Origin of the sequence: Vibrio sinaloensis, assembly GCF_023195835.1 — a bacterium.
GTDB classification, from domain to species: domain Bacteria; phylum Pseudomonadota; class Gammaproteobacteria; order Enterobacterales; family Vibrionaceae; genus Vibrio; species Vibrio sinaloensis_C.
The window spans coordinates 980,416-1,038,086 of the sequence record NZ_CP096200.1 but is presented as its reverse complement, the minus strand read 5'-3'; the positions used below and the strand labels follow the sequence as shown (position 1 = coordinate 1,038,086).

The 57,671-nt window shown below is 47.8% G+C and carries 58 protein-coding genes and 1 pseudogene (2 of these 59 only partly in view); 20 read left to right on the top strand and 39 right to left on the bottom strand.

Features of this window, described 5'->3' with window-relative positions; genetic code table 11:
* The 13 genes and pseudogenes from MTO69_RS18180 to MTO69_RS18120 all read right to left on the bottom strand — a co-directional run.
* A protein-coding gene (locus MTO69_RS18180) for an IS3 family transposase (protein WP_248334819.1) crosses the window boundary here: on the bottom strand, window positions 1-775 show its 5' portion. It extends 77 nt beyond the left edge of the window; only the first 775 of its 852 coding nucleotides appear in the window; the start codon lies at window positions 773-775; its stop codon lies off the left edge, out of view.
* The gene (locus MTO69_RS18175; RefSeq protein WP_004413754.1) at window positions 772-1,080 is read right to left on the bottom strand and encodes a transposase; all 309 of its coding nucleotides are present in this window, start codon (window positions 1,078-1,080) and stop codon (window positions 772-774) included. Before MTO69_RS18175 ends, MTO69_RS18180 begins: the two co-directional genes overlap by 4 nt.
* Before the next feature lie 190 nt (window positions 1,081-1,270).
* Window positions 1,271-1,642, bottom strand: a complete 372-nt coding sequence (locus tag MTO69_RS18170; RefSeq protein ID WP_049877282.1) for a hypothetical protein — start codon at window positions 1,640-1,642, stop codon at window positions 1,271-1,273.
* Between the two features lie 143 nt (window positions 1,643-1,785).
* The gene (locus MTO69_RS18165) at window positions 1,786-2,151 is read right to left on the bottom strand and encodes a VOC family protein (RefSeq protein WP_248334828.1); all 366 of its coding nucleotides are present in this window, start codon (window positions 2,149-2,151) and stop codon (window positions 1,786-1,788) included.
* Between the two features lie 611 nt (window positions 2,152-2,762).
* Window positions 2,763-3,614, bottom strand: coding sequence for an IS3 family transposase (locus MTO69_RS18160; RefSeq protein WP_248334819.1), 852 nt, complete (start codon window positions 3,612-3,614; stop codon window positions 2,763-2,765).
* Window positions 3,611-3,919 carry a transposase gene (locus tag MTO69_RS18155; RefSeq protein WP_004413754.1) on the bottom strand — a complete coding sequence of 103 codons (309 nt, stop codon included), beginning with the start codon at window positions 3,917-3,919 and terminating at the stop codon, window positions 3,611-3,613. Before MTO69_RS18155 ends, MTO69_RS18160 begins: the two co-directional genes overlap by 4 nt.
* 159 nt (window positions 3,920-4,078) lie before the next feature.
* Window positions 4,079-4,551, bottom strand: a pseudogene (locus MTO69_RS18935) (HAD family hydrolase).
* A 672-nt stretch (window positions 4,552-5,223) separates the two neighbouring features.
* Window positions 5,224-5,466 carry a hypothetical protein gene (locus MTO69_RS18145; protein WP_248334827.1) on the bottom strand — a complete coding sequence of 81 codons (243 nt, stop codon included), beginning with the start codon at window positions 5,464-5,466 and terminating at the stop codon, window positions 5,224-5,226.
* 2,300 nt (window positions 5,467-7,766) lie between these two features.
* A complete protein-coding gene (locus tag MTO69_RS18140) occupies window positions 7,767-7,982 on the bottom strand; it encodes a TIGR02450 family Trp-rich protein (protein ID WP_248334826.1) in 216 nt (71 codons plus the stop codon).
* 1,246 nt (window positions 7,983-9,228) lie between these two features.
* Complete coding sequence (locus tag MTO69_RS18135; RefSeq protein WP_248334825.1) at window positions 9,229-10,080, bottom strand: IS3 family transposase; 852 nt, start codon at window positions 10,078-10,080, stop codon at window positions 9,229-9,231.
* Window positions 10,077-10,385, bottom strand: a complete 309-nt coding sequence (locus tag MTO69_RS18130) for a transposase (RefSeq protein ID WP_039453493.1) — start codon at window positions 10,383-10,385, stop codon at window positions 10,077-10,079. The genes MTO69_RS18135 and MTO69_RS18130 overlap by 4 nt, the downstream gene beginning before the upstream one ends.
* 1,828 nt (window positions 10,386-12,213) lie before the next feature.
* The gene (locus MTO69_RS18125; protein WP_248334824.1) at window positions 12,214-12,594 is read right to left on the bottom strand and encodes an STAS/SEC14 domain-containing protein; all 381 of its coding nucleotides are present in this window, start codon (window positions 12,592-12,594) and stop codon (window positions 12,214-12,216) included.
* A gap of 219 nt (window positions 12,595-12,813) precedes the next feature.
* A complete protein-coding gene (locus tag MTO69_RS18120) occupies window positions 12,814-13,260 on the bottom strand; it encodes a GNAT family N-acetyltransferase (RefSeq protein WP_248334823.1) in 447 nt (148 codons plus the stop codon).
* 194 nt (window positions 13,261-13,454) lie between these two features.
* Between MTO69_RS18120 and MTO69_RS18115 the strand changes: the two genes are divergently transcribed.
* On the top strand, window positions 13,455-13,703 hold the full coding sequence (locus MTO69_RS18115; RefSeq protein WP_005377003.1) for a type II toxin-antitoxin system Phd/YefM family antitoxin: 249 nt from the start codon (window positions 13,455-13,457) through the stop codon (window positions 13,701-13,703).
* On the top strand, window positions 13,693-13,983 hold the full coding sequence (locus MTO69_RS18110; protein ID WP_005377002.1) for a type II toxin-antitoxin system RelE family toxin: 291 nt from the start codon (window positions 13,693-13,695) through the stop codon (window positions 13,981-13,983). The genes MTO69_RS18115 and MTO69_RS18110 overlap by 11 nt, the downstream gene beginning before the upstream one ends.
* Before the next feature lie 40 nt (window positions 13,984-14,023).
* Here MTO69_RS18110 and MTO69_RS18105 read toward each other — a convergent pair whose 3' ends face one another.
* The 7 genes from MTO69_RS18105 to MTO69_RS18075 form a co-directional block, all read right to left on the bottom strand.
* Window positions 14,024-14,875 carry an IS3 family transposase gene (locus MTO69_RS18105; RefSeq protein ID WP_248334819.1) on the bottom strand — a complete coding sequence of 284 codons (852 nt, stop codon included), beginning with the start codon at window positions 14,873-14,875 and terminating at the stop codon, window positions 14,024-14,026.
* Window positions 14,872-15,180 carry a transposase gene (locus MTO69_RS18100; RefSeq protein ID WP_004413754.1) on the bottom strand — a complete coding sequence of 103 codons (309 nt, stop codon included), beginning with the start codon at window positions 15,178-15,180 and terminating at the stop codon, window positions 14,872-14,874. The genes MTO69_RS18105 and MTO69_RS18100 overlap by 4 nt, the downstream gene beginning before the upstream one ends.
* Before the next feature lie 206 nt (window positions 15,181-15,386).
* Complete coding sequence (locus MTO69_RS18095; protein ID WP_248334822.1) at window positions 15,387-15,755, bottom strand: VOC family protein; 369 nt, start codon at window positions 15,753-15,755, stop codon at window positions 15,387-15,389.
* 466 nt (window positions 15,756-16,221) lie between these two features.
* Entirely contained in the window at window positions 16,222-16,383 is a 162-nt protein-coding gene (locus MTO69_RS18090; RefSeq protein ID WP_248334821.1) for a hypothetical protein, read from the bottom strand.
* A 69-nt stretch (window positions 16,384-16,452) separates the two neighbouring features.
* Complete coding sequence (locus tag MTO69_RS18085) at window positions 16,453-16,836, bottom strand: hypothetical protein (protein WP_248334820.1); 384 nt, start codon at window positions 16,834-16,836, stop codon at window positions 16,453-16,455.
* 48 nt (window positions 16,837-16,884) lie between these two features.
* A complete protein-coding gene (locus tag MTO69_RS18080) occupies window positions 16,885-17,736 on the bottom strand; it encodes an IS3 family transposase (protein WP_248334819.1) in 852 nt (283 codons plus the stop codon).
* Window positions 17,733-18,041: a transposase gene (locus tag MTO69_RS18075; protein ID WP_004413754.1), complete on the bottom strand. Its 309-nt coding sequence runs from the start codon at window positions 18,039-18,041 to the stop codon at window positions 17,733-17,735. The genes MTO69_RS18080 and MTO69_RS18075 overlap by 4 nt, the downstream gene beginning before the upstream one ends.
* 287 nt (window positions 18,042-18,328) lie before the next feature.
* Between MTO69_RS18075 and MTO69_RS18070 the strand changes: the two genes are divergently transcribed.
* Both MTO69_RS18070 and MTO69_RS18065 read left to right on the top strand, forming a co-directional pair.
* Complete coding sequence (locus MTO69_RS18070; protein ID WP_080608911.1) at window positions 18,329-18,571, top strand: type II toxin-antitoxin system Phd/YefM family antitoxin; 243 nt, start codon at window positions 18,329-18,331, stop codon at window positions 18,569-18,571.
* A gap of 6 nt (window positions 18,572-18,577) precedes the next feature.
* Window positions 18,578-18,874 carry a type II toxin-antitoxin system RelE/ParE family toxin gene (locus tag MTO69_RS18065; RefSeq protein ID WP_077281733.1) on the top strand — a complete coding sequence of 99 codons (297 nt, stop codon included), beginning with the start codon at window positions 18,578-18,580 and terminating at the stop codon, window positions 18,872-18,874.
* A gap of 167 nt (window positions 18,875-19,041) precedes the next feature.
* Here the strand turns inward: MTO69_RS18065 and MTO69_RS18060 are convergent, their stop codons facing one another.
* Both MTO69_RS18060 and MTO69_RS18055 read right to left on the bottom strand, forming a co-directional pair.
* Entirely contained in the window at window positions 19,042-19,935 is an 894-nt protein-coding gene (locus MTO69_RS18060) for a hypothetical protein (RefSeq protein WP_248334818.1), read from the bottom strand.
* A 2,297-nt stretch (window positions 19,936-22,232) separates the two neighbouring features.
* Window positions 22,233-22,601 carry a VOC family protein gene (locus MTO69_RS18055; protein WP_248334817.1) on the bottom strand — a complete coding sequence of 123 codons (369 nt, stop codon included), beginning with the start codon at window positions 22,599-22,601 and terminating at the stop codon, window positions 22,233-22,235.
* Window positions 22,602-22,874: 273 nt separating this feature from the next.
* Here MTO69_RS18055 and MTO69_RS18050 point away from each other — a divergent pair, with 273 nt between their 5' ends.
* Window positions 22,875-23,837: an integron integrase gene (locus MTO69_RS18050; protein WP_248334816.1), complete on the top strand. Its 963-nt coding sequence runs from the start codon at window positions 22,875-22,877 to the stop codon at window positions 23,835-23,837.
* Between the two features lie 97 nt (window positions 23,838-23,934).
* Here MTO69_RS18050 and rplT read toward each other — a convergent pair whose 3' ends face one another.
* The 8 genes from rplT to MTO69_RS18010 all read right to left on the bottom strand — a co-directional run bounded on the left by rplT (window position 23,935) and on the right by MTO69_RS18010 (window position 31,074).
* Window positions 23,935-24,288, bottom strand: a complete 354-nt coding sequence (rplT, locus tag MTO69_RS18045; RefSeq protein ID WP_004401084.1) for a 50S ribosomal protein L20 — start codon at window positions 24,286-24,288, stop codon at window positions 23,935-23,937.
* 41 nt (window positions 24,289-24,329) lie between these two features.
* A complete protein-coding gene (rpmI, locus tag MTO69_RS18040; protein WP_004401085.1) occupies window positions 24,330-24,524 on the bottom strand; it encodes a 50S ribosomal protein L35 in 195 nt (64 codons plus the stop codon).
* Between the two features lie 106 nt (window positions 24,525-24,630).
* On the bottom strand, window positions 24,631-25,119 hold the full coding sequence (infC, locus tag MTO69_RS18035) for a translation initiation factor IF-3 (RefSeq protein ID WP_348983345.1): 489 nt from the start codon (window positions 25,117-25,119) through the stop codon (window positions 24,631-24,633).
* Between the two features lie 66 nt (window positions 25,120-25,185).
* Window positions 25,186-27,114 carry a threonine--tRNA ligase gene (gene thrS / locus MTO69_RS18030; protein ID WP_248334815.1) on the bottom strand — a complete coding sequence of 643 codons (1,929 nt, stop codon included), beginning with the start codon at window positions 27,112-27,114 and terminating at the stop codon, window positions 25,186-25,188.
* 204 nt (window positions 27,115-27,318) lie between these two features.
* Entirely contained in the window at window positions 27,319-28,833 is a 1,515-nt protein-coding gene (locus tag MTO69_RS18025; protein WP_248334814.1) for an NAD(P)H-hydrate dehydratase, read from the bottom strand.
* Between the two features lie 83 nt (window positions 28,834-28,916).
* Window positions 28,917-29,357, bottom strand: a complete 441-nt coding sequence (locus MTO69_RS18020) for a PAS domain-containing protein (protein WP_248334813.1) — start codon at window positions 29,355-29,357, stop codon at window positions 28,917-28,919.
* Window positions 29,358-29,359: 2 nt separating this feature from the next.
* Window positions 29,360-30,364, bottom strand: a complete 1,005-nt coding sequence (locus MTO69_RS18015; RefSeq protein ID WP_248334812.1) for a response regulator — start codon at window positions 30,362-30,364, stop codon at window positions 29,360-29,362.
* A gap of 248 nt (window positions 30,365-30,612) precedes the next feature.
* Entirely contained in the window at window positions 30,613-31,074 is a 462-nt protein-coding gene (locus MTO69_RS18010) for a TetR/AcrR family transcriptional regulator (protein WP_248334811.1), read from the bottom strand.
* Window positions 31,075-31,543: 469 nt separating this feature from the next.
* Here MTO69_RS18010 and MTO69_RS18005 point away from each other — a divergent pair, with 469 nt between their 5' ends.
* On the top strand, window positions 31,544-31,837 hold the full coding sequence (locus MTO69_RS18005; protein ID WP_248334810.1) for a YfcZ/YiiS family protein: 294 nt from the start codon (window positions 31,544-31,546) through the stop codon (window positions 31,835-31,837).
* A 122-nt stretch (window positions 31,838-31,959) separates the two neighbouring features.
* On the top strand, window positions 31,960-32,559 hold the full coding sequence (locus MTO69_RS18000; RefSeq protein ID WP_248334809.1) for a hypothetical protein: 600 nt from the start codon (window positions 31,960-31,962) through the stop codon (window positions 32,557-32,559).
* Window positions 32,560-32,647: 88 nt separating this feature from the next.
* Here the strand turns inward: MTO69_RS18000 and MTO69_RS17995 are convergent, their stop codons facing one another.
* On the bottom strand, window positions 32,648-33,748 hold the full coding sequence (locus MTO69_RS17995; RefSeq protein WP_248334808.1) for a 1-acyl-sn-glycerol-3-phosphate acyltransferase: 1,101 nt from the start codon (window positions 33,746-33,748) through the stop codon (window positions 32,648-32,650).
* A 188-nt stretch (window positions 33,749-33,936) separates the two neighbouring features.
* Here MTO69_RS17995 and MTO69_RS17990 point away from each other — a divergent pair, with 188 nt between their 5' ends.
* Together MTO69_RS17990 and MTO69_RS17985 are read left to right on the top strand one after the other, a co-directional pair.
* On the top strand, window positions 33,937-34,539 hold the full coding sequence (locus MTO69_RS17990; RefSeq protein WP_248334807.1) for an AraC family transcriptional regulator: 603 nt from the start codon (window positions 33,937-33,939) through the stop codon (window positions 34,537-34,539).
* A gap of 92 nt (window positions 34,540-34,631) precedes the next feature.
* The gene (locus tag MTO69_RS17985) at window positions 34,632-36,500 is read left to right on the top strand and encodes a methyl-accepting chemotaxis protein (protein ID WP_248334806.1); all 1,869 of its coding nucleotides are present in this window, start codon (window positions 34,632-34,634) and stop codon (window positions 36,498-36,500) included.
* A 59-nt stretch (window positions 36,501-36,559) separates the two neighbouring features.
* Here MTO69_RS17985 and MTO69_RS17980 read toward each other — a convergent pair whose 3' ends face one another.
* Complete coding sequence (locus MTO69_RS17980) at window positions 36,560-37,912, bottom strand: alpha-amylase family protein (protein WP_248334805.1); 1,353 nt, start codon at window positions 37,910-37,912, stop codon at window positions 36,560-36,562.
* Window positions 37,913-38,119: 207 nt separating this feature from the next.
* On the opposite strand from MTO69_RS17980, the gene MTO69_RS17975 reads away from it, so the two are divergent.
* A complete protein-coding gene (locus tag MTO69_RS17975) occupies window positions 38,120-38,767 on the top strand; it encodes a DsbA family oxidoreductase (RefSeq protein WP_248334804.1) in 648 nt (215 codons plus the stop codon).
* A gap of 44 nt (window positions 38,768-38,811) precedes the next feature.
* On the opposite strand, the gene MTO69_RS17970 is transcribed toward MTO69_RS17975, so the two are convergent.
* Entirely contained in the window at window positions 38,812-39,717 is a 906-nt protein-coding gene (locus MTO69_RS17970) for a DUF808 domain-containing protein (protein WP_248334803.1), read from the bottom strand.
* A gap of 177 nt (window positions 39,718-39,894) precedes the next feature.
* Between MTO69_RS17970 and MTO69_RS17965 the strand changes: the two genes are divergently transcribed.
* Entirely contained in the window at window positions 39,895-40,821 is a 927-nt protein-coding gene (locus MTO69_RS17965; protein WP_248334802.1) for a M14 family metallopeptidase, read from the top strand.
* Here the strand turns inward: MTO69_RS17965 and MTO69_RS17960 are convergent.
* On the bottom strand, window positions 40,813-41,601 hold the full coding sequence (locus tag MTO69_RS17960) for an AraC family transcriptional regulator (RefSeq protein WP_248334801.1): 789 nt from the start codon (window positions 41,599-41,601) through the stop codon (window positions 40,813-40,815). The two genes, MTO69_RS17965 and MTO69_RS17960, sit on opposite strands and share 9 nt — an antisense overlap.
* A 98-nt stretch (window positions 41,602-41,699) precedes the next feature.
* On the opposite strand from MTO69_RS17960, the gene MTO69_RS17955 reads away from it, so the two are divergent.
* Window positions 41,700-42,584, top strand: a complete 885-nt coding sequence (locus tag MTO69_RS17955; protein WP_248334800.1) for a DMT family transporter — start codon at window positions 41,700-41,702, stop codon at window positions 42,582-42,584.
* Window positions 42,585-42,637: 53 nt separating this feature from the next.
* On the opposite strand, the gene MTO69_RS17950 is transcribed toward MTO69_RS17955, so the two are convergent.
* A complete protein-coding gene (locus MTO69_RS17950) occupies window positions 42,638-44,455 on the bottom strand; it encodes a hybrid-cluster NAD(P)-dependent oxidoreductase (protein WP_248334799.1) in 1,818 nt (605 codons plus the stop codon).
* A 193-nt stretch (window positions 44,456-44,648) separates the two neighbouring features.
* On the opposite strand from MTO69_RS17950, the gene MTO69_RS17945 reads away from it, so the two are divergent.
* Both MTO69_RS17945 and pyrC read left to right on the top strand, forming a co-directional pair.
* Window positions 44,649-44,807, top strand: a complete 159-nt coding sequence (locus MTO69_RS17945) for a YqaE/Pmp3 family membrane protein (protein WP_248334798.1) — start codon at window positions 44,649-44,651, stop codon at window positions 44,805-44,807.
* A 159-nt stretch (window positions 44,808-44,966) separates the two neighbouring features.
* Window positions 44,967-45,995, top strand: coding sequence for a dihydroorotase (pyrC, locus tag MTO69_RS17940; RefSeq protein ID WP_248334797.1), 1,029 nt, complete (start codon window positions 44,967-44,969; stop codon window positions 45,993-45,995).
* 59 nt (window positions 45,996-46,054) lie between these two features.
* On the opposite strand, the gene MTO69_RS18895 is transcribed toward pyrC, so the two are convergent.
* From MTO69_RS18895 to MTO69_RS17930, 3 genes are all read right to left on the bottom strand, one after another.
* The gene (locus MTO69_RS18895) at window positions 46,055-46,180 is read right to left on the bottom strand and encodes a hypothetical protein (protein WP_255199289.1); all 126 of its coding nucleotides are present in this window, start codon (window positions 46,178-46,180) and stop codon (window positions 46,055-46,057) included.
* 61 nt (window positions 46,181-46,241) lie between these two features.
* Window positions 46,242-46,442: a restriction endonuclease subunit S gene (locus tag MTO69_RS17935; protein ID WP_248334796.1), complete on the bottom strand. Its 201-nt coding sequence runs from the start codon at window positions 46,440-46,442 to the stop codon at window positions 46,242-46,244.
* An 82-nt stretch (window positions 46,443-46,524) separates the two neighbouring features.
* Window positions 46,525-48,438, bottom strand: coding sequence for a methyl-accepting chemotaxis protein (locus MTO69_RS17930; protein ID WP_248334795.1), 1,914 nt, complete (start codon window positions 48,436-48,438; stop codon window positions 46,525-46,527).
* 378 nt (window positions 48,439-48,816) lie between these two features.
* Here MTO69_RS17930 and MTO69_RS17925 point away from each other — a divergent pair, with 378 nt between their 5' ends.
* The 6 genes from MTO69_RS17925 to MTO69_RS17900 are packed head-to-tail and all read left to right on the top strand — an operon-like array spanning window position 48,817 to window position 55,583.
* Complete coding sequence (locus MTO69_RS17925; protein ID WP_248334794.1) at window positions 48,817-49,773, top strand: AAA family ATPase; 957 nt, start codon at window positions 48,817-48,819, stop codon at window positions 49,771-49,773.
* An 11-nt stretch (window positions 49,774-49,784) separates the two neighbouring features.
* A complete protein-coding gene (locus MTO69_RS17920) occupies window positions 49,785-50,702 on the top strand; it encodes a DUF58 domain-containing protein (protein WP_248334793.1) in 918 nt (305 codons plus the stop codon).
* Window positions 50,703-50,704: 2 nt separating this feature from the next.
* A complete protein-coding gene (locus MTO69_RS17915; RefSeq protein WP_248334792.1) occupies window positions 50,705-51,178 on the top strand; it encodes a DUF4381 domain-containing protein in 474 nt (157 codons plus the stop codon).
* Complete coding sequence (locus MTO69_RS17910) at window positions 51,171-52,139, top strand: vWA domain-containing protein (RefSeq protein ID WP_248334791.1); 969 nt, start codon at window positions 51,171-51,173, stop codon at window positions 52,137-52,139. The genes MTO69_RS17915 and MTO69_RS17910 overlap by 8 nt, the downstream gene beginning before the upstream one ends.
* The gene (locus tag MTO69_RS17905; protein ID WP_248334790.1) at window positions 52,132-53,952 is read left to right on the top strand and encodes a VWA domain-containing protein; all 1,821 of its coding nucleotides are present in this window, start codon (window positions 52,132-52,134) and stop codon (window positions 53,950-53,952) included. Before MTO69_RS17910 ends, MTO69_RS17905 begins: the two co-directional genes overlap by 8 nt.
* Before the next feature lie 2 nt (window positions 53,953-53,954).
* Window positions 53,955-55,583: a BatD family protein gene (locus MTO69_RS17900; protein ID WP_248334789.1), complete on the top strand. Its 1,629-nt coding sequence runs from the start codon at window positions 53,955-53,957 to the stop codon at window positions 55,581-55,583.
* A 41-nt stretch (window positions 55,584-55,624) separates the two neighbouring features.
* Here MTO69_RS17900 and MTO69_RS17895 read toward each other — a convergent pair whose 3' ends face one another.
* On the bottom strand, window positions 55,625-57,671 hold the 3' portion of the coding sequence (locus MTO69_RS17895; protein ID WP_248334788.1) for a sensor domain-containing diguanylate cyclase. It continues 80 nt past the right edge of the window; only the last 2,047 of its 2,127 coding nucleotides appear in the window; its start codon lies off the right edge, out of view; the stop codon is at window positions 55,625-55,627.

Genomic DNA, 57,671 nt, shown 5'->3' with positions numbered 1-57,671 from the left:
TGTATTCGAAGATACCCATTCGGGCTTCTTCGACAGTTTGATAGTCTTCTGCGTATATCAGTTCGACTTTCAGTCGACTGTAGAACGACTCCATCACCGCATTATCCCAACAGTTGCCCTGTCGACTCATGCTCGGTACACCTCCATGCTTGCGCATGAAGTCTTGATATTTATAGGCTCTGTATTGTACACCCCGGTCTGAGTGGATAATGACGCCCTTAGGCGGCTTACGTGACTCAAACGCCATTTTTAACGCATTAGTGATGAGCTCGACGGTCATGGTTGTCCCTAGCGACCAACCCACGATGCGCCTTGAATGCAAATCCATCACAGTCGCCAAGAAGAGCCAACGGCTCTTCACCCAGATATACGTGATGTCCGTGACCCACTTCTGATTCGGAGCCTCAGACTCAAAGTCTCTACGCAGTAAATTATCAGCAACATTCGTCATAGCCGCCACATCCTTGCTGTATTTAAACCCTTTACCATTACGAGCCCTGACACCTTTTTCATTCATGATATCAGCCACATAGTTCACGCAGCAGGCATAGCCTGCTTCGTTTAACTCTTCTGCTATTCGCACTGAACCGTAACGCGCCCGATATTGGGCAAAGGTACACATGATTAGTTGTTCAAAGCGTTCGCGCCGCTGTGAACGCTCACTTGGCGTATGATGGCACCACTTGTAGTAACCACTTCGACTGACTTCTAACGTGCGACACATTAAGCTAATCGAGTACTCACTGGTATAACTTTCAATGAACTCGTACTTCACTCTTGCTGCTTCGCGAAGTACGCCGAGACCTTTTTTAGGAATTCCATTTCATCTTTGAGTCGCTTATTCTCGCGCCTTAGCGCTCGAAGCTCTTCGGACTCTTTCTTCGAATAATCGACACCGTCTAAGGTGTTAAACTGTTTATCAGATAGGCGTGTGAACTGGCGCTTCCAGTTCCGGATTTGCTGGGCACTGATGCCCAGTTCCTTGGCAACGGAGACGGCTGTTCGGCCAGGAAGACTGGCCAGGCGCACTGCTTCTTTGCGGAACTCTTCGGTGTACGCTGGATTACGATGTTTAGCCATAAATCACCTCTCAATTAGACCCTAGATCTAACTTTGTAAAGTGTCTACTAAACGTGGGGTACTCGGTCGCATAACGCCGCATTAAGTGGTGAGCAACGCAGACCACGGCACTTAAAGTATTGTGCCGTAAACACTTATTCCGAAGCAAACCGAAAATGCCGAGCGTTGGGAATCCATCTTAAATGCTTTGTTAGGTGTGTTTCACTATATTTAGGTTGCCGTCTACAAACCCAATACTTAAACTTTTGTTGGACAAAGCTTTTTGGCTAATTGAGCAACATGAGTTTACGTATTGCTTTGTAAACTGAAGTAAAGTTTGCTCTGCTGTTTGCCAAGAACTACCGAATAGTGATTCACTGACTTCAATTTGCCGTTTTTTTGGTAGCCAATCTTCATTGCAAGCCCAATCCTCATTGTCCAAATCAAACTCTTCAGAACCGACAATTTCAATCAGAAATGGGGACTCGTAAATGTTTATATTAAACGCAATGATTCGTTCAGGAATATCCTCTGACAACTGAGCATCCAACCAATCACGGAAACCTTGTTCGTTGTGTATCATAATTTTCCTTTAAACACCTAACGCCCAATTAAGGGGTGAACAACGCCTCCACCCAACCCTAAAGCATTGTGCCATAAACACTAAATTTGAAGTTGAAGCAAAAGTGTCCAGCGTTGAGAATCCCTCTTAAATTGCTTGTTAGGCTACTGATTTTCGGCTACGCGCCACAACACACCACTCGGATCTGTTAAACAAAACTCGAGCATTCCCCAAGGCTGTTCAATAAGCTCTGTGACCTTTACACCAAACTCTTTGTCCAGGTTAAGTTTTAAAACATGTGTATACCAACTTTGAGCATCTTCAACTAAGAGGTGCATCATAAAATTGTTGCAGTGAGCAGGTTCGTAAAAGTTTTGAAGCAAGAAAGAACAAGAGCCTGATTTGAAATATGCGATACCGTCAAACTCAGATGCCATTTCAAAACCCATTGTCTGATAAAAGCGCTTAGAGACTTCAAAGTCTTCAGCGGGGACGAATGACTTTATTTCTACGGTATTCAGATTGTCCATTTCCATCTCCATTTTATAGCGACTGGTTGTAGCCTAACGCCCAATTAAGTAGCCCGAAACACCCTGGCTAACTTTCCGCACTGCTCGGCAACACCAAACCCGACGCAAACCAAAATCGCCGAGCGTTGAGGGTCTGCTTGAATTGTTTGTTATGCGAATTCACCTGCATAAGCCAAACTGGGCAGATGAAGATTACCTCAGACACAAGAAACCTCAAACAAACCAAACACTTTTTGTGAGTCACTGAACAGCCGAAGTCACTATGTTACAGACCAACTTCCAACAGGTGACTAATGGTGAATTTCAGCTAGTGACTAAACTTTTACTCCGAGAAACTCGACGCGGCGGAAGACCAGCGAAGATGAGCTACCGATAAACTTGCCCTTGCCACACTTTACGCCAGCCAAACTCACCGCCAACCAACACTGAAAACCAATGAGGCAACCCACGAACTTTGGCTTGTTTTGCGGCCTGAGTGATTCAAGAATTTAGGCCGACAATACTAAATTGCCGACACCGAAAACCGACTGCCAAAGAGAGCGAAAAAGAGAGATAGAGAAGATTTTTTGCTCAGTCGCTGGTGTACCCCACAAAAAGTAGACAGTACATAACTACATACTTTCGTACTCAACCGGGCTGACATGCCCCAACGCTGAGTGTCTTCTCTTGCGATTGTAAAATACCTCGATGTATTCGAAGATACCCATTCGGGCTTCTTCGACAGTTTGATAGTCTTCTGCGTATATCAGTTCGACTTTCAGTCGACTGTAGAACGACTCCATCACCGCATTATCCCAACAGTTGCCCTGTCGACTCATGCTCGGTACACCTCCATGCTTGCGCATGAAGTCTTGATATTTATAGGCTCTGTATTGTACACCCCGGTCTGAGTGGATAATGACGCCCTTAGGCGGCTTACGTGACTCAAACGCCATTTTTAACGCATTAGTGATGAGCTCGACGGTCATGGTTGTCCCTAGCGACCAACCCACGATGCGCCTTGAATGCAAATCCATCACAGTCGCCAAGAAGAGCCAACGGCTCTTCACCCAGATATACGTGATGTCCGTGACCCACTTCTGATTCGGAGCCTCAGACTCAAAGTCTCTACGCAGTAAATTATCAGCAACATTCGTCATAGCCGCCACATCCTTGCTGTATTTAAACCCTTTACCATTACGAGCCCTGACACCTTTTTCATTCATGATATCAGCCACATAGTTCACGCAGCAGGCATAGCCTGCTTCGTTTAACTCTTCTGCTATTCGCACTGAACCGTAACGCGCCCGATATTGGGCAAAGGTACACATGATTAGTTGTTCAAAGCGTTCGCGCCGCTGTGAACGCTCACTTGGCGTATGATGGCACCACTTGTAGTAACCACTTCGACTGACTTCTAACGTGCGACACATTAAGCTAATCGAGTACTCACTGGTATAACTTTCAATGAACTCGTACTTCACTCTTGCTGCTTCGCGAAGTACGCCGAGACCTTTTTTAGGAATTCCATTTCATCTTTGAGTCGCTTATTCTCGCGCCTTAGCGCTCGAAGCTCTTCGGACTCTTTCTTCGAATAATCGACACCGTCTAAGGTGTTAAACTGTTTATCAGATAGGCGTGTGAACTGGCGCTTCCAGTTCCGGATTTGCTGGGCACTGATGCCCAGTTCCTTGGCAACGGAGACGGCTGTTCGGCCAGGAAGACTGGCCAGGCGCACTGCTTCTTTGCGGAACTCTTCGGTGTACGCTGGATTACGATGTTTAGCCATAAATCACCTCTCAATTAGACCCTAGATCTAACTTTGTAAAGTGTCTACTAAACGTGGGGTACTCGGGCACATAACGCCGCATTAAGGTGTGAGCAGCGCTTGGCTATACTTGAGCGAAGCGAAACTGCCAAGCGTTGCGAATCACTCTTAAATGCTTTGTTATGTGCAAATTTCCGACAAATGACTGACCTGCTTTACATTGTGGACAGCACTAACACTTTGTTTTGTAGGATTAAACCAAATTACATCAATGCCCGCTGTAATTGCTGGCGCAATGTCTTTATCGTATGTGTCCCCAACCATCACAACTGATTTGGGCTCTATGCCTAACACCCCGATTATCTTCTCGAAAAACTCTGGCTTCCCTTACCGATACCAAGGTTCGCTTTACAGAAGTAACCTGAGATGTACTGAGACAAACCAACTCGGTCAAATGTAGCCTTGATATCAGCTTCTGATGAATCTGAGGCATTTGTGGCAACGTAGACCTTATTGTTTATTGATAGCTTTCTAAGAACTTCAAGAGCCCCATCAACAGCCTGAACCTTGACCCAGTCACGCATTTTTCCGCTGTTTTCTGGAAAATCGATCATAAGCGTGTCACCCCAGTCAAATAGGTAAACCTTGGTCATATTGCCTCCTTGCACATAACGCCCAATTAAGTAGCCCGAAACGCCCTGGCTCACTTACCGCATTGCTCGACAACACAAAACTCAACGCAAACCAAAATCGCCGAGCGTTGAGGGTCTGCTTGAATTGCTTGTTATGCGAATTCACCGACCAAGCCAAGTTGGGCAGTGAAAGATTACCTTAGACTCGAAAAACCACAAATAAACCAAGCACTTTTTGTGATTCACCGAACAGCCGAAGCCACAACGTTACAGACAAACTTCCAACAAGTGACTAATGGTAAATTTCAGCGCATGGCTGAGCTTTTGCTCCAAGAGACTCAACGCTCAGAATGGCCAGCGAAGTTGAACTAACGATAAACTTGTCCTTTCAGCGCTTTGAGTCAGCGAAACTCACCACCAACCAACTCTGAAAACCAATGAGGCAATCCACGAACTTTTGCATGTTTTACGGCCTGATTGATTCAAGAATTTGAGCCGACAATGCTGAATTGCCGACACCGCGAACCGACTGCTAAAGACAGCGAGAAAGAGAGATATAGAAGATTTTTTGCTTAGTCGCATAACGCCGCATTAAGGTGTGAGCGGCGCTTGGCTATACTTGAGCGAAGCGAAACTGCCAAGCGTTGCGAATCACTCTTAAATGCCTTGTTAGCTCTCTGTTCGCCACATAACTTATTGAAACTCTTGACCATGATTTTCAAGGGTTGTTTCACCACAGTTCGAACATACTATATATCTATCTGTTACCTCCAAAGAAGCGCCACCTGGTAAAGATGCAGCTGAGCCACTAAAGAAGCCATCTAGAAACGCTTTGAACTGTTCTTTTTTGGACTTTCCGTACTTCGATGGTTTTTGTTTCATTGTTTCTTTGTGTTCAGTGTCTTTTCCACATTTTTCGCAAAACCTAGTATTCATATTACCTCCAAGTCGAATTGCATGTAGAACATAAACTCCACAACAGCTTTCTGACTTCGTGATGAAACTTAAAAGAGAGCTAACGCCCAATTAAGTAGCCCGAAACGCACTGGCTCACTTTCCGCATTACTCGGCAACACAAGACCCGACGCAAACCAAAAGTGCTGAGCGTTGAGGGTCTGCTTGAATTGCTTGTTATGTTTTACCACAAATGACTGATTTATTTGGCAAAGAACTGCGTTATTGACCCTGTTTCAAGAAGTCAGTCACACGCCAAAACTCACTTGACCGCCAAAGGCACGAAACACTAAGCGCGTAGATCCACTTCCCTGCCCAATGAGGCAACCCGATAAACGTTCAACAAGCGCCCTCTCTTTCCAACCAAAGCGCAGAACAATGGGAAATTGCCGAGGCAACTGCCAAACGAACATGCTACTTGGCAAATGCGCTGAAAGCGACCTAGAGCCAGTGAGATTTGAAACTAACCGTCACGACTTGAAAATGAAGCAACCCACGAACATTGACATGTTTTACAGGCTGAGAAATTCACGAATTTGGGCCGACAATACGGATTTGCTGAGGCAACTCGAACGAATGGCCAAAGGGGCAAAGAACAGAGGTCGAAGGATTTTTAAGCCATTGAAATACAAGTAAACATAACGCCCAATTAAGTAGCCCGAAACGCCCTGGCTAACCTTCCGCATTGCTCGGCAACACGAAACCCAACGCAAACCACAAGTGCTGAGCGTTGAGGGTCTGCTTGAATTGTTTGTTATGCGAATTCATCGACCAAGCCAAGTTGGTTAGATTAAGATTACCTTAGACACGAAAAACCTCAAACAAACCAAACACTTTTTGTGATTCACCGAACAACCGAAGTCACTATGTTACAGACCAGCTTCCAACAAGTGACTAATGGTGAATTTCAGCTAGTGACTCAGCTTTTGCTTTGCGAAACTCAACGAGGAGAACAGACAGCGAAGATGAACTACCGATAAACTTGCGCTTCCAGCGATTTGAGCCAGCTAAACTCACCACCACCCAGCACTGAAAACCAATGAGGCAACCCGCGACCTTTGGCATGTTTTACGGCCTGAGTGATTCAAGAACTTGGGCCGACAATGCTGATTTGCCGACACCTTAAAGCCGATGGCCAGAGAGAACGAGAAAGAGAGACAAAGAAGATTTTTTGCTTAGTCGCATAACGCCCAATTAAGTAGCCCGAAACGCACTGGCTCACTTTCAGCATTGCTCGGCAACGCCAAACCCGACGCAAACCAAAATCGGCGAGCGTTGAGGGTCTGCTTGAATTGTTTGTTATGCGAATTCATCGACCAAGCCAGATTGGACAGATGAAGATTACCTTAGACGAGAAAAACCTCAAACAAACCAAGTACTTTTTGTGATTCACTGAACAGCGGAAGTCACTATGTTACAGACAAACTTCCAACGAGTGACTAATGGTGAATTCCAGCGCATGACTCAGCTTTTGCTTTGAGAAACTCAACGAGGAGAACAACCAGCGAAAATGAACTACCGATAAACTTGCCCTTAAAGCGCTTTGAGTCAGCGAAACTCACCACCAACCAACTGCGAAAACCAATGAGGCAACCCGCGAACTTTGGCATGTTTTACCGCCTGAATGGTTCAAGAATTTGGGCCGACAATGCAGAGTTGCCGACACCGAAAAACAGATGGCCAGAGAGAGCGAAAAAGAGAGTCATAGAAGGTTTCTTGCTCAGTCGCATAACGCCGCGTTAAGTAGTGAGCAACGCCACCACGAAACCTAACCATGCCGCCGTAAACACAAAACCCAACGAGGGAATGAAAAATGCCATGCGTTGGGAATCTGTCTTAAACGCTTTGTTATGAGTATATTGACTCAGATGCAAAAGCCACAGATCTTCTCATACAGATCAGCTTTATTTTTCATACTGGGCTTTGTTGAGATCTTAATAGCTTGATCTATTTCATGGAGAAACCCCTTTCCCGGAGGAAACCGATTCTCCGCAATGCATTCCTGTATTAGGGCATTCCATCTATCTTTTTCATCACCCACCATGTAGTAATCCACGAACAACATCATGGCATCATAACAGTCTTGCTTAGTCCAATTATCCACTTCTAACTCCCAATCCATCGATAATGACCGCTATACTCATAACGCCCAATTAAGTAGCCCGAAACGCACTACCTCACTTCCCGCATTGCTCGGCAACACAAAACCCGACGCAAACCAAAAGTGCTGAGCGTTGAGGGTCTGCTTGAATTGCTTGTTAGGTGTGTAGCCTGAGAGTTTGTCATTTCCAGCCTTGGAGCCATTTACTTTGGTCTTTAAGGTCTCTCCAGTCAATTGAGTACTCATTATTTGAAAGCACCGCTTCGACTTTACACACCAAAACTGAACCATCTTCATCAAACTCTACCTCTGACACGAGGAAATGCTTTTCTCGGTTGAGGGGGCTCACCGCCGTCCACTTACTGTTGTACAACTTAGCTGGGTTAATTTTATTCATAGTCACTCCATAAAACTCTGACTTTGCCCGATTTTTACGGTGTGACAATTGAGCGAGTTCACTAATCTATGATTTCTAAGAAAAAACACCTAACGCCCAATTAAGTAGCCCGAAACGCACTGGCTTACTTTCCGCATACCTCGGAAACACGAAACCCGACGCAAACCAAAAGTGCTGAGCGTTGAGGGTCTGCTTGAATTGTTTGTTATGCGAGTTCACCTGCATAAGCCAAGTCGGGCAGTGAAAGATTACCTTAGACACGAAAAACCTCAAACAAACCAAGCACTTTTTGTGATTCACTGAACAGCCGAAGTCACTATGTTACAGACCAGCTTCCAACAAGTGACTAATGGTGAATTTCAGCGCATGACTTAGCTTTTGCTTCGAGAAACTCAACGCCGAGAACAACCAGCGAAGATGAAGCTCCGATAAACTTGCTCTTGCCACACTTTACGCCAGCGAAACTCTCCACGAACCAGCTCCAGAAACCAATGAGGCAACCCACGAACTTTGGCATGCTTTACGGCCTGAGTGATTTAAGAATTTGGGCCGACGATGGTGATTTGCCGATACCGAAAAACAGATGGCCAGAGAGAGCGAGAAAGAGAGATAGAAAAGATTTTTTGCTTAGTCGCATAACGCTCAATTAAGTAGCCCGAAACGCACAACGGTAGTGTCTGCATAGCGCCGTAACCACTGAATTACCTGCAAACCAAAAATGCCAAGCGTTGAGGGTCTGCTTAAATTGATTGTTATGTTTTACCACAAGCGCGCACTGATTTGGCAATGAACTGCGATGCTTGATGAGATTTCGGAGTGTCGTCACACGATGACGGGGCTTGGCCGACAAGTGCGATAGCCTTAAAGCGCTTACTACCACTTCCCATCCCAATGAGGCAACACGACAAAGCCACAACAAATACCCTCGTGTTTTCCAACCACAGCGCAGGACAAAGTAGAATTGCCGACCTCAATGACTGAGTGGGCAAGCAAATTGGCAATGACTTGATAAGCGCAAGATTGTGATTAAACACAAGCGAAAAAGTTTGAAGGAGACGCTGGTTGCTTTGGACTTGAATGAGGCAAGTTCGCGGAACAAAAAGCGCCATCGGATAAGTGTCCAACTACAGCGTGCGTGGAACTCAAGTTGCCGAAGGAGAAGAAGTAGGAGAGGGTGAAACTAAGATTAACCCTCTGATTTTTTGAATGAAACTGGTGTACCCCACAAAAAGTAGACAGTACATAACTACATACTTTCGTACTCAACCGGGCTGACATGCCCCAACGCTGAGTGTCTTCTCTTGCGATTGTAAAATACCTCGATGTATTCGAAGATACCCATTCGGGCTTCTTCGACAGTTTGATAGTCTTCTGCGTATATCAGTTCGACTTTCAGTCGACTGTAGAACGACTCCATCACCGCATTATCCCAACAGTTGCCCTGTCGACTCATGCTCGGTACACCTCCATGCTTGCGCATGAAGTCTTGATATTTATAGGCTCTGTATTGTACACCCCGGTCTGAGTGGATAATGACGCCCTTAGGCGGCTTACGTGACTCAAACGCCATTTTTAACGCATTAGTGATGAGCTCGACGGTCATGGTTGTCCCTAGCGACCAACCCACGATGCGCCTTGAATGCAAATCCATCACAGTCGCCAAGAAGAGCCAACGGCTCTTCACCCAGATATACGTGATGTCCGTGACCCACTTCTGATTCGGAGCCTCAGACTCAAAGTCTCTACGCAGTAAATTATCAGCAACATTCGTCATAGCCGCCACATCCTTGCTGTATTTAAACCCTTTACCATTACGAGCCCTGACACCTTTTTCATTCATAATATCAGCCACATAGTTCACGCAGCAGGCATAGCCTGCTTCGTTTAACTCTTCTGCTATTCGCACTGAACCGTAACGCGCCCGATATTGGGCAAAGGTACACATGATCAGTTGTTCAAAGCGTTCGCGCCGCTTTGAACGCTCACTTGGCGTATGATGGCACCACTTGTAGTAACCACTTCGACTGACTTCTAACGTGCGACACATTAAGCTAATCGAATACTCACTGGTATAACTTTCAATGAACTCGTACTTCACTCTTGCTGCTTCGCGAAGTACGCCGACACCTTTTTTAGGAATTCCATCTCATCACGTAGACGCTTGTTCTCGCGCCTTAGCGCTCGAAGCTCTTCGGACTCTTTCTTCGAATAATCGACACCGTCTAAGGTGTTAAACTGTTTATCAGATAGGCGTGTGAACTGGCGCTTCCAGTTCCGGATTTGCTGGGCACTGATGCCCAACTCCTTGGCAACGGAGACGGCTGTTCGGCCAGGAAGACTGGCCAGGCGCACTGCTTCTTTGCGGAACTCTTCGGTGTACGCTGGATTACGATGTTTAGCCATAAATCACCTCTCAATTAGACCCTAGATCTAACTTAGTAAAGTGTCTACTAAACGTGGGGTACTCGGAAACATAACGCCCAATTAAGTAGCCCGAAACGCCCTGGCTAACCTTCCGCATTGCTCGGTAACACGAAACCCGACGCAAACAAAAATCGGCGAGCGTTGAGGGTCTGCTTGAATTGTTTGTTATGCGAATTCACCTACATCAGCCAAGTTGGGCAGTGAAAGCTTACCTTAGACACGAAAAACCTCAAATAAACCAAGCACTTTTTGTGAGTCACTGAACAACCGAAGTCACTATGTTACAGACCAGCTTCCAACGAGTGACTAATGGTGAATTTCAGCTAGTGACTCGGCTTTTGCTTCGCGAAACTCAACACGGAGAACAATCAGCGAAGATGAACTAACGATAGACTTGCCCTTTCCACACTTTACGCCAGCGAAACTCCCCACGACCCAACATAGAAAAACAATGAGGCAACCCGCGAGCTTTGACATGTTTTACGGCCTAAGTGATTCAAGAACTTGGGCCGACAATGCTGAGTTGCCGACACCGTAAAACCGATGGCCAGAGAGAGCGAGAAAGAGAGATAGAGAAGATTTTTTGCTCAGTCGCATAACGCCCAATTAAGTAGCCCGAAACGCTCTGGCTCACTTCCCGCATTACACCGAAAACACCAAACCCGACGCAAACCAAAATCGGCGAGCGTTGAGGGTCTGCTTGAATTGTTTGTTATGCGAATTAAAGCACATAAGCCAAGTTGGGCAGATGAAGATTACCTCAGACAAAGAAAACCTCAAACAAACCAAGCACTTTTTGTGATTCACTGAACAGCCGAAGTCACTATGTTACAGCTTCACTTCCAACAAGTGACTAATGGTGAATTTCAGCACATGACTGAGCTTTTGCTTCGAGAGACTCAACGCTGAGAACAACCAGCGAAGATGAACCTTCAATAAACTTTCTCTAACAGCGCTTTGAGCCAGCCAAATTCACCACCAACCAACTCCGAAAACCAATGAGGCAACCCGCGAAATTTGGCATATTTTACAGCCTGAGTGATTCAAGAATTTGAGCCGACAATGCTGAATTGCCGACACCGCGAACCGACTGCCAAAGAGAGCGAGAAAGAGAGATAGAGAAGATTTTTTGCTCAGTCGCATAACGCCCAATTAAGTAGCCCGAAACGCACTGGCTCACTCTCCGCATTGCTCGGTAACACCAAACCCCACGCAAACCAAAATCGGCGAGCGTTGAGGGTCTGCTTGAATTGTTTGTTATGCGAATTCATCGACCAAGCCAAACTGGGCAGATGAAGATTACCTCAGACACGAAAAACCACAAACAAACCAAACACTTTTTGTGAGTCACTGAACAGCCGAAGTCACTATGTTACAGCTTCACTTCCTACAAGTGACTAATGGTGAATTTCAGCGCATGACTCAGCTTTTGCTTCGAGAAACTCAACGCTGAGAACAACCAGCGAAGATGAAGCTCCCATAAACTTGCGCTTGCCACACCTTACTCCAGCGAAACTCCCCACGAACCAATACAGAAAACCAATGAGGCAACCCGCGAACTTTGGCATGTTTTACTGCCTGAGTGATTCAAGAATTTGGGCCGACAATGCAGAGTTGCCGACACAGAAAAGCCGATAGCCAGAGAGAGCGAAAAAAAGAGATAGAGAAGATTTTTTGCTTAGTCGCATAACGCCCAATTAAGTAGCCCGAAACGCCCTGACTCACCTTCCGCATTCCTCGGCAGCACAAAACCCAACGCAAACCAAAATCGCCGAGCGTTGAGGGTCTGCTTGAATTGTTTGTTATGTTAATCAGTTAGCCACTCTACTGCCAACTCGTAGCTACCAAATGATTCCATCTGACCTGATATAAACCAACTGCCTACTTTGGCGGCTAGTTCTTGCCAATTTTTGTCGCCGTAGATCGCTATTTTCTCAATATTCAGACCTACCTTTAAGCCAAGCTGAAAATCGTCCCACGCTGCCCGTAGCTCCCAACCTGAAAACTCAGTAATGTCGACTAACATTTTCACATGCATGGAGTTGAGTCCTTGCAAATTAGAATCCAAGACTGGAACAATTCTCTCATAGTCTTCGTGAGTGAGTTTACCCGTAGCCTTAAGCATTAAAACGGATTCCGAGCCAATGCGCTCAATACCAATTGTGATTCCATGACGACCTGCACTCATAGCGTATACCCAAAGTTGAAATAACCTATAGAGTTTAGGATAGGCAAGCAACATAAGATGAGAGCTAATTTCCAATTTTTCACTGAGTTTCAATGAGTAACATAACGCCCAATTAAGTAGTGAGCAACGTCACCACCATTCCTAAACCATTGCGCCGTAAACACTAAAGCCGATTCAAACCAAAAATGCCAAGCGTTGCGAATCTGCTTAAATTGTTTGTTATGTGCGTACTAAAGACATTGGCACGAAACGAATTCCGTTGAACTCTGCTTCTTCGCCTGTTGCTACGAAACCATGGCGATTGTAGAACCCAACAGCATTCACCGATGAACGCAGACTAACCTCACTAGCGTCTGTCTGATTAAGCAAATGATTCAATAGCGTACGACCTAACCCTGAACCCTGCTGAGAATTAGCAACAAACAAGTGCGTTAAATAGTTCCCATCACGCAAAGCAGCAAAACCAAGTATTTCCTCACCCGATACAGCCTTGAATGCTGAAAACCTCTCATCATCGAAAGTGGTTGCTAGGTCAGGTAAGACTCTGTCCTTATACTCTTGCTTTCCTTGTGCATTAAGCAGTGGAAGCACGTCCTTGGCCGAAACCTCTGAAACAAGCCTTGTTACTGCGTCCAAGTCCGCTTTTTGGACTTTCTGAAATTCCATATTTCCTCCGAGCACATAACGCTGCGTTAAGGGGTGAACAACGCCACCACCGAACCTAAGCCATTGTGCCGTAAACACTAAAGCTGAATCAAACTGAAAATGCCAAGCGTTGAGAATCCCTCTTAAACGCCTTGTTATACCGCTTAGTTGAGGCTAAAATGACCAACATAAAGACCACTTAAGGGACCGATTATATGACCACTAGAATTTTAGCCGATGTTGCTGCAAGCATTACTGAGTTGAAAGCTAACCCTATGAAAGTTGCAACTAGTGCTTATGGCGAACCTGTTGCTGTACTGAACCGAAATGAACCAGCATTTTATTGCGTACCTGCAGAAGCGTACGAAATGATGATGGACAGACTCGAAGATCTTGAACTACTAGCTATTGCGAAAGAGCGTGAATCTGAAGAGAGCATTTCGGTAAATATTGATGACCTATAAACTCGACTTTAAAAAGAGCGCACTCAAAGAGTGGAAAAAGCTTGGCTCTACTCTGCAACAACAATTTAAGAAAAAGCTAATCGAGCGCTTGGATAACCCACATGTTCCGGCTTCAAAACTTTCTGGAGCTGACAACATGTATAAAATTAAACTCCGTCAATCGGGCTACCGTCTCGTCTACAAAGTTGAAGACGATGTAATCATTGTAACCGTCTTAGCAGTCGGAAAACGCGAACGTAGCGATGTTTACCGTAAAGCTATGAAAAGATTAGATGATTGATTGCGGTTGGTGTACCCCACAAAAAGTAGACAGTACATAACTACATACTTTCGTACTCAACCGGGCTGACATGCCCCAACGCTGAGTGTCTTCTCTTGCGATTGTAAAATACCTCGATGTATTCGAAGATACCCATTCGGGCTTCTTCGACAGTTTGATAGTCTTCTGCGTATATCAGTTCGACTTTCAGTCGACTGTAGAACGACTCCATCACCGCATTATCCCAACAGTTGCCCTGTCGACTCATGCTCGGTACACCTCCATGCTTGCGCATGAAGTCTTGATATTTATAGGCTCTGTATTGTACACCCCGGTCTGAGTGGATAATGACGCCCTTAGGCGGCTTACGTGACTCAAACGCCATTTTTAACGCATTAGTGATGAGCTCGACGGTCATGGTTGTCCCTAGCGACCAACCCACGATGCGCCTTGAATGCAAATCCATCACAGTCGCCAAGAAGAGCCAACGGCTCTTCACCCAGATATACGTGATGTCCGTGACCCACTTCTGATTCGGAGCCTCAGACTCAAAGTCTCTACGCAGTAAATTATCAGCAACATTCGTCATAGCCGCCACATCCTTGCTGTATTTAAACCCTTTACCATTACGAGCCCTGACACCTTTTTCATTCATGATATCAGCCACATAGTTCACGCAGCAGGCATAGCCTGCTTCGTTTAACTCTTCTGCTATTCGCACTGAACCGTAACGCGCCCGATATTGGGCAAAGGTACACATGATTAGTTGTTCAAAGCGTTCGCGCCGCTGTGAACGCTCACTTGGCGTATGATGGCACCACTTGTAGTAACCACTTCGACTGACTTCTAACGTGCGACACATTAAGCTAATCGAGTACTCACTGGTATAACTTTCAATGAACTCGTACTTCACTCTTGCTGCTTCGCGAAGTACGCCGAGACCTTTTTTAGGAATTCCATTTCATCTTTGAGTCGCTTATTCTCGCGCCTTAGCGCTCGAAGCTCTTCGGACTCTTTCTTCGAATAATCGACACCGTCTAAGGTGTTAAACTGTTTATCAGATAGGCGTGTGAACTGGCGCTTCCAGTTCCGGATTTGCTGGGCACTGATGCCCAGTTCCTTGGCAACGGAGACGGCTGTTCGGCCAGGAAGACTGGCCAGGCGCACTGCTTCTTTGCGGAACTCTTCGGTGTACGCTGGATTACGATGTTTAGCCATAAATCACCTCTCAATTAGACCCTAGATCTAACTTTGTAAAGTGTCTACTAAACGTGGGGTACTCGGGAACATAACGCCAAATTAAGGTGTGAACAACGCTACCACCTTACCTAAAACATTGTGCCATAAACACCAAACTAGCTTGAAGTGAAAGCGCCGAGCGTTGTGAATCACTCTTAAATTTATTGTTATATGCGTACTCGAAGCTACATTGAAACTGCTTCGATTTTGTTTCCGTCTAAGTCACGTACGAATGCTGCGTAGTAAGTTTCGCCATACTCTGGTCTTAAACCTGGCTTACCCGCGCATGAACCTCCCAGCTCAATAGCTGTAGCATAGAACTGGTCAACTGCTTCTTTTGAAGGAGCATTGAAAGCAATATGAGCACCATTACTTGATGTAGCTTTTCCTTCGCAGGGACTTCCGACCCAAAATTCAAAGCTTTCACCATAAGCCGCAGCGATATTTTCTATATAGTGAGTACGCTTAACAGACAACGTAGAAAGAACTGAGTCATAAAAACCAACTGCTTTTACCACATCAGAAGCGCCAACTGAGACGTGATTTAGAATCATTTTTAAGTCCTTTTATTGCTTGAAACTTGAAAGCATATAACGCCCAATTAAGTAGCCCGAAACGCCCTGGCTCACTTTCCGCATACCTCTGCAACACAGAACCCGACGCAGACCAAAATCGCCGAGCGTTGAGGGTCTGCTTGAATTGTTTGTTATGCGAATTCATCGACCAAGCCAAGTTGGGCAGATGAAGATTACCTCAGACACGAAAAACCACAAACAAACCAAACACTTTTTGTGAGTCACTGAACAGCCGAAGTCACTATGTTACAGCTTCACTTCTAACAAGTGACTAATGGTGAATTTAAGCTAGTGACTCGGCTTTTGCTTCGGGAAACTCAACGCTGAGAATAAACAGCGAAGATGAAGCTCCGATAAACTTGCCATTGCAGCGCTTTGAGCCAGAGAAACTCACCACCAACTAGCTCTGAAAACCAATGAGGCAACCCGCGAATTTTGGCATGTTTTACTGCCTGACTGGTTCAAGAACTTGGACCGACAATACTGACTTGCCGACACCGAAAAACAGATGGCCAGAGAGAGCGACAAAGAGAGCCAGAGAAGATTTTTGCTCAGTCGCATAACGCCCAATTAAGTAGCCCGAAACGCGCAATGATAGTTTCTGCATAGCACCTTAACCACTGAATTACCTGCAAACTGAAAATGCCAAGCGTTGAGGGTCTGCTTAAATTGCTTGTTATACGTTTTTGTTCAAGTACACTCTAACACCCCTAGCGGCTTCTTTAGATATGCCTTGAGTAAACTGAGACGGTTCAACATTACCGTTACAATCTCGAGCTGCATTGAATGCTCTAATTATTCGTTCTATCGCAGGTTGAACTAACTTTGCTCTTGGCTGTAACACTAGGACTAGATAGTCATTATCAGAGATAGAAACTTCAATATGTGCATTCATATTTGCGCTAGCCGAAAGGCGATATTTAGTACGAGTGAAGTAACCTTTATCACGGTATTGAAGAAACTCAGCTAACTCCATATTTAGTTGCTCTTGCCTTTCATAACCAATAGCTTCGAGGAGTAATTCAATATTGTCATCGATAGGTAGTTCTACTTGTATCATTGTTACCTCAAACGTTGGTGTACCCCACAAAAAGTAGACAGTACATAACTACATACTTTCGTACTCAACCGGGCTGACATGCCCCAACGCTGAGTGTCTTCTCTTGCGATTGTAAAATACCTCGATGTATTCGAAGATACCCATTCGGGCTTCTTCGACAGTTTGATAGTCTTCTGCGTATATCAGTTCGACTTTCAGTCGACTGTAGAACGACTCCATCACCGCATTATCCCAACAGTTGCCCTGTCGACTCATGCTCGGTACACCTCCATGCTTGCGCATGAAGTCTTGATATTTATAGGCTCTGTATTGTACACCCCGGTCTGAGTGGATAATGACGCCCTTAGGCGGCTTACGTGACTCAAACGCCATTTTTAACGCATTAGTGATGAGCTCGACGGTCATGGTTGTCCCTAGCGACCAACCCACGATGCGCCTTGAATGCAAATCCATCACAGTCGCCAAGAAGAGCCAACGGCTCTTCACCCAGATATACGTGATGTCCGTGACCCACTTCTGATTCGGAGCCTCAGACTCAAAGTCTCTACGCAGTAAATTATCAGCAACATTCGTCATAGCCGCCACATCCTTGCTGTATTTAAACCCTTTACCATTACGAGCCCTGACACCTTTTTCATTCATGATATCAGCCACATAGTTCACGCAGCAGGCATAGCCTGCTTCGTTTAACTCTTCTGCTATTCGCACTGAACCGTAACGCGCCCGATATTGGGCAAAGGTACACATGATTAGTTGTTCAAAGCGTTCGCGCCGCTGTGAACGCTCACTTGGCGTATGATGGCACCACTTGTAGTAACCACTTCGACTGACTTCTAACGTGCGACACATTAAGCTAATCGAGTACTCACTGGTATAACTTTCAATGAACTCGTACTTCACTCTTGCTGCTTCGCGAAGTACGCCGAGACCTTTTTTAGGAATTCCATTTCATCTTTGAGTCGCTTATTCTCGCGCCTTAGCGCTCGAAGCTCTTCGGACTCTTTCTTCGAATAATCGACACCGTCTAAGGTGTTAAACTGTTTATCAGATAGGCGTGTGAACTGGCGCTTCCAGTTCCGGATTTGCTGGGCACTGATGCCCAGTTCCTTGGCAACGGAGACGGCTGTTCGGCCAGGAAGACTGGCCAGGCGCACTGCTTCTTTGCGGAACTCTTCGGTGTACGCTGGATTACGATGTTTAGCCATAAATCACCTCTCAATTAGACCCTAGATCTAACTTTGTAAAGTGTCTACTAAACGTGGGGTACTCGGACGTATAACGCCGCGTTAAGTGGTGAACAACGCAACCACCCTACCTAAACTATTGTGCTGTAAACACTAAAACCGATTCAAACTGAAAATACCAAGCGTTGTGAATCCGCCTTAAACGCCTTGTTAGTTTACCTTTTACACGAGTCGCACGATTTAATTATATTGACCATTTCATGCGAGTAACTATAATCTCAATGTTACTGCAGATTTGGAGATTGATCATGCACACATTGACAGCAAATGACGCCAAACGTAATTTTGGTGAGTTACTTCTTAGCGCCCAGCGCGAGCCAGTGAAGATTAGCAAAAACAGCAAAGATGCCGTGGTTGTAATGTCTATTAGAGACTATGAAGAACTAGAAGCAATGAAAGCAGACTACCTTAAACATTGTTTCGAGTCAGCTAAGCAAGACTTAGCACAAGGCAATGTCGTTGATGGTGAAGATTTTTTAAACTCCTTATAACCAGTTATGCAGAAGAATAAGTACAAATTAAGTAAACTAGCTCAGGCTCATTTGCGAAAGATCAGAAGTTATACCGTCAACAATTTTTCTGAAATGCAGTGGCGCAACTATAAAGATACATTACTAACCGGATTTCAGATGCTTGCGGACAACCCTGCCGTTGGTCGGAGTTGTGATGAAATTTACCCAAACGGGTTTTACTTTCCTGTAGGCAAACACACAGCTTACTTTACAAAAGAAGACGGTTTCATTTTAGTCGTAGCTGTACTCGGTCAATCACAACTACCTCAAAACCATTTGTAATTGTTGCGTCACCCAAGACCTGGATTTAGGGTGATGTTGTTGATTGGTAGACTAACGCCCAATTAAGTAGCCCGAAACGCTCTGGCTCACTTTCCGCACTCCTCGGTAACATAAAACCCGACGCAAACCAAAAGTGCTGAGCGTTGAGGGTCTGCTTGAATTGTTTGTTAAGCTACTGGGTACGGATATCTTAAATCCATACTCTTTTGACCCACGGCTAGTATTTGGTCAGCTAAAGGATAGCCGTCAATAGCATCAATACTATTTAATGGCCCAAACCCTGAACTCGAGACATAATCAAGTAAATGATGGTTTAAGCTGTTAGCAACAATGTCAGATAGTATTGATACATTGGAACCTACTATTTCGATCTCTCCACGACTATCTGTCAGCAACTTAAACCTTGGGTCTTCAGCCTGGACATTCACCGATACTCCGAAGTTATGAACTTCTCCTGTTTGATAATCATAGTGTCGCCCCTTTAGGGGGCGTAAAGAATCAAGTGAATGGTAGCGAGCAATTGATTCTGAGTACTCTTCGTAAACCTTACTGTCAATTCTGTCTGTTTTCACCAAACCTAAAACTGGTTTGTTGAAAACAGACAATGAACACCCCATTGCTTTACTGTAAAAGTTGTAGAAGGCTTCAGCTTGAGCATTTTTCTTAAACACACTGATGTTTTTTGACAACCCTATGCCTTGAGCTTTCATCTCAACCACCGCATTGGCATTTACTTGTTTCTGCTTCATGTACTCAAGGTGGAGAGGCTGAAAATAATTGGCTCCATATGCTAACGGGATATTTGCAGATTTAAGAAAATTGAAAACTTCTCTACGTAAAGGTTCTCGATTACTTTCGAGGTCAGTTATGTGAAACTTCCCGTTAGCGTTAGATGCCCCAAAGCAACTAGCTAAATAGTCACAAAACTCAATAATCTTTAATTTGTTATGAGTTTCAACAACAATCCCTGCGACAAGGGTAAACTCACCACTATAATTCTCAGGTTGATCAACATAACCAAGTCGACCAGCTTCATCACAATAAAACTCTACTTTAACCATTGAAGTTCCTGTAAGTAGCTTAACGCCCAATTAAGTTGTGAGCAACGCTGCCAAAGCACTCAAACACTTCACCGTAATCACCAAACTAATTGAAACCGAAAGCGCCGAGCGTTGCGAATCAGCTTGAATTGTTTGTTAGGCAAATTTTCTTCGCACTCACTTACTTTGTTTGAAAACAGAATACCTTAAACACGATAAGCAACCAATCACCCACTGACTTTTTGTGATTCAAGAACAACTGAAGCCGCTATGTTACAGCCTAGGTTTCAACATCCACGAAATGCGTCTTTGCAGCGACGAAGTAGCTATTGAACTGGAAAACTAAAAGCTGCGAACTCACAGCAAAAATGAAAGCTTCGATTAACTTGTCCTTTCCACACTTTAAACCAGTGAAACTCACCACCAACCGATACTGAAAACCAATGAGGCAACCTACGAATCTTGGCATGTTTTACGGTTGGAGAGATTCTAGAATTTGAGCCGACAATACAGAATTGCCGACTAAGATAAACGATGGGCAAAGGGAGCAAGAAGATTAGAACAAAGAACTTTTCTGCCCTTTGCCTAACGCCGCGTTAAGTGGTGAACAACGCCAACCACCAAACTTAACCCATTGTACCTTATACACTTAAGCAGACATGAACCAAAATCGCCAAGCGTTGTGAATCCGCCTTAAACGCTTTGTTATATTGCTGCTGCCAAAACCAATTTATTGATTTAACTGGGATGCGAGCAACAGTAGCGAAAAAATAGCAAAGCTGTACCTGAGATCATTCCTAAGTTTTATCAACCTCTTATTATTCAGTTGATCCAGATCTTTGCCGAAAAGCATTGGGACAAATAAGAACATACCAAAATGGAACACTACGAACGGTGGAGCCCCTCTAGAGCGCCAATGCTCATTCTCCATTTCATTCCATTCATCATAAAAACTCTTGCTGGATTTTATAAGCGGAAACAACGAAGCCAACACCGCACAAACCAATAGAGTGTTAAATAACTCACCCATTTTAATCCCTGAACTTGAAAAACAATATAACGCCCAATTAAGTAGCCCGAAACGCACTGGCTCACTCTCCGCATTGCTCGGTAACACCAACCCCCACGCAAACCAAAATCGGCGAGCGTTGAGGGTCTGCTTGAATTGTTTGTTATGCGAATTCACCTGCATCAGCCAAGTTGGGCAGTGAAAGATTACCCTAGACTCGAAAAACCTCAAACAAACCAATTACTTTTTGTGATTCACTGAACAGCCGAAGTCACTATGTTACAGACCAGCTTCCAACGAGTGACTAATAGTGATTTTCAGCTAGTGACTCGCTTTTTGCTTCGGAAAACTCAACGCTGAGAAAAACCAGCGAAGATGAACCTTCAATAAACTTGCTCTTACAGCGCTTTGAGCCAGCCAAATTCACCACAAGCCTACTCAGGAAACCAATGAGGCAGCCCTCGAAGTTTGGCATGCTTTACGGCCTGAGTGATTCAAGGACTTGGGCCGACAATGATGATTTGCCGACACCGAAAAACAGATGGCCAAAGAGAGCGAGAAAGAGAGATAGAGAAGATTTTTTGCTTAGTCGCATAACGCCCAATTAAGTAGCCCGAAACGCCCTGGCTCACTTTCCGCATTGCTCGGCAACACCAAACCCGACGCAAACCAAAATCGCCGAGCGTTGAGGGTCTGCTTGAATTGTTTGTTATGTTTTACCACAAATGACTGATTTATTTGGCAAAGAACTGCATTACTGACCGTATTTTCTGAGCCTAATCACACGCCAAAACTCACTTGGCCGCCAGATGAGCTAGACACAGAGTGCGTAAGTCCACTTCCCTGCCCAATGAGGCAACCCGGCAAAGGCTCAACAAGCGCCCTCTCTTTCCAACCACAGCGCAGAACAATGGCAAATTGCCGAGGCAACTGCCAAGCCGACATGCTACTTGGCAAATACGCTGAAAGCGCCTTAAAGCCAGTGAAACTTAAAACCAGCCACCACGACCCTGCAAATGAAGCAACCCACGAATATTGGCATGTTTTACGGGCTTAGAAATTCAAGAATTTAGGCCGACAATGCGGATTTGCTGAAGTACTCGAACGAACTGCCAAAGGGACAAAGAACATAGATCGAAGAAACTTTAAGCCACTGAAATACAAATAAACATAACGCCCAATTAAGGGGTGAACAACGCCTCCACCCACACCTAAAGCATTGTGCCATAAACACTAAAACTGAAGTAGAAACAAAAGTGCCAAGCGTTGTGAATCCCTCTTAAATTGCTTGTTATATGCGTATTCGAAGCTACATTGAAACTGCTTCGATTTTGTTTCCGTCTAGGTCACGTACGAACGCTGCATAGTAAGTTTCACCATACTCAGGTCTTAAGCCTGGCTTACCCGCACATGAACCACCTAGCTTAATGGCTGTAGCATAGAATTGGTCAACTGCTACTCTTGAAGACGCATTGAAAGCAATATGAGCACCATTACTTGATGTAGTTTTTCCTTCACAAGGGCTTCCGACCCAAAACTCAAAGTTTTCACCATAAGCCGCTGCGATATTTTCTATGTAGTGAGCACGCTTAATAGACAACGTAGAAAGAACTGAGTCATAAAAACCAACGGCTTTTACCACATCAGAAGTGCCCACTGAGACGTGATTTAGAATCATTTTTAAGTCCTTTTATTGTTTGAAACTTGAAAGCATATAACGCTATCTATACAACCCAGTGTCGCCATAGTCCGGCTTAGTCCATACTTACTAGCTGGGTTTGTCGCAGTGAACAATATCACATAACCGCTTGAAACAGATACCAAAGCAGTGTGACTTCCGAACAACCTAGCTGCAATTAAACAACAAAGTGTCGCCTAATTCTTGCAACCGCTACCAACTCATAAGACTGTAAATACACACAGTATCTATATCTATATTTGGAAAATACAGATGAAAAGTCAGTTTATTTTGAGTATCAAAGAGCATATGCGAGCCCGCCACTACGCGACCAAAACCATAGATGCTTACGTAAACTGGATCGTACGGTTCATACAGCATAACAACAATCAGCATCCAGCTAAACTCGACGAAAGTCACGTTGAGGCGTTTCTTACTCATTTGGCTGTTAATGATAAAGTTGCAGCCAAAACGCAGGCTTTAGCGCTTAATGCCGTCAATTTCGTCTACCGAGAATACCTTCGCACGCCACTAAACAACGAGATGAAGTTTCAGAAGTCGCTTCTCGATCGTAAGCTTCCAGTTGTTTTGACGAAAGACGAAATGCGCAGGTTTGTTACTCATATCGATCCAAAGTACAAGCTACACATTATGTTGCTTTATGGTTCTGGTTTGCGGGTGATGGAAGCTGTGAGGCTGCGAGTGCATGACATCGATTATCACTATTGCGCAGTTCGAATCTGGCAAGGTAAAGGCGGAAAAAACCGAACCGTGACACTTGCTAAAGAGCTCATACCTCTGCTTAAGGAGCAACAGAGCTTAGCATTGCGCTACTATAAAAAGGATATCAATACCTCAGGTTATGCGGGAGTTTGGCTTAATGAATCACTGCAGCGTAAGTATCGAGGGTGCGAACTAGAGTTCAACTGGCACTACTTGTTTCCTTCGGCCAAGTTATCGCTTGATCCAGAATCTGGACTATTGCGTCGTCATCATATCAATGAGGTAGCACTTCAGCGCGCGGTAAAGAGAGCAGCGAAGGAAGCAAATATCGATAAGAATGTCACCTGCCACACCTTGAGGCACAGCTTTGCAACACACTTGTTGGAGTCTGGGGCTGACATAAGAACGGTTCAAGAGCAGTTAGGGCACAGTGATGTTCGCACAACACAAATCTATACGCACGTTATTGACCGAGGAGCGAGCGGTGTGCTTAGTCCATTATCAAACTTATAAGAATTCTCGCGAGTTTAACGGCTAAATCCTAGAGATAACAGACGTAAAAAAGGGAAGCCTAAGCTTCCCTTTTCGTAATCCTAATCACTGACTCTTATTAAAGAGCAGCTTTCGCCTTTTCAACTAGTACTGCGAATGCAGCTTTGTCGAATACCGCGATGTCAGCAAGGATCTTACGGTCGATCTCGATAGATGCTTTCTTAAGACCGTTGATGAAACGGCTGTAAGATAGACCATTTTGACGAGATGCCGCGTTGATACGTGCAATCCATAGTTGACGGAATTGACGCTTCTTGTTGCGACGGTCACGGTAAGCGTATTGACCAGCTTTAGTGACTGCTTGGAAAGCTACGCGGTATACGCGTGAACGCGCACCGTAGTAACCTTTAGCTTGTTTTAGAACTTTCTTATGACGTGCACGAGCTTGTACACCACGTTTTACGCGAGGCATTATGCTTCTCCTAAACTAAACGATTGATAAACTAAAAAGAATTAAGCGTATGGCATCATACGAACAACTGCAGCCACTTCACACTTAGGAAGGATTGCATTTGGACGAAGCTGACGCTTGTTCTTAGTAGTACGCTTAGTCAGGATGTGACGTTTTGTAGCGTGCTTGTACTTAATACCACCAGCAGTTTTCTTGAAACGCTTAGCAGCACCTTTGTTGGTTTTCATCTTAGGCATGATGAATAACTCCGCATTGTTGAGTTGTTTTAAACAATAGTAATTAGGGCGAACAAAACTCAGCCACCTTACGGCAGCTGAGTTTTCTTACTTGCAAAGCCGTTAATTACTTCTTTTTAGGGGCAAGTACCATGATCATCTGACGACCTTCAATACGACTTGGGAAAGACTCTACGACCGCGAGATCGACAGTGTCTTCTTTCAAGCGCTTGAGAACGTCAACACCGATGTCTTGGTGTGCCATTTCTCGGCCACGGAAGCGAATTGTTACCTTCACTTTGTTGCCTTCTTCAAGGAAACGCGTCAGGTTGCGTAGTTTTACCTGATAGTCTCCGATATCAGTTCCAGGACGGAATTTAACTTCCTTAATCTGAATCTGTTTTTGCTTTTTCTTCTGCTCTTTAGCAGCTTTGCTCTTCTCAAAGAGGAATTTACCGTAGTCCATTACACGACATACAGGTGGCTCAGCATTTGGACTGATTTCTACTAGGTCCATACCTGCTTCTTCAGCTGCTGCTACTGCTTCTTGGATCGATACAACACCAACTGATTCACCGTCTGCGCCTGTTAAACGAACTTCACGAACGCCACGAATTTCACCGTTTAAACGATGAGCATTTTGTTTGGCCGGTTGTTGGCCGCGTCTTCCGCCTTTAATAGCTTATTCCTCCAGATTGAGCTTACGGCTTGAGATCTCGTCTTGGATGTATGCAATAAAGTCATCCACTTTAAATTTACCGAGATCCTTACCTTTACGAGTCCGTACTGCGATTTCACCGGCTTCCATCTCTTGGTCACCACAAACAAGCATATACGGTACACGCTTCAAAGTATGTTCGCGGATTTTAAAGCCAATCTTCTCATTTCTCAAGTCTGCTTTAGCTCTAATTCCACATTTTTGTAGTTTTTGTGCCACTTCCTGAACATAATCTGACTGTTTATCAGTGATGTTCATGATGACCGCCTGCTCCGGCGATAACCAAGTTGGGAAGAAGCCGTAGTATTCTTCAATCAGAATACCGATGAAACGTTCAAGTGAGCCAAGAATCGCGCGGTGGATCATCACCGGTACCTGACGCTCGTTGTTTTCATCGACGTAAGTCGCACCTAGACGACCTGGCAGGTTAAAGTCTAGCTGAACTGTACCACATTGCCATGCACGGTCTAGGCAGTCATGTAGGGTAAACTCGATCTTAGGACCGTAGAATGCACCCTCGCCTTCTTGAATCTCGTACGGGATTTCCATCGATTCAAGAGATTGTTTTAGCGCTTCTTCAGATTGATCCCAAATCTCATCCGAACCCACTCGTTTTTCAGGACGAGTAGATAGCTTGACTACGATGTTTTCGAAACCAAAGGTTTGGTAAGTATCGTAAACCATCTTGATACAGCTAGTGACTTCCTCTTGGATCTGACTCTCTGTACAGAAGATGTGTGCGTCATCCTGAGTGAAACCACGAACACGCATAATGCCGTGTAGCGCGCCTGATGGCTCGTTACGGTGACATGAGCCAAACTCGGCCATACGTAGTGGCAGATCACGGTACGACTTCAGACCCTGATTGAAGATCTGAACGTGGCCCGGGCAGTTCATTGGCTTAAGTGCGTAATCACGGTTTTCAGAAGAGGTGGTAAACATCGCTTCTGCGTATTTGTCCCAGTGACCAGAGCGTTCCCAAAGCACGCGATCCATAATAAGTGGACCTTTCACTTCTTGGTAACCGTACTCAGTCAGTTTTGCACGAACGAAGACTTCTAGATCACGGAAGATAGACCAGCCATTATGATGCCAGAACACCATACCCGGCGCTTCTTGCTGCATGTGGAATAGGTCTAGCTGCTTACCAATTTTACGGTGGTCACGCTTGGCCGCTTCTTCTAAGCGAGTTAAGTGCGCTTTCAGCGCTTTTTTGTCGTGGAAGGCAGTGCCGTAGATACGTTGTAGCATCTTGTTGTCACTGTTACCACGCCAGTATGCACCCGCTACGTTAAGTAGCGTAAAGTGCTGACAGAAACCCATATGTGGTACGTGTGGGCCACGACACATATCGATGTATTCTTCATGATGGTAAAGACCCGGGCGATCGTCGCGAGCAACGTTTTCGTCTAGGATTTCCATCTTGTATGTTTCACCGCGAGCTTCAAATGCGTCGCGTGCTTCCTGCCAGCTGACCTTTTTCTTGATCACTTGATACTTAGTTTTCGCCAGCTCTTTCATGCGCTTTTCAATCTTCTCAAGATCGTCTTGCGTTAGAGAGTGCTCTAAGTCGATATCGTAGTAGAAACCGTTGTCGATGGTAGGACCAATCGCCATTTTTGCTTCAGGGAAAAGCTGCTTGATCGCATGACCGAGCAGGTGAGCACATGAGTGGCGAACGATTTCCAAACCATCAACTTCATCTTTGACTGTGATGATTTCAAGGCTGGCGTCTTGCTCGATAAGATCGCACGCATCAACGCGTACACCATCAACACGACCTGCAATGGTTGCTTTTGCAAGACCAGGACCGATTGATTGAGCGACTTCAAGAGTAGAAACTGGGTTGTCAAATTGACGCTGACTACCGTCAGGAAGAGTAATAATAGGCATTTAACTGTCCTTTACAGTGGTGTTGCACACCAAGCAACACGTGTATGTAAATCGTGCCTTTAACTATTAAATCAATGCGTTAAAGGCGAGAGATCGTGTCCTTTTATATGCAAATACGGATGCACAACTCAGGAGCGAGCCGCTATTGTAACGGATTAAGACGAAATAACAATCGATGTCACAGAAATGAAGAGAAAAAGTCGACTAGTTGACCACACAAGGCGAAGCAATCCACTGATTGAGCACTTGACGCGACTGTTCGCTCACCTCACTCGCTCGCATCCCTATCAATCCTTGCTCGCGTGCTAACTCATCAGCAGCGCAGCTATGAAGATAAACTCCAAGTATCGCCGCATGCGCGCAACTTAACCCTTGAGCTAACAATGCGCCAATGATCCCGGTGAGCACATCGCCCATTCCCCCAGAAGCCATGCCAGGATTGCCCGCAGGGCAAACATACATCTGCTTTCCATCAAACACCAAACTTCCGGCCCCTTTCAATACCACGACTCCCCCGTATTTAAGTTGAAGTGCGACAGCGGCAGAAAAGCGGTCAGATTCGATTTGTGCGACAGAGCATCCCAACAGCCTCGCCGCTTCACCAGGATGAGGAGTGATGACTCGCTTATCGTCATGGCTCGGCTTTTTAGCCAATAGATTGAGCCCATCAGCGTCGACCACTTTCGCTAAGTCACTGGTTATACAGGTATGAAACAGTTGCTGTGCCCACTCATCTGTGCCGAGCCCCGGGCCAAATGCAAGCACCTGCGCCCAATGCAAGCTGTCGACGAGAGACTGTTGCTCCTCGCATGCTTGAGTCATGACCTCTGGCGTACTCACCTGCAAAGGTAAAATCGAGCTGGAATGACAGAGCGCGCGCACCAAACCCGCGCCGGTGTTGACCGCGGCACTAGCGCACAACCGAATCGCGCCTGCATAACCTTGATTGCCTCCAAGGCACAGTAGTCGTCCATGCGCGCCTTTGTGTGCGGTGACGTGGCGGCTCGGTAAATAAGGTTGAACTAAACGAAAGTCGATAGTCACTGCACTGGGCGATTGGATTTGTTGGAATTGCGCTTCAACGCCAAGCCCTGCAAAGTTCAACTGACCAGTGTAAGCTCGAGCTTGGCCTGTCATTAGCCCCTGTTTTACACCGATAAAAGTAACGGTATGCGCCGCGTTAATGCTGGCGCCAAGTACTCTGCCCGTATTGCTGCACAGCCCTGAAGGGATATCGACAGCAATCACCGCAGCTGTTAGCTTGTTGACCTGATGAATCACCGTTTGGAGCGGCGCTTTAACCTCGCCATACAAACCGATGCCACACAAAGCATCAATAACCACATCACAGCGGATGTGTGACCAATCCAACTCTGCCACTGCCCCTATTTCACCTCCAGCAGCCAACCAGGCCTCTTTGGCTGTTAGAGCATCACCTTGAAGCTGTTCGGGTTGACCATGCATTGCCAGCGTGACATCCATGCCGCTTTGCTTGGCGAGCTTTGCCACGACAAACCCATCACCACCATTGTTGCCTCTCCCGCATAACACCAACAACTTTTTCGCCTGCGGATATTGACGCCGCAATAAGTCATAGCACGCCTCGCCTGCTGCCAACATCAGTGGGTACATTTGGATTCCGGCTATACGCGCGGCCTCTTGTTCACCCAGTCTGACCTGCTGAGCGGTATAGAGTTGAGTGGGGAGTGTGTTGGTCATAAGTTATGGCTTGCGATTCGAACGGGCGATGCCAAAAGCATAAACAACAACGCCAAGGGATTCCTTGGCGTGGGTAACATTTCTTAGGCGGGATTGCGCGACACTAGGGCTTCTGCCGTTGCATCTTGGATTGATAGAAACAGGGAGCGAATCTCGCCGGTTGGGGTGCGCATTGGGTTTAAGGTAATGTTTTGGTACATGAACTCTGCCTGTTGAGTAACAGGGCGTACGTTGCGACACTTAAACAAATAGGGGCGCTGCTGCCAAGTGATGAAGCTGCGACAGCCAAGGTTGTAAACAGGCTTGGTTTTCAATAAAAACCACTCTTTGGGAATTTCGGGAAACAGTTCAAACAGCGACTTGCCAATCGCATCATGCGACTGCACTCCACTATGATGGGTCATAAAGCCATTCCACACTTGGACTTTGTGTTCACGGTCAATCACGATCAGACCCAGGTCGACATTCTGCACCATATCGACCATCCAGTGGAACTGTTCAAATTCTGCAGGAAGATTAAGCATAGTTAGAAGTCCTCCATCAGATAGGCAAGTTTGTTATCCAGCAGCGGCAAGGATTCATCAACAAACATAAACAGCAAATCACAGCGAATTGAGGTGCCATCAATGTTGTAACTGACTTCGAAGGTCATGGTTTTCTTGAACGCCCCTGTAGTTGATTCAATCACTGAGTCAATCGAGATATGCTGACCAAGCAGTACCGGCGAGCTTTGAAAAAAACGCACCTCCGCCTGCTCTCCTAAGCCATTGAGAAACGACCCCACGAGAATATTCGACACATCCATCAGCAGCTCAAGCTCTTCGAGTTCTTCGCTGTCTGCAGGTACCTTCATCAGCTTTTTAAGGTCCGAGACACTGGAGTCGCTGAGCAACACCAAGGCTTCTCCGGCGATCCCTTCGCCACTAAACCCCTGACACACTCCGGAAACTTGGTCATTGTCGGCCAAGTCTCTCAATGCCATATGCAGTTCGCTCACCTCAAAAATGTTGACGTTGGGTAGCGGCAAATGGACAAACACATCAAAATGACGAGCTAAAGCATCGGCCGCCCGACCAATCGACACGTTTGCCACCTCCATATACACATCGCGGCGCTTTAAAATCGGCAGGTCAATGCTGGTTGGGGTCACAATCCGTGGCTGGGTTGGTGGCTCGACCAACTCTTTAAGAACCGAGTTCAACGCCTCTTTATCGATAGGCTTTTGGATAAACGCCTTCGCGCCGAGATCCATAACTCGCTGTTTCGCCTTAGGCTGAATATCACCCGACACCACCACCACGGAAATGTCAATGCCCCGGTCGCGAATCGCTTCCAAGGTGCCGAACCCGTCAAGCTCTGGCATGGTTAAATCGAGGAACATCAGTTTAAAAGACTGATTCCCTAGCTGATCCAATGCATCAAGTCCGTGCACGGCAAAGGTAATGTCAGCATTGAGCGATGCGGGTAAAGAGCGCGCCATCTGCTTTCTGGCTAAAGCGGAGTCATCGCATATAAGAACGGGAAAAGGCATGCGTACTTCTACTCCTCTCGAGTTTCGGTTTGGTCAATGAAGTAACAACATCAATTACCCACTAAACAAAGCCTTGGTAATTTACGGTGCTCTTTTCAATGTAGCAGATCGAACGCGGCCTGGAAGCCTTTGGTCGAGTAAATTAACTTTTCTAAGGTTCAGATGGACAAAAAACATCCAAGCCTCGATTAACAGGCACAAAAAAGCCCTCTCGTCAGAGAGGGCCTCAATTATTCGTCATGCAATGGTTAAGCGGCCATACGCAACAGCGACTTACCAATTAACCATTCAAGCTCTTTGCTGCTTGCTTGACCATATTTCGTTTCGGTCATGGCGTAGAGACGCTCGACCCCATTGCGGGCAAACTCATGGGTACTTTGCGAAGTCACGATATGGTGAAATAACAGGCGCAAGATCGCAATGAACTCTTTGTTGTCTAGCGCCGCCACCCAACTTGCGGTAAAGGCATCGATGTCGTGTTCAAAATCGACATGCTCGACGAACATCTGAAAAATGCGTCCATCCAGCGCCGCTGTAAAATCGGTCTTTTTTGGAAAGTGGTGGCTGATCCCGGTACGTGAAATCCCCGTTTGTTGGCTGAGTGTTGTGTATGACATCTTGTCATAACCGAGACGCAAAAGTTGATCTACAACCGCATCCATGATTTTTTGTATCGTGATTTCGGTATCTTCTTTACTACGCTTTGGCATGTGCAGGCTCTTCTCTCTGTCGATCTGTGTTGCCCATCATGGGCTAAAAAAGCGACGCCTTGCCGTGCTTGTTCTGTTAATGCCGTCAGATTCAACAGCCAAAGCGGCGGTAGAACTCAATATCGCACCAGAAGAACAAAGCCGGTACTAACGATTCAACTCAATGTTTCATTAGCGTTACTAGGCATATTGTTTTTATATGTTTAATTTTGGGGCATTGATGATCTAATAATTTTTTGACTCTTACAACGAATGGAACAGGGTTCCAACGCAAAAGTTACCGCCATTTTCGTCAATTGTTGATACAAATCACAATTAAATAATAATCACTCGCATTAAAGTGCTTAATTAGCAATCACTTGTTAACAAAAATATCAATGCGACATATTTTTGGCACTCAGGGATATTGCTAGATCCGCTTGGGGTTAATCGCTAAAATAGCCCCATTATTTGTAAGAGGATAGATGAGATGAATAGCGAACAAGAGCAAGTGTGTGAAGCGTGTGGCTGCGCTGGAGAAATGGGCTTTATCATCAAAGAGGGTGATGATGTAGCTGAAGTCACGATTTTCGCTCAAGGCAAAGCACTGCTTGAATCGGAACTTGCTAAATACATCGACCTGGCCAAACAAGTTTGTGCCAATGTTGAGTACGAAACCAGCTCAATTGAGGAGCATTCTGAACAACTCACTGCTCGCTTTAAATTTGAAGTCAGCGCAGAAAAGCTGATTTTCGAGCTGAAGACGCGCTCTCTGGCACGTTAACCAGCAGATGAATGAGAGAAAACGGGCGCCTATGCCCGTTTTTTTTATCTCGGAGGCAAATAGTATTGACCTTAGTAGGTGGATTACTAAGATTGAAACATCCTCATAAGCGATGATTGACTATGCGTGCTCTGTTTTCCTTGATGCTTGTTACCTTTGTTAGCCTCACAGTGGCTGCCCATCCACTCGACCAAATCCGCATTCTCAATCATCTCGATAACTATGGAAACCTCGACCTGCGTGGTAAACCCTACACCGAACTCCCAGCCGGATTGGTCATAAAAGGCAATCTCAACATAGCCAAGACAGCCATCAAAACTTTACCTGAAGAACTTGATATACAAGGCAGCTTAGACGCGTCTAACAGCCAATTGAGCCGGATTTCAAAAGGGGTCAAGATTAAAGGCTTTGCCAATCTACTCGGCGCACAGATTACTCGCTGGCCACGTGGGGTAAAGGTGGGTGGCTATATCAACTTAACCGATACTCCCGTGAATAGCCTGCCCCCTCGCATGCGGGTAAAAGGCGATTTGAGTGTGATTAGAACGCCACTAGAGCAATTACCAGAAGGGATGATTGTCGAAGGGAATCTGTTTATTGGCGGCTCGCAGATCACGGAGTTTCCCGATACCTTGACCGTTAATGGCAATATTTTCCTTGGTGGAAACCGGATCACCAAATGGCCGACCAATCTAACTCTAGGCGGCGCTGTCGCCCCCTAATCACGCTAGAGTCACCCGATCAAAAAAGCCAACTGTAGATCCAGTTGGCTTTGAGTAAAGCTTTCGCGCATTTTAAGACAATACGAACTTATGGACGATTCTTCACTGGGTTGGCGTAACTTGCCACCAAGTAAGGTCTGGCTTCAGGTGGAAGCGTATTGAGTTTGGCGGCGAAATCCGCTTTCACTTTGTCATCCACCTGCTCGTCCCCTGCCGCCAATTGGTTGATTGGAAACAGTTTGTAATTGGCATGCACTTGACGGTCTATCTCTTTTGCCAACAACTCTGGTGTATCGAAGTCTTGCTCTATCACATCACCAAATGCGACATGGATGCGCCCTTTGTCGCCCACTATGCCCTGGATAATGCTTTGAATATCTTCGAACTCCGCTTTTTCATAGCGACCATGCGACTCTTTGGCTTGCAGTTCAATCGCTTTGGCCACATCACAAGGGTCGTTCTCATATGAAATGGCGACTGGCACTATCTTCAGCGACTTAATGTAATCGGCAAACGAGAGCTTTTGCTTGCGACCTTCCACGTGGAACATTTTTAGAATAGCCGGATCGGTGTAGTCGTTGCCATCTTTGGCACGCCCTTCTTTTTGCGCAATCCAGATCGAGTGGCCAGTATCCAAAGAATGCTTGATGTAGGCGGATAACGTCCCGAGCGCTTTCATCATTTCACGTGGGCCTTTGGCCGAACGCTTAACAATAAAGCTTTTGTTAAGCTTCATTAGCTCTGTCGCACAAGGCTTCTTGAGCAGATTGTCACCAATGGCAATGCGCACTGTCTTGTGACCACTGTTGAACAGGCCATAGTTGACCAAAGCAGGGTCCATCGCAATATCACGATGATTAGAAACAAACAGATAAGATTGATTCGGGTCGAGTTTGTCGAGTCCGCTGTAAGTGACACCTTGGGTTGTGGTTTTTAAGGTCTGGTCTAGGTATTTTTTTACCTCTAACTGAATCGCCTCAACCGAGTTCAGCTTAGACCATTTCATCTTCAGGTATATTTTAACCACAGGCGACATCAAGGTACGAAACCAGCCTGAATGATTAGAAAAGCGGTGCTTCAAAATAGCGCTAATGAACTCTTCATCATTAACTAAGCGGTCAATCGCCGCTGGAATTTCGTCGTCATTGTAAGGACGAATTTCAATAAAAGGATCGTTGTTGGTTGTCATTTTGTTCTACATCAGATAAAAAGCGGCTTCATTCTACGCGCAGAAAAGCCTCTTGGCAGCTACCCTTTTCGCAGAATCGTTAAGGTCAGACCAGAGCTATTATACGAATTTGCGCGCTTGATTGCACAAAGTTGGCTTTTTTACTAAGAAACGTTAATCTTAGCGCCCCAAACTAATTGAGCCATGTTATGCACTACGCCATCTCCTACAAAACCGAGACTCATGAATTTCTGCTTTCCACACCGCGCAGAAATGCGCTCAAGCACAAACTGATGTGTGTAAAGCAAGGACTCGTTCTGGTCAAACTAGGGAAACTGGAGTATGCGGTTGAGTCCGGACAAAGCTTTTGGCTACCTTTCGATAGTTTAACCTCACTCACCTACACGCCAAACACGCAAGTCAGCGCAGTCGAAGTCTCTTCTCGAGTCACCACGCCGCTGGCCAAACAAGGGGGCTTTGTCACCCTCAATGAGTTGACATTGGCACTGCTGAGTCGATTAGAGACACTTGGCGAAAATCACCCACGAGTGCGTAGCTTGCTCGCCGTGTTACTTGACGAGCTCTCAGAGCTTAAACCTGAGCTCAAAGAGAGCAAACTCACCAAGCAAGTGAATCAGTGGCAACCCAATCAGGATTCTCGCCTTAACAATGAGTTACAACTGGTCCTGTGCCTTAGAGAGGCCAACAAGCAAATGCTGTCGGGTAAAAAACGGGCTCAAGTGGTTGAAACCCTGTTTGCTGACAACGACGCTATGCTCCTTAGCCTGGAGCAAGCACTGCTGGGCCGTTAAATAATACAAAAGTTTAACTTTTTCTGGCTGAAAGCTCATTTGATAACTATAAATTTATTAATAGTGCCTTATTAATCGATGAGGAATGACAAATGAAATTCAGCCATAAGATTGTGGCGGCTTCGTCTGTTTTGCTGTTAGCAACAGTGACCCTTTTAACCCTTCAACAATATTTCACTGTACAGCGCGAAATAAAGAGCCAAGTGACCTCCAGCGTCAATGAGATAGTCGATGGGGTGCGAGACACCACTGCCGCCGAAATTAACGCCCGCAAAGCCATTGCCGCCTACGCCACCAGCATGATTGAGGTTGACCTTAGCCCTAACGCTATTGAAAAGGTCATCACCCGATCAGTGGTCAAAGACACCTTTTTGCTTGCCGGACTGGGATTCGAAAAAGATGGTTCGAACATCAACAACGACCCTTCTTGGAACCCCGGCCCAACCTGGGATCCGCGAGTACGGCCCTGGTATATTGATGCCAAAAACTCCGGTAAGCTGATCATTACCGCACCGTATGCCGATTCGGCGACCGGAGAAATCCTCGTGTCGATTGCTACCCCAGTACGAGACAACGGCAGTTTTATCGGCGCTATCTTCTACGACGTGAGCTTGGGCGCGTTGGCAGAGCTAGTGAACCGGGTTGATCTGTTTGACGCAGGGTTTGTGTTTATTGTCGCCGGTGACGGCACCACCATCGCCCACCCAGATGCCAAGCTTAATGGCAAGCCAATGCAAGACTTCCTCGGCAATATCACCATCAAGGAAGAGCCGCAGCAAGCCACGATTAATGACAAAGTCTACACGCTCGATTTTTCAAAAGTACCAGGCGAAGATTGGTACGTGGGTGTGTTACTTGACGAAGAGATTGCTTACCAGTCGCTGGCGGAACTGCGCTCAAGTTCGATCATTTACACCATTATCGCTTTGGTGATCAGTATTGTCGTGCTCTTGGTCTTGATCCGTACCTTAATGCGCCCGCTCGATACGTTAAACGACGCGATTCAAGATGTGGCTTCTGGACAAGGGGATCTCACCAAGCGACTCGATACCAATACCGATCAAGAGTTTTCGATTCTTGCCTCAGGATTCAACGACTTCACCTCCAGCTTGCAGCAGTTAATTAGCCAATCGAAAGCGATCGGAGAAGAGATACTGCGAGGCTCAGAAATGACCTCGATGGGATTACAAGAGTCGGCCTCCGCCATGCAAGATCAGTTGCATGAGCTGGAACAACTGGCCACTGCGATGCACGAGATGGCGACCACCGCAGGCGATGTGGCAAGCAATGCTCAAGGCGCCGCTGCCGCCGCGCGCGAAGCGGATGAAGCCACCAGCGTCGGTACTTCGGTTGTCAGTGAAACCACGCGGGCCATCGACAATCTGTCGAAAACCATCGACGAAGCTGTGGAAGAGGTCAAAGTATTGGAATCGGCCACCGACAACATTGAGACAATCCTAAAAGTGATCAATGACATTGCCGATCAAACCAACTTACTTGCACTCAACGCCGCAATCGAGGCAGCGCGTGCGGGTGAGTCTGGCCGTGGGTTTGCCGTGGTCGCCGATGAGGTTCGCACCCTTGCGCAGCGCACACAAGAGTCAACCACCGAAATACGCAACATGATTGAGCAGTTGCAAGCGGGCGCCAAATCGGTGTCTAACGCCATGGGCACCAGTAAGAATACCGCTGACAGTGCAGTGGATCGCGCGCAAGAGGCTAACGTCGCACTGAATCAAATTCGAGATGCGATTCAGCGCATTAGCGATATGAACATTCAAATCGCCTCTGCCGCCGAAGAGCAAAGCTTAGTAGCTGAAGAGATCAACAGCAACACGGTTAAGATCAAAGACTTGTCGACTCAAGTCTCCGACTCAGCCGCCAATGCCAATATCGCGATGCAAGCGCAAACCGAAAACATCCGCGAACAAGACGCTATTCTTAACAAGTTCACCGTTTAAGGGAGTCAGTATCACCAGCAGCAAAAGGCGCCGAACTGGCGCCTTTGCTATACCCACAGCTAGATGACCACTAGCATCATCGCCGATTGAGGCGGCACCTTAACCAAACAACGACCCGCTTTGGGCTCAACGCTCTCTAAGGTCAGTAGATCGAGCCATTCTGACTTAGTGATAAAATCGACGCTTTGCGCACGCTGTGACTTGTTGATAATAACCATACCTTCGTCTGCACGAGCAAACACCAGCAGATCATCCGACGCCTCAAGTATTTTCATACTCTTACCATGCATTCGATTGTGGAAATCGATGGCAGCCAGCATCTTCTCGTCTTTCCATGCCCCCATCCAGCGCGGCTCACCCTGCTGATCTTCAATGCCACTGGTGTTTAAGTCGGTGTAGATAAGCGGCACGCCACCATCTCGTCCGAGCAGGTAGCAATAGGCCAGCCACTCATTGGCTTCGCTCATCACCAAGTTGGCAAACACATCGTTATTGGGAATATCGTGTGTAATCGCAAACGTGATTGCACGGCTCTCCGACAGCGCTTGACCAAAGCAGTAAGGGTCAACCAAGCTCTTTAGGCTGCCTTGAGTGTCTAACGCATCAAACAAGGTCTGAAACAGCGGGAAGTCATACGCGCCTAAGCAAGTTTGGGCCAGAAATGGCTCCAAAAACAGTTCATATTCGGGTTTGGTGGCCCCGCCGCTAGTAATGATCTCGCCAAAAATGTGGACATCTTGGCAAATCTCTTCGGTCCATACCTGCTTAAGGTGCTCAAGGGTCATATGCTTGGCCGCATCGATGCGAAACCCTTTCACGCCCAGTTGCTTGAGCGCACGAAGGTAGGCTTGCTGCTGTTCAACCACATGGGGGCAAACTCGTAGAGTCGGTAGGCCTGGATCAGACGGGCCGCCAGTGATGCGCCCATTTTGGACCTGCCAGCGATCTTGCCAGTCCTCAATGCCGAATGCTTCAACAAAGTCCGAACAGCCGAAAAGCGGCTGGCTTAAATCACCAAACAGTTGCTGCGCTTGATAATATTCGCGGTTGCGTTGATAGTCGGCTAAATCCGCATCACTGGGGTATTGTAGGTCGCTCCGCTTATCCGACTCGTTAGCCATATGGTTAAACACCACATCAGCATAAACATGAACGCCCAGCGCCTTTAGCGTTTCCAGCATTTGCTTAAAATCTTGAGTGTTACCGAGTTGGTTATCGATAACTCGGTAGTCTTGCGGTTGATAGCGCTGCCACCACTCGGTACCCGAATCGCGCTTTAACGATTTCATTGGCGGTGATACCAATACCGACTGGTAGCCCGCTTGTTGTATTTGCCTTGCACGCTGCTCGACCATGGCATAAGGCCAATCAAAGGCATGCAGTATTACATCGGTCGCGTGAGAATTGTTCATCACCCATTCCTTTCTCAGGGAGTCAACACTCTAAACAGAGTGCTCCATTACTTCGCATCATAACAAAGCCTGCTGTGGTCGCTCTTCACCCTTGAATCAAATTTTTGCGTAGTAGTGAATAGGCGTAGAGCTAAGGTGTGTGTTACTTTGAATTCAACCTCTTGAGTAAGGCTATACTTATCAGCAATGGCACAGAAGGATCACAACATGCACACTGTTCGTATTGATATCGTCTCGGATGTAGTTTGCCCTTGGTGCATCATAGGTTTTAAACGCTTAGAACGGGCGTTGTCGAGCCTTGAATCGAGCATCAGCGCGGATATTCATTGGCATCCGTTCGAGTTGAACCCAGCGATGGCTCCAGAAGGACAAAACCTGCGTGAGCACATTCAAGAAAAGTATGGCACCAGTGAGGAGGCCAGCATTGCCGCTCGCCAAACTCTGACCCAACTCGGCCAAGAGGTGGGGTTTAGATTTGAGTTTTATGACCAAATGCGTATCTATAACACCCGAAAAGCGCACCAACTGCTGCTTTGGGCACAAAGTGAAGAGAAACAGATGGAGCTGGAAATGGCGCTATTTGCCGCTTACTTCACTGATCAACTTGATGTCAGTGATGAGAAAGTACTGATAGAATGCGCCGCCAAAGTCGGACTGGACCCACAAGTCGCTCAGCACATTATTCATGATCAGAGTTGGGCTGACGCAGTGGCTGCCACAGAGCAACAATGGCTCGAAGCGGGTATTAATGCCGTCCCGGCCATTATTATCAATCAGAAACACCTCATTTCAGGTGCGCAGACAGCAGAAAGATTAGTCGAAGCCATTGAGCAGATAGTCGAAGCCGAGGGTTGATTCAAAGGTGTTCGGCCTCAACTGAACAACCATATCCTCGCGGATTAACTCAGCTGGCTTTTCACTCGCTGAGCAACAGTGACCACCGCCACCACAGCCAACCCCGCCAGCACACCGATTGCGCCGTTGAGCAATGTAGCGATCACCAAACGGCCCCCTGAGATGTCAGAGAAATTGAGGATCAATGGCTCAACCCAGTGGTGGATCAACGCAACGTTATGTACCACTATGCCTCCTCCCACCAAGAACATCGCTGCGGTTCCGACCACCGCAAGCACTTTCATTAACTTAGGCGCAAAAGCGATCAACCCTTGGCCAAGGCTCATACTCACGCTTTGTGGCTGTGAGCGGCGCACTAAATAAAGGCCAAGGTCATCGAGCTTGACGATAGCGGCAACCAGTCCATACACGCCAATCGTCATCACCAGTGCAATCAAACTGACCACAAGAATTTGCGTCGTCATCGCTTGTCCTTGCACCGTCCCCAGAGCAATGACAATAATCTCGGCCGACAAAATAAAGTCGGTTCGAATCGCGCCTTTGATCTTGCTACGCTCGTATTCTTCGGCAGAAAGGTCACTGGTTGCCCCCTCGTTCGGCGAGTGTGGTCGAGGGTGAAACAGTTTTTCGATGACTTTTTCTGCCCCCTCAAAACAGAGGAACAATCCACCAAGTAGCAGTAGCGGCATGATAAGCCAAGGGATAAACGCGCTCATCGCTAAAGCCGCCGGTACTAAAATCAACTTGTTGCGAAATGATCCTTTGGCGACACTCCAAACCACAGGGATCTCTCGCTCCGCTCTTACGCCCGAGACTTGTTGTGCGTTCAGTGCTAAGTCATCTCCCAGCACACCAGCCGTCTTTTTCGCTGCCATTTTGGACATCAGGGCCACATCATCCAATACGGTTGCAATATCATCTAATAAGGTTAAAAGACTTGCCCCAGCCATAAGTAGATACTCTTAATTAATCGGTTAGAATGTAAGGGAATGTAACACTTCCTGCTCACCACAGAAACAAAAACATCTTACTGTCCCTCGCCACGGTTTTTGCTAGCTTGAACATTGCCTCTCGCCCACCGCCGCTCTATGCTATGGCGCGTATCCAATCACCTTTAGGGCTCAATCATGCACAGCAGTTACACTTATCCGATCGGCACACCCGGTGAAAAATGGGGCGAAGCGCAGCGCAAGCAGTGGCGTGCACAAACCTCAATCAAGCGTCACTATCAGCAAGAGGTCATACCGAAAATTGACGCTCTGCGTGAACAGTTTGATGTTGAGCAGTACGGGGCGCTCTCTTACGATCCAGCTCGTTACCCGTTGTATTGCATCAAGAGCAAAAATTGGCAACCACACAAGCCGGTTGTCCTGGTAACCGGGGGTGTTCACGGTTACGAGACCAGTGGTGTGCACGGCGCGCTCGAATTCGCCCGCACCGAGATGGCGCGATACAGCCAGGAGTTCAATATTGTGGTTGCGCCCTGCGTCAGCCCCTGGGGTTACGAAACCATTAACCGATGGAATCCATTAGCCCTTGATCCTAACCGCTCGTTCTACACCGATTCCCCAGCGGAAGAATCGGCCAACTTGATGGCACTGGTTGCCAGCCTAGACGGCGAGATATTGGTTCATATCGATTTACACGAAACCACAGATACCGACGAATCTGAGTTTCGCCCAGCCCTCGCCGCGCGAGACGGCATCGAGTATATCGAAGGGATGATTCCAGATGGCTTCTACACTGTGGGCGACAGTGAAAACCCACAACCAGAGTTTCAAGCGGCAGTGATCGAGTCGGTGAGTAAAGTCACCCATATCGCCCCAGCCGATGAGAAAGGAGAGATCATTGGCTCGCCCGTGGTTCAGCATGGTGTCATCTTATACCCTATGGTCAAACTCGGTCTGTGTGGCGGGGTGACCAACTGCACTTACGGCACCACGACCGAAGTTTACCCTGATAGCCCGAAAGTGACGGCTCAAGAGTGCAACCTAGCCCAAGTCGCGGCCATTGTCGGTGGTTTGGACTATGTGCTAGCGGAGCAGTCAAAGTAATCGGCTCTTGTATTGCTCCGGGGTTTGCCCGGAGTATTTTTTGAACATCGCGATAAATGGGCTGGCCTGATTGTAGCCCAGAGTAAGGGCCACCTCTTTTACCGAGTGGCCCTTTCTGAGTAAGTCCATTGAGTAGAGGTAGCGAACTCGCAATCGCCACTCGGTAAAACTCATCCCCAGCTCTGCCTGGCAGTGACGGGCCAGTGTACGCTCTGTGGTGTGCACTCGCTCAGCCCACTGTGACAAACTGGTATTGTCGATAGGGTTCTCCTCCACCGCGGCTAAGATCTTGGCCAAGTATTTGGTATCCGTTGAAGGCAAAAAATGGTGCTGAGTATCGCGGGTAGCCAACTGATCCAACAGCACTTGCACCAAGCGTTTGTCTTGTTGAGTGCTTGCGATGTTGATTTGGCGCTGTCGAAAGTCATCCACAATCGCCGACACGATGGGCGTTACTTTGATTAAACTGGTGCAATCGGGAAAGTTTTCCGTCAAGCTCTGAGCAATATTCAATGAGCAGTAAGACAGCGGTTTACGGTTGAAACTGGTGTGCATCACCCCAGCAGGCACCCAAATCGCTAAATGAGGTGGCGCTAGAAATCGCGTTCCTTGCGCTTCCATCTCCAAGATCCCACCACTGATCAGCTGTACCTGTCCCCAAGGATGGCTGTGCATTCGAGTTTCAGTATTCGACAAAAACGCTTCAAAATTCATAAATACTTCTGATGGTGCTTTGTCGATTGATAACGATGGGTGGAGGTGTTTGGCTGATTTTCTCAAAACTTGTCTTCCTATGACGCGCAATGTCTTAATAACGATATATATAATCATACAGACCTGACAGACTATTACTACCGTTTATCTCTTTAGGGTCACATATGGTTTATCTTCTGCCGTTATTTACTGTCATGATTTGGGGTGGTAATGCCATCGCCACCAAGATGGCCGCCGATGTGATTGAACCCGGCGCGATGAGCTTTTATCGCTGGTTACTGGCGGTGCTGATCTTGACCCCTTTTTGCTCTAAAGGTGTTCTCAAGCATTGGCCGGTGATACGCGCCAACTTACCTAAATTGACCACTCTCGCCCTACTTGGCATGGTATTAAACCAATCGCTCGCTTATTACGCAGGGCTCTCAACCACGGCGTCTAATATGGCGCTTATCGGCTCTTTAGTTCCCTTGTTTGCCCTGTTTATTAGCGTGCCACTCCTCGGCAAAGGCGTTTCCGTACTCAGTCTGTTTGGGGGAGTATTGGCCTTGGCTGGTTTGGCTTTAATGCTGGGCAAGGGTAACCCGCTATTTTTCCTTCATCAGTCGGTGACGCAGGGGGATGCGATTATGGTGATCGCCTCGCTCTGTTACGCCAGCTACTGCGTATTGTTAAAACGTTGGAAAATGCCGCTACCCAACTGGACCATGGTGTATATCCAAGGGGTACTGGCACTCATCATGTTGACCCCAATTTGGCTCACTAGCCACACCCTCGCCCCCAACCAATCCGCTATTGGACTTATCGCCTATGCAGGTGTCGCGGCCTCAATTATTGCGCCATGGATGTGGGTCAAGTCGATAGACCTTATCGGCGCGGAGTCGAGCGCGATGTTTATGAACTTGATGCCTGTGGTGGCACTCTGCTTGGCCGCCACTTGGCTTGGAGAAGCGATCTACCCTTATCACCTGAGCGGTGGGATGATGGTGATATGCGGGGTGGCGTTGTCACAAATAAAACTAAGGCGCAGACTGAGCCGCGCCGCCACTTGATAGGCAAACGGCGGTGCTGCAAAACCTGTTTGCAGCACCGCCGCCGGCCAGCGTTACACGCTTACGTCTATATCGGTTTGTGGCACGCTACAACAGGCCAAAATATGACCTTGATGGCGCTCACTCTTTGGCAATGCCGGCACGTCTGGGTGATGTACTTGCCCAGCGTCCAGCGTCACTTTGCACGCGCCACACAACCCGGCTCGGCAGCTATTGGCAATCGCAATGCCCGCGTCTTCGGCTTGTTCGAGCAATGTTTTTTGATTATCGCCACTAAATGCTTGGCCGTTGACATTAATGGTTACTGAGGCCAGCGGCTGCGACGCGGTACTGCTTACCCCAAAGGCTTCTTGATGATACTGCTTTTCGGGCAAACCTTTCTTCAGCAGTAAATTTTTCGCTTTGTGCATAAAGCCATCTGGCCCACAGACAAACACCTGACGCTGCTCAACATCTTTAATTTGCTTAAGATGCGATAGGGTAAATCGTCCTTTTAGGCCAAACCAATCTAGCGGTGCTTGCGACAAGGATATCAGGACTTTCAGACCAGAGTGCTCTGCCCGCAACTGCTCCAACTCATCACGGCACGGGATGTCCTCGACGCTGCGACATTGATGATAAAACACCACATCATCGAGCTGATTGTGATCAGCAAGATAACGCAACATCGACAGCATCGGCGTCACACCACTGCCTGCTGATAGCAGCAACAGCGGCGAGTGGGACTTGTTGCCAAGATGGAAACTGCCGTCGGGCTGTTCGCAATCTAAGGTATCGCCAATTTGAAGATGATCGACTAACCAGTTCGAGACTCGGCCACCGTCAATACGTTTCACCGAGATAGCTAAACGCCCAGGCCGCGAAGGACTGGACGAGAGCGTGTAGCGTCGTCCAATCGTTTCGCCATTAACTTGAATCGAAATCGGTAAGTGCTGACCGGGCTGATAGCTTGGTACCTCACCTTGCTGTGGCTCGAGCCAAAACGTGACAAAGTCGCGAGCGATCTCTTCTCGCTCAACGCAAGTCATGATCATCTTGCTTGGGCTATTGTCGGCGTACGACTCTTTGGCTTTGTACTCCAACACTTCAACTTGATCACCTTGTTGAATGGTGCCTTCATTGAGCGCCACCAAGTTTTGGCCAAAGAACACCCCACCAAATTTGTTGGCACGAAACTGCGATAACGTTCTTAGCGGCTCTTTGGTCGGTCTGAACTCACCGGTTTCAACATCGACCGTGGTCAAAATGCAGCGCTCACAGGGTTTGACCGCCTCAAACTCTACGTCACCAATGCGAATTCGCTTCCAGCTGTCTTCGGCAAACGGTTCGTCAGTAGAGACCACCAAGTTGGTGCGAAACTGATCCATCGAGTGATTTTCAGGACTGCGGCGATTGAGTTCGGCCAACGAGGCATCACTGATCACCAGCAGCGGGTAACCATCAGCAAAACTGACATTGTGGCCTAACTTTTCTCGCACCCGATTAGACTGCTCCCCGCAAAAGAGTAACTCGACGCGTTGTCCAAGCACCGCACTAAACCAATCGTCAGCAACATCGGTGGTGGTATAGGCGCTAAAGTCGTCACTCCATACTGTCGCAGGGGTTGGTTGCATCTTGAATTCACTATAACGAAGACGCAGTGGATCATGCCCAGGGGCGGTAAGAATCAAACCATCGGCTGTGAGTGTCGATTTCACGGTCACCATGTGCGGATATTTGCGCGCAGTGACCATAGAGCCATCGGCTAACGCAAGCATAAAACGGCGATCAAACATCAAACCTTGCTTTTCGACCCAAGCACTAGAGAGTGACACACCAGAGACAGATTTAACCGGATAAACATTGATTTGAGAAAGAGTTGAGGCTGACATTGCTAATCCTAAGCATCTATTATTGTCGCACCAGTATACTCAATTTGATGAGCTTTTCTCGCCGCGACGAACAAAAATGCCCACTGAAAAGCGTACTGCGCCAATCTCAGCTTTGATATTGAACTCGACACGGTGCCAACTAGCGAGCAAAGCCGACTATACTGATGGCGTAATCCATCAGCTAGGAGCAGCAATGAACAAACTTGTGATGATCATCTTATGTATTTTTCTACCACCTGTGGCGGTCTTTCTTGATAAAGGCTTGGGCAAAGACTTTTTAATCAACCTGATTTTGACCTTTTTCTTCTTTGTACCGGGGGCGATTCACGCACTTTGGCTGACGGTACGTTAAACGCTTAAGCACCATTAACTCACTGTATCGATGAAAAAAGGGATGAAATAGAAACCGCTTTGCTCTATCATCCTGTCGCCTAAGCGTAAGCGTTTGCCTTCACAGTTTTCGTCGCGTTTGGGCTCCAATCAGACAACTCAATTAATGGTGGGAGCAATAATGACAACACTTACAATCACACGTCCTGACGACTGGCATGTTCACTTACGTGACGGCGAGGTGCTCAAGGATACCGTGCGAGACATTAGCCGCTACAATGGACGCGCGCTGATCATGCCAAACACTGTCCCACCTGTGACCACCACCGAAATGGCGCTCGCTTACCGTGAACGTATTATGGCCCAGCAGCCAAGTGAGCAATTCCAACCTTTGATGGCGCTCTACCTGACTGACAACACCACCCCTGACGAAATTCGCAAAGCCAAAGCGTCTGGTGCTGTGGTGGCAGCCAAGCTCTACCCTGCAGGTGCAACGACTAACTCTGATTCAGGTGTCACTGACGCAAAGAACATTTACCACGTTCTTGAGGCGATGCAAGAAGTCGGCATGCTGTTGTTGGTCCACGGCGAAGTCACCCACCATGATGTCGATATCTTTGATCGTGAGAAAGCCTTCCTCGATACCGTATTAGCGCCTATCGTCAACGATTTTCCAAATCTGAAGATTGTGCTTGAACACATCACGACAGCAGATGCGGCGAACTTTGTTAAAAATGCCAACGATAACGTGGCGGCGACCATCACCGCGCACCACCTTCTGTACAACCGAAACCATATGTTGGTCGGCGGCATCAAGCCTCATTTTTACTGCTTACCTATCCTAAAACGCAACACCCACCAGCTTGCGTTGATTGAGGCCGCCACCAGCGGCAGCAAAAAGTTCTTCTTGGGCACAGATTCTGCGCCCCACGCCAAAGGAATGAAGGAAGCTGCCTGTGGCTGCGCCGGTTCATACACAGCACATGCGGCGCTAGAGCTGTATGCTGAAGTGTTTGAACAAGAAGGTAAACTTGAGAACCTAGAAGCCTTTGCTAGCCACAATGGCCCGGACTTCTACGGAATTGAGCGCAACCAAGATACAGTCACACTAACCAAACAAGAGTGGGCGGTCGCGAAAAGCATGCCATTTGGTCAAGACGTGGTGGTGCCAATCCGCGCGGGTGAAACGGTGAGTTGGAGCGTTAAATAACCCTGACTCTATCGACGCAAAAAGAGCGACATGAGTCGCTCTTTTTTATTGGATAAATATTACAGACCAAACTCTGCAAGTAGACGCGCCACCCAGGTGATTTCACCAAAGGCTATCCAATCATATAGGGTGAAGAACAGCGCACAAATGACGGCCAGTTTCACCAAGCGGTAGACGATAAACATAATGGGCTCCGAAACAATAAAAAAGGCCGCCTGAGCGACCTATCTCTTTACTAGCGCTGGTTTAGTGCACTGGCTTATCTGATTTGGCGTAAAACTTACCAAAGTACTGCTCTAAGACTTCTGGGGTTAACTTGCCCTCTGCTTCCAGCTTTTTCAGCTCTTGCGCAATCGCTTGTTGCTCTTCAAGAGATGGCAGCGCGACTTCTGGCTCGCTCCCCATCTCTTGAGACATTTGTTCAAGCTCTTTCTCGAAATCGCTCATGACTTCACTTACCTTTTAACCAAAAATAACTGGGGCTAAGTTTAACCCACTTAGCCCCCGTTGTGCCAGTATCGCGCTCGCTTTACAGTTTGAAGCTACCCACCATGCGGTCGAGACGTTGAGAAAGCTCTTTCAACTCGGTGCTTGCCGCCGCTAGCTCTTCTGCTGTGCCTGTGGTGACTTCGTTGATCGCGTTGATCTCTTCGATATTCTGGTTGATGGTGTGGACCACAGTAGACTGCTCTTCCGTTGCGGTTGCCACTTGGGTGTTACGATCCGAGATGTCATGAATGCGCTCTGAAATCCGCACTAAAACTTCAACCGCCTCATCTGACGCCGATACGCCTTCACCGGTTACGCTCTTACCTGCTTCCATTGCCGACACCGCGTCTTTCGCATCGCCTTGCAGCTGATTGATCATCTTCTGAATCTCTTCCGTCGAATCGGCGGTGCGACTTGCCAGATTACGCACCTCGTCAGCCACAACCGCAAAGCCGCGCCCTTGTTCACCAGCACGAGCCGCCTCAATCGCAGCATTGAGCGCAAGCAAGTTGGTTTGCTCAGAGATGTCTCGAATCACATCTAGAATCGAGCCGATCTCTTGAGTCGTCGAGGCCAACTGCTCCACAACTCTACCCGTGTTCTCGATGTCTAACGCCAAGCGGCTGATCGCCTCTTTGGCCTTGTTGACCACGTTTTGACCTTCTTGGGTGTTGTCTGAAGCTGTTGATGCTGTCTCGGCGGCGGTTGCCGCATTACTCGCGATTTCACTGATGGTCGCGCCCATCTGGTTAATCGCCGTCACCACCTGAATCGTCTGATCACGCTGAATTTGGCTGTTGTTGTGCGTAGTGTGCGACTTGCTGGACACCCCTTCAGCGGCTTGTTGTAGAGCATGGCTGGTTGAGGCCACCTCTTTCATCGATTGATGAATTTTCTCGATAAAGCCATTAAAGCCCTCTGAAAGCTGGCCAATCTCGTCACGCCCTTTAACTTCAATACGCTGAGACAAATCGCCGTCACCCTTACCTAAGTCGACAAAGCGTGCTGCAATGGCTTGGATTGGGCGCGCAATGCCGTTGGCGAGGAACACCCCCATCAAGATAAACAGCACAGCCACAACGATGGTTGTCAGCATCATCTGGGTGGCCACTGCATTTAGTTCAGCAAACACCTCGTCGACGGGGATCACACCAACCACAAACCAGTTCATGGACGGAATAAAACTGGTGGCAACCAACACGTTTTGTCCTTCGTACACCGCATCAATCAAATTAAATGAAGACTTATTGAGCAGCTCGGAAGCGCGGCCACCAAATAGTTTGGCTAGGGTTGATTTGGCTTTGCTACTGTCGCGATGGATCTGGACTTGTCCCTGTGCATCGGCAAGAAATACAAAGCCCGACTCTTCAATTTGAAAACCATTGAGCAAGGCAACCATATCATCCATCGATTTAGACAAGCCCGACATCGACATACCATTCACGTTTTGGTAGTTGGTGAACATTTTCACATCGCCGTTTGCTTCTTGGAAAATGCTGACCGATGTTGCGTTACCTGACTGCTTAAATCCAAAGAACCAACCATCTTGTTGCTGGTTTAACTGACGCAAGAACCCGTTTTGGTTCCAGTAGTAGGCGGTGTCACGGTTCGCTACCGACGCATCATTTAGCTGATACTGGGCGCGAATATTGTTGAGTTGCTTGACCAAGCGCGCTTCTACTTCGGGTGAGATAGACGTCGTATCAATGGCTTGCTTGATAAACTCGTTATCGGCAATCTGTTTCGCTGCGGCAAGAAGTTGACTGACTTCTTCATCAATTTGCCCACTGATCTGCTCAAGGGTGGCGGGCACCTCATAATTGATCAATCGGTCTTCTAATACTGCTCGTGCCTGACGTTGCGCCATCACCCCAACGATGATGGTCGACGCCAACACCGCAAAGGTAATACCTGCGACCACTTTCTGTTTTATGCTGATTGAATTCAGTTTCATGCTCTCTGCCTTTTCAAGCTTTTTGATATAGAGTAAATATCGGATTGGCGTGTCCTTGTCTGCCGCTCAATGGATACACACGACTCAATCCACACCTTGTATCGGCACCATGATTGATTTCTTAATGACATAATGCCGATTAAACTAGGTTTGTGCTCATTATCAAATAAAGGTCAAGAAAGCCAAGATTTCAATATTGAAACATTGGATCTGCGAATTTCGACCCCATATTTTAACTCACTGAATTGATTGCACTTGTGTAGACAACGCTGCGCCACTGCGCTGATATTTTCGACACGCCATCTTGATTGGTATCAGCAGCAGGGAACTTTTCGTGGTTGTCAGCTACTAAGTGAAAAAATAGGGAGAGAGACAATCATGACTTCACAGGCTCTACAACAGTTACGTGATTACTTAAATAGCCAAATCATTGGTCAGAGCGAGCTGGTGAATCAACTGTTAGTGGCGCTGCTTGCCGACGGGCATATCTTGGTCGAAGGTCCTCCGGGACTTGCCAAGACTCGCGCGGTCAAATCTCTCGCAGATTGTATTGAAGGCGACTTCCATCGTATTCAATTTACCCCGGACCTGCTCCCAGCGGATCTCACCGGTACCGATGTGTTTCGCCCCGAAAGTGGCGAGTTTATCTTTCAATCCGGACCGATTTTTAACTCGCTGATTTTGGCCGATGAGATCAACCGTGCGCCGGCAAAGGTTCAAGCGGCGATGCTAGAAGCGATGGCGGAAAAACAGATCACCGCAGGGCGTAAAACCTATCCGCTACCTGAGCTATTTTTGGTGATGGCGACCCAAAACCCGATTGAGCAAGAAGGCACTTATCCTCTGCCCGAAGCGCAGCTCGACCGCTTCTTACTCCATCTTGATGTCGACTACCCAGATGCCGACAGTGAGCTTGAGATCCTGCGCTTGAATCGTGGTGAGGCCAAAGGTGATAGCCACCCCACTCCCCCCATGCTGACTCAAAAAGATATTTTTGCCGCCCGACAAGCGGTGCTCAATATCCATATGGCAGACAGTATCGAGCAATACATCATCCGCTTGGTGATGGCGACGCGCCAACCGGATAAATACGACAGTCAATTGGCCCAGTGGCTCGAAATGGGCGTGAGTCCTCGCGCAACGATTGCCTTAGATCGCTGCGCCCGCGCTCATGCTTGGTTGTGTGGACGTGATTATGTCGACCCGCAAGATGTTCAAGCCATGGCTTATCCTGTGCTGCGACATCGATTGTTACTCAGCTATCAAGCGCAGGCGCAAGGCGTGCAGCCGAATCAGGTCATCGACTCCTTGCTCTCTTTAGTTGGCAGTGCTTGAAGGTGACATCAATGCACACCCAGCTTCCTCCTTATAGTGATGGCGTCAACTTAACCCTTGATGAGCTGATCTACTACAAGCAGCAGGCGATCCGCTGGATGCCACCTGGCAAAAGCTTGTGGTCGCAACGACTCGGTCAGCATCACAGCCGTCAACTTGGCCGTGGCATGGACTTTAGTGAGGTACGTCAATATCAAGCAGGCGATGACATCCGCGCTATCGACTGGCGAGTCACCGCGCGAACAGGTAAGCCGCACACCAAGCTGTTTAGCGAAGAGCGGGAGAAACCGATCGTGCTGTTGGTCGATCTCTCGCCCAGCCTGTTTTTGGGCTCACAGCTGCTGTTCAAGTCGGTGCAAGTCGCACATATGGCGAGTTTGATTGCGTGGCTGAGCGTTGCGCAGCAAGACAGGATTGGAGCGGTGATAGATACCGGTCGCGATCTGGTCGAGCTTAAGCCGACCGCGCGCAACAAGGGCGCCTTAGGTTTAGTTCAAGCGCTGGTCACTCAGCATGCCAAGGGCCTTAGTGAAGAGAAACACGAGTCTTGGTCGCTCAGTCATCCGCTGCAGGCGCTAAACCGACTGTGCCCGAAAGGCAGCGAGATCATTTTACTAAGCGACTATACTCGCATGACACCTGACGACGAACCGGCTCTGAGTCGCCTCACGCAACACAATCGGGTGCGCATGGTGCATATTAGCGATCCGCTCGAACATGGACAGACACTGTTTCGAGGCACGGAACTGGTTAGCAGTACCAAAGGCAACCATTGGCTAGACTTTGCTTCCAAACCGACTCGAGCAGGCATTGCCGCCGCCTTCGAACAAAAACGACACTACTTAACCCAGTTGGCCTTAACCATGGGTATCTCTTTTTCAGCGCTCAGCAGTGATCGCACCCTATTACAACAATTAGATGGATTTTAACTATGAGTACAGAGACTCAATCTTCACTTCTGCCCCTTAACGCGCTGCATTTACCGCCGGCTCCAAGCTGGTTTCCTTTAGCATGGGGATGGTGGGCTGCGTTGGCGGCTGTGGTCGTTTCGATACTCGTTATCTTACTGCTGATCCGCTGGAATAAAAAACGCTTGGCACCCAAGAAAACGGCGCTGCGTCTGCTTGCCAATGGGCAAAAGCCCTCCGAGGCGATTGAACTGGTGCGCCAAGTCGCGTTGTGCTACTACCCAAGAGAAGAGATTGCGCAGCTAACCGGCAAAGAGTGGTATGACTTTCTCGATAGCCAAATGGCCCAACCATGCTTTGTCGACCATTACGATGATTGGCAACAAGCGTTATACAGTAAACAACCACATCACAATGCGCCGTTACTCATTCAGCACTGTAGCGACTGGGTAGCGCAAGCACTTCCGCCAAAGAGAAGGAGAATAAAACGTGGCTAACCTTAGCTTCGTTTGGTGGTGGGCATGGGTGCTATTGCCCCTACCTATTATTGTTTATCGGCTCTCGCCTGCGGTAAAAAAGCAGACAAGCATTCACTTGGCTTATCTGCCAAATCAGGTGTCTCATAGGTCTACCACTCATTGGCGGATGACCCTACTCGCTGGCTTTTTTTGGCTTGCGCTCGTCACCGCCTTGGCTCGGCCTGTTTGGTATGGCGACCCTGTCACCACTCAGCCCAAACACCGCGACTTAATGCTGGTTCTCGATCTGTCTTACTCGATGAGCCAACAAGATATGCGTCTTGGCGACGACTATGTTGATCGGCTGAGCGCAATGAAAAAAGTGGTGAGTGACTTTGCCAAACAGCGCCAAGGCGACCGATTGGGTTTAGTCCTGTTTGCTGACCATGCCTATCTGCAAAGCCCGTTAACCTTAGATAGAAATGCCATTGCTGAACAAGTAGACAACTTGGTACTACGCTTGATTGGCGATAAAACTGCTATGGGTGACGGCATCGGCCTCGCGACCAAGACCTTCATTGATAGTGATGCGCCGCAACGTGTCATGGTGCTACTCAGTGATGGCAGCAACACCGCTGGCGTGCTCGACCCCATTGAAGCGGCAAACATTGCTAAGAAGTACAACGCGACCATATACACCATAGGTGTCGGTGCTGGAGAAATGATGGTCAAAGAGTTTTTTATGACCCGCAAAGTCAACACCGCTCAAGACCTCGACGAGAAAACCCTGATCGCCATCGCTAAAGCCACTGGTGGACAGTATTTTCGCGCCCGCAACGCCGACGAACTGGCGACCATTTACGACACCCTAAATAGCCTTGAGCCGATTAGTACAGCGACCCAAACGTGGCGACCTCAGCAAGAGTGGTTTATGGCGCCGCTCAGTTTGGCGTTGATTCTGTTTACAATAATCCTAGTGCTAAGGAGGAGCCGTGTCTGATTTCACCTTACTCTACCCGCTATGGTTATGGGCACTTATCCCTTGGCTGGGCTTGATGGTCTGGCTAACGCGATCGCGCGGCAAGGCCAGTTTAATCGCGCCACATTTGGCACAGGCAATGAAACAAGCACACACGCCTTCATCGCACAAATTGCTCAAAATGGTGGGCGTTTTTGGTGTGATAACCATCATCGCGTTAAGTGGCCCGAGCTTCAGTCATCAGCAACGGCCCAGTTTCAGCAATAGTAGTGCCCGAGTGGTGGTACTGGATATGTCTATGTCGATGTATGCCAACGACATCAAGCCCAACCGACTGACCCAAGCGCGCTTTAAGCTCACCGATCTGCTCAACGGATGGCAAGAGGGTATGACAGGGCTAGTCGCCTACGCTGGCGACGCATACCGAGTAACGCCTTTAACCAGTGACACGCAAACCATCATCAACTTACTGCCAAACCTGACGCCCGAGCTGATGCCCTACCCGGGAGCCGATGCCAGTCGAGGGGTGGCACTGGCGATTGAGATGATGAAAAACGCCGCAATGAACTCTGGTGACATCATTTTGCTGGCTGACGACCTCGATGATGATGAGCGAGAGCGAGTGACAGATAGACTTCAAGGCACGCCTTGGCGTTTGACCATCCTAGGTATTGGCAGCCGCAGTGGTGCACCGATTCAACTCAACGATGGCAGCTTGATGACCATGGACAATGGCCAGCCAGTGGTGGCCAAATCAAACTTTGACAATATGCGTGCGCTCGCCACCCAGCTCGGTGGGCGGTTTATCCCAATTCAGTTGACCAATCGTGATATCCAGCAGATTTTATCGGCCACCACTACCATTGAGCATGCGCAATCTAACGATAAAAACCCGGTGTTAACAGAGCGCATCAATCAGGGCTATTGGCTGTTGCCGATACTGATTATCGCCGCGCTAGGGCTGTTTCGCCGTGGGGTGCTGTTTGGCCTATTGATTGCCTTGTTGCCATTAGTGTCCACTCAACCTGCTATGGCCTCGCCGTGGAAAACCAATGACCAACAAGCTTGGCAACACTATCAAGCTGGTCAATACAGTGCTGCAGCCGAGCAGTTTACCGATCAAAGGTGGCGCGCCGCAGCGCACTACCAAGCTGGCGATTTTAAAGCCGCGATTGAGGCCTTAGCGGATGCCGATGATATCGACAGCCGTTACAACCTTGCCAATGCGTACGCGCAAGACGGTCAGCTTGAAACTGCGCAGCAGCTCTATCAAGACATTTTGCAGCAGCAGCCTGACCACCAAGACGCACAACACAACTTGAAAGTGGTTAATCAGGCCCTGCAACAGCAACAGCAACAGCAACAGCAACAGCAACAGCAACAGCAACAGCAACAGCAACAGCAACAGCAACAGCAACAGCAACAGAAAGGTGAGTCTTCCGAATCACAGAGTCAAGAACAAAGTTCGACCTCGCCCGCCGCTGATAATGAGTCCGCCAACGGGTCGCAAAACGTCCCACAACCGAGCGACAACCGTCAGCCGCAGCAAAGCGAAAGTGATGGCTCCCAAACTGGCGAGCCAGAGTCCAATCCGACAGCAGATGAGGCTACGCCAGAACAATCGGAGTCTAGCCGAACGGCCAAACAGGCGGATGCGACAGACAACCCAGACAGTTCAGCGCAGCCGTCAACTGGCACAGCGTCGATTGATCCTGAGCTGCGTAAACTCCAACAAGTTGAAGACGCACGCGATCCCACTCGCTTACTGCGCGCGCAACTATTGCTGCAAGCTCAGCAAAAACAACCTCCACAACAGACAGGTAAGAAATGGTAAGTATGAAATCAGCGACAACCCTTGCACTACGCCTACTTGCCTTCGCCCTGCTGATGGTCAGCGCCCAGACTTGGGCCACCACAGTGGTGGCCACGGTAAGTAAAAACAAAGTGGTCAAAAATGAAGTGCTTCAACTGCGGATCGTCGTCGACAAGCGCGTTTCCTCCGACGCCATCGACTTGTCTGCGCTTGAGCAAAACTTCTATGTGGGTAGACCAAGCTTTGGTAGCTCGGTCAATATCATCAACGGTGAACGCAGCACCCGCAGTGAATGGAACATCAACTTAGCGGCTCAGCGACTTGGGGTGGCGGAGATCCCGGCGTTTTCGATTGATGGAGCTCAATCTGAGCCGATCACCATTCAAGTATCGATGGACAGTGACCAACCGCTACTGACTGATCTCGTTGAAGTGCAGAGCCATTTGCAGCGTGACCAGCTCTACCCAGGAGAAAGCACCACGCTCGCCACTCGGCTCATTGTCAAAACCGATCCAAGAAGGCTACAAAACCCGACCATCATGCCACCAAAGGCCAACGGCGTTTCCATTGCAGCGCTGGGTGAAGCCAACCAGTATCAAAGTGTGCTCGACGGTGTCGAAGTCACCATTGTCGACCAAAACTACCGCCTCACTGCAGAAACAGCTGGCACCTTTGAGGTCTATGGCATTGGTTTTAACGGTAGCATCGTTTATGGCGATAATCGAAGTGGCACGACTAAACTCGTGCCTGCAACCACAGACCCCGCCAAACTGGCGCTTGAGGTACTGCCAATTCCTGCTCAATATCAAGGGCAATGGCTGCCTGCGGCACGTTTAGAGCTGAGCCAGCAATGGCAAGATGGACAAGGCCAAGTGCTCGATACTGGAGCGCTGTACACATCCCAAGTGGGCGAATCGTTTAGTCGACAGATCACGTTAGATATTCAAGGCGTGCCAGCAGAGCATTTTCCCGAGCTCGTCTTCGCTTATCCAGAAAGTTTGCGAGTCTATGCTGAAAAACCACAATTTACTCAGCTAGACAACGGCGCGACACGCATGACGTTGAAGCAGGTGTTGATCCCGCAGCAACCGGGCGAACTTCGCCTTGATGAACTGAGCCTCAACTGGTGGGATAGTAAAAACAAACGCCAAAAAACCGCGACTCTCACAGGGCTGGCAATTGAGGTCCTGCCTGCAAAAGAGATAAACCGCGAGGCGGTTTTGCCCCTTGCATCCAATAGCGAACCGGTCACAACCGCCACAGTGTACCATGCCGGATTTTGGCCCTACCTGAGCGCATTATTGGCGTTGCTATGGCTGATGACGATGGTCGTGACCTACCGTCTGTGGCGCAAAGGCTTGCAAGACGGTAATCATGAACCGGCAAGCAATGCATGCGAACCTTCGGTTGAACACGCACTTAAAAATCGCGACTTTGTCACTGTTAACTTACTGGTCAACCGTTGGCTGGATGATCACCCGGAGCTAGATATGACCATCCGCGACGCTATTACGCAACAGATAGCGCAGATGAACCAAAGTCGCTACAGCCAAGAGGGGTCTGCCTGGCAACCTGACACCCTGCTGCAACTGCTAAAAAAAGCCAAGCGCCGCAAGGCAAAGCAAGTAGAGCCCCCGCTGGCTCACTTGTAACCCTATCGGGGTAAAAATCGGGTCGCCAGTTGGCGACCCGTTTATTGCGTCTTGCTGTCGAGCAGTGTGACCGTGCCGAGCACGCGATTGCGCCCTTGATGCTTTGCTTGATAGAGCGCTCGGTCAGCGGCATCGTACAACTGCTCAAAACAGAACTTATCTTGAGTCACTTCAATCACTGAGTAACCCACCGACACGGTTAAAGATGAATGGATTTCGCTCTGACTATGGGCGATATTCTCTTGCTCAATACTGGCCCGAATGCTGTCAGACAACTTAGCCACGCGGGTTGGGTGTTCGGCGATCATCAGTAATGCAAACTCCTCGCCGCCGATTCGACAGAACACCTCACGTTCACCTTGGGTATGCTGGGCCAAAATACTGCCCACACGCATCAGCGCAATGTCGCCCTGCAAATGGCCATAGTGGTTGTTGTACAAACCAAAAAAATCGATATCGACCAGAATCAATCCGTAGTAGCGCGGGGCACTCTGTTGCTCAAGGCCAAGGTCGTCGAGCAATGAATCGAGCATACGTCGGTTACCTAGTCGCGTTAACGGGTCGAGCTTAGATAACGCCTCAAGCTGATGATTGGCTTGTTGCAGCTCGCGCGTTCTGGCTTTTACCTCTTGTTCAAGGTTTTCGTTCATCTCGTGAATAGCTTGCTGAGCGCGGGTACGAAGCAGCACTTCCGTTAAGTTAGACGCGAACATACGAATCATCTCGCGCAACTGGTGAGTGAGCGGGGTGCGTTTAAGCAAATTATCGGCAGCAATAAAGGCGATTGGCTCACCACTGTTACTGACCAACATGGTCATGGCGGTCCAGCCAAAACCAACAATGTGAAAATCATGATAAATAGGAACGGACTCTTCGAACACCACATCATTAGGGTTGATCCGAGCGGCGTTGACAATCGAACGGTCAACGGTGTCTGAGCGATAGTAAGACTCATCCACCACATTGCCTTGAATATCCGTGCCCCAAGTACCTTGCATATGGGTACACTCTTTATCGGTCAAGAACACAGCAAATCTGTCGATCCCTAATCGGTTAATTGCAAACGTCACTGCCGATTTACACACTTCACTGACTGTCATACAGCGTGACAGCTCAACCATACTGGTATGCAGCATCCGCACATTCTGCTCTTGTCGCTTACGAATATAGATTTGTGCCAGCAGCGAAGAAAACGACTCCAACATCTGTTTTTGGTAGCTAGTGATTGGCGTACGATGGATATAATTATCGAGTGCTATCCAACCGATCACGGACTCTCCGTCGCGCAGGATCAGCATTCCATTCCAGCCTTGGCCGACCACGTTGCCCGCGGTATACAGTGGTGCGTCTTCCACCACGACCAGACTCTCTTTGCCCTCAAACAGCGCATTGATATAGGTTTCTTCCAACTGGTGCAGGTCAAACTGGGTGTGGTGCTCACTGACCGTGTTGCCTTGTTCATCGGTGCCGTAAGTCCCGTTAAAGCTGCGCTTTTTGATATCCAGCAACATAAACGAAGCGCGGTCGAAGCCCAACCGATCGCGAATCACCTCCACCGCCAGTTTATACAGCTCATCGAGATTGGCCGGATTAGAAATCTCCACCGCAACCTCTTGAACTAGCTTCATGTTATCGATAAACAGTTCGCGCTGCTTGATCACATCAAGATACTTGGCTTCTTTAATATCGCGTTGCTTGAACTCCGCAGCCGCCTCTCTTTCTGCGCGTACACACTGCCAGCGGGCAGCGATGATCTGTAGTGCGTCGAGTTGATGACTCTCAACGAGTTTGTCCAACTCCGAGGCTTTAAGACTCTCCACCACCAGATAGATGCGTTTTTCCGGGTGGTTGTCGAGCATAAAGATATAGCTGTGCGCGCCCATTATGGTTCGATAGCGCCATCGACAGGTGTTCATCGCCAATGGGATCAAGCCGTCAGACGTATCAAACTGACATACCCAGGCCCAAAAGGTGCCAGGATAGCCTTCAAGCGAAGCAGGTTGACCATAGCTGAACAGCAGCTCTGCTGGCTGGGCATCTTTCGGCTCGGCAAAGATCGCCATATGTTTCGGCGCTAGCATTTGATTA

Bases quoted from the DNA above. Each gene is read 5' to 3' on its own strand.
- MTO69_RS18145 (WP_248334827.1), bottom strand. From the start codon at position 5,466: ATGAATACTAGGTTTTGCGAAAAATGTGGAAAAGACACTGAACACAAA.
- MTO69_RS18100 (WP_004413754.1), bottom strand. From the start codon at position 15,180: ATGGCTAAACATCGTAATCCAGCGTACACCGAAGAGTTCCGCAAAGAA.
- MTO69_RS18155 (WP_004413754.1), bottom strand. From the start codon at position 3,919: ATGGCTAAACATCGTAATCCAGCGTACACCGAAGAGTTCCGCAAAGAA.
- MTO69_RS17985 (WP_248334806.1), top strand. From the start codon at position 34,632: ATGAAATTCAGCCATAAGATTGTGGCGGCTTCGTCTGTTTTGCTGTTA.
- MTO69_RS17925 (WP_248334794.1), top strand. From the start codon at position 48,817: ATGACTTCACAGGCTCTACAACAGTTACGTGATTACTTAAATAGCCAA.
- MTO69_RS18020 (WP_248334813.1), bottom strand. From the start codon at position 29,357: ATGCTTAATCTTCCTGCAGAATTTGAACAGTTCCACTGGATGGTCGAT.
- MTO69_RS18055 (WP_248334817.1), bottom strand. From the start codon at position 22,601: ATGATTCTAAATCACGTCTCAGTGGGCACTTCTGATGTGGTAAAAGCC.
- thrS (WP_248334815.1), bottom strand. From the start codon at position 27,114: ATGCCTATTATTACTCTTCCTGACGGTAGTCAGCGTCAATTTGACAAC.
- MTO69_RS17945 (WP_248334798.1), top strand. From the start codon at position 44,649: ATGAACAAACTTGTGATGATCATCTTATGTATTTTTCTACCACCTGTG.
- MTO69_RS18140 (WP_248334826.1), bottom strand. From the start codon at position 7,982: ATGAATAAAATTAACCCAGCTAAGTTGTACAACAGTAAGTGGACGGCG.
- MTO69_RS18005 (WP_248334810.1), top strand. From the start codon at position 31,544: ATGAATAGCGAACAAGAGCAAGTGTGTGAAGCGTGTGGCTGCGCTGGA.
- MTO69_RS18070 (WP_080608911.1), top strand. From the start codon at position 18,329: ATGCACACATTGACAGCAAATGACGCCAAACGTAATTTTGGTGAGTTA.
- rpmI (WP_004401085.1), bottom strand. From the start codon at position 24,524: ATGCCTAAGATGAAAACCAACAAAGGTGCTGCTAAGCGTTTCAAGAAA.
- rplT (WP_004401084.1), bottom strand. From the start codon at position 24,288: ATGCCTCGCGTAAAACGTGGTGTACAAGCTCGTGCACGTCATAAGAAA.
- MTO69_RS18175 (WP_004413754.1), bottom strand. From the start codon at position 1,080: ATGGCTAAACATCGTAATCCAGCGTACACCGAAGAGTTCCGCAAAGAA.
- MTO69_RS18085 (WP_248334820.1), bottom strand. From the start codon at position 16,836: ATGATACAAGTAGAACTACCTATCGATGACAATATTGAATTACTCCTC.
- MTO69_RS18060 (WP_248334818.1), bottom strand. From the start codon at position 19,935: ATGGTTAAAGTAGAGTTTTATTGTGATGAAGCTGGTCGACTTGGTTAT.
- MTO69_RS17995 (WP_248334808.1), bottom strand. From the start codon at position 33,748: ATGACAACCAACAACGATCCTTTTATTGAAATTCGTCCTTACAATGAC.
- MTO69_RS18065 (WP_077281733.1), top strand. From the start codon at position 18,578: ATGCAGAAGAATAAGTACAAATTAAGTAAACTAGCTCAGGCTCATTTG.
- MTO69_RS17990 (WP_248334807.1), top strand. From the start codon at position 33,937: ATGCACTACGCCATCTCCTACAAAACCGAGACTCATGAATTTCTGCTT.
- MTO69_RS18010 (WP_248334811.1), bottom strand. From the start codon at position 31,074: ATGCCAAAGCGTAGTAAAGAAGATACCGAAATCACGATACAAAAAATC.
- MTO69_RS18125 (WP_248334824.1), bottom strand. From the start codon at position 12,594: ATGAGTGCAGGTCGTCATGGAATCACAATTGGTATTGAGCGCATTGGC.
- MTO69_RS18050 (WP_248334816.1), top strand. From the start codon at position 22,875: ATGAAAAGTCAGTTTATTTTGAGTATCAAAGAGCATATGCGAGCCCGC.
- MTO69_RS18110 (WP_005377002.1), top strand. From the start codon at position 13,693: ATGACCTATAAACTCGACTTTAAAAAGAGCGCACTCAAAGAGTGGAAA.
- MTO69_RS17915 (WP_248334792.1), top strand. From the start codon at position 50,705: ATGAGTACAGAGACTCAATCTTCACTTCTGCCCCTTAACGCGCTGCAT.
- MTO69_RS17920 (WP_248334793.1), top strand. From the start codon at position 49,785: ATGCACACCCAGCTTCCTCCTTATAGTGATGGCGTCAACTTAACCCTT.
- MTO69_RS18015 (WP_248334812.1), bottom strand. From the start codon at position 30,364: ATGCCTTTTCCCGTTCTTATATGCGATGACTCCGCTTTAGCCAGAAAG.
- MTO69_RS17970 (WP_248334803.1), bottom strand. From the start codon at position 39,717: ATGGCTGGGGCAAGTCTTTTAACCTTATTAGATGATATTGCAACCGTA.
- MTO69_RS18170 (WP_049877282.1), bottom strand. From the start codon at position 1,642: ATGATACACAACGAACAAGGTTTCCGTGATTGGTTGGATGCTCAGTTG.
- MTO69_RS17980 (WP_248334805.1), bottom strand. From the start codon at position 37,912: ATGAACAATTCTCACGCGACCGATGTAATACTGCATGCCTTTGATTGG.
- MTO69_RS18120 (WP_248334823.1), bottom strand. From the start codon at position 13,260: ATGGAATTTCAGAAAGTCCAAAAAGCGGACTTGGACGCAGTAACAAGG.
- MTO69_RS17965 (WP_248334802.1), top strand. From the start codon at position 39,895: ATGCACAGCAGTTACACTTATCCGATCGGCACACCCGGTGAAAAATGG.
- MTO69_RS18025 (WP_248334814.1), bottom strand. From the start codon at position 28,833: ATGACCAACACACTCCCCACTCAACTCTATACCGCTCAGCAGGTCAGA.
- MTO69_RS18095 (WP_248334822.1), bottom strand. From the start codon at position 15,755: ATGATTCTAAATCACGTCTCAGTTGGCGCTTCTGATGTGGTAAAAGCA.
- MTO69_RS18130 (WP_039453493.1), bottom strand. From the start codon at position 10,385: ATGGCTAAACATCGTAATCCAGCGTACACCGAAGAGTTCCGCAAAGAA.
- MTO69_RS18165 (WP_248334828.1), bottom strand. From the start codon at position 2,151: ATGGACAATCTGAATACCGTAGAAATAAAGTCATTCGTCCCCGCTGAA.
- MTO69_RS17935 (WP_248334796.1), bottom strand. From the start codon at position 46,442: ATGAGCGATTTCGAGAAAGAGCTTGAACAAATGTCTCAAGAGATGGGG.
- MTO69_RS18090 (WP_248334821.1), bottom strand. From the start codon at position 16,383: ATGCAGAAACTATCATTGCGCGTTTCGGGCTACTTAATTGGGCGTTAT.
- MTO69_RS18115 (WP_005377003.1), top strand. From the start codon at position 13,455: ATGACCACTAGAATTTTAGCCGATGTTGCTGCAAGCATTACTGAGTTG.
- MTO69_RS17950 (WP_248334799.1), bottom strand. From the start codon at position 44,455: ATGTCAGCCTCAACTCTTTCTCAAATCAATGTTTATCCGGTTAAATCT.
- pyrC (WP_248334797.1), top strand. From the start codon at position 44,967: ATGACAACACTTACAATCACACGTCCTGACGACTGGCATGTTCACTTA.
- MTO69_RS17930 (WP_248334795.1), bottom strand. From the start codon at position 48,438: ATGAAACTGAATTCAATCAGCATAAAACAGAAAGTGGTCGCAGGTATT.
- MTO69_RS18895 (WP_255199289.1), bottom strand. From the start codon at position 46,180: ATGTTTATCGTCTACCGCTTGGTGAAACTGGCCGTCATTTGTGCGCTG.
- MTO69_RS17975 (WP_248334804.1), top strand. From the start codon at position 38,120: ATGCACACTGTTCGTATTGATATCGTCTCGGATGTAGTTTGCCCTTGG.
- MTO69_RS17900 (WP_248334789.1), top strand. From the start codon at position 53,955: ATGAAATCAGCGACAACCCTTGCACTACGCCTACTTGCCTTCGCCCTG.
- MTO69_RS18000 (WP_248334809.1), top strand. From the start codon at position 31,960: ATGCGTGCTCTGTTTTCCTTGATGCTTGTTACCTTTGTTAGCCTCACA.
- MTO69_RS17955 (WP_248334800.1), top strand. From the start codon at position 41,700: ATGGTTTATCTTCTGCCGTTATTTACTGTCATGATTTGGGGTGGTAAT.
- MTO69_RS18075 (WP_004413754.1), bottom strand. From the start codon at position 18,041: ATGGCTAAACATCGTAATCCAGCGTACACCGAAGAGTTCCGCAAAGAA.